The sequence below is a fragment of the Janthinobacterium lyxosi genome (genome assembly GCF_051380665.1).
In the GTDB taxonomy this organism is placed as follows: Bacteria; Pseudomonadota; Gammaproteobacteria; order Burkholderiales; family Burkholderiaceae_D; genus Janthinobacterium.
In genome coordinates this window covers 1-57,042 of sequence record NZ_JBNYXM010000024.1, presented here as the reverse complement: position 1 = coordinate 57,042, position 57,042 = coordinate 1, and the positions used below count along the sequence as shown (strand labels likewise).

Sequence of the window (57,042 nt, the reverse complement as noted above, 5' to 3'; positions counted from 1 at the left end):
CCACGCAGGGCCGTGGCCTGATGCCGGACGCCACCAGCCGCTTTTCCCTGAATGGCCAGCCCTTGTTCCACTACATGGGTACCTCGACCTTTTCCAACTATATCGTGGTGCCGGAAATCGCTCTCGCCAAGATCCGCGAAGATGCGCCGTTCGACAAGGTTTGCTACATCGGCTGCGGCGTGACGACGGGCGTGGGTGCCGTGCTGTTCTCTGCCAAGGTGGAAGCGGGCGCGAATGTAGCCGTATTTGGCCTGGGCGGCATCGGCCTGAACGTGATCCAGGCGGCGAAAATGGTCGGCGCCGATAAAATCATCGGAGTGGACATCAACCCGGCGCGCCAGGCCATCGCGCGCAAGTTCGGCATGACGCATTTTATCAACCCGAACGAGGTGGAAAACGTCGTCGACGCCATCGTGCAACTGACCGATGGCGGCGCCGACTATAGTTTTGAATGCGTCGGCAACACCACCCTGATGCGCCAGGCGCTCGAGTGCACGCACAAGGGCTGGGGCAAATCGTTCATCATCGGCGTGGCGGCAGCGGGCCAGGAAATTTCCACGCGCCCGTTCCGGCTGGTGACGGGGCGCGAATGGCGCGGTTCGGCCTTCGGCGGCGCGCGCGGGCGCACGGACGTGCCGAAGATCGTCGACTGGTATATGGAAGGCAAGCTCAACATTGACGACCTGATCACGCACAGGCTGAAGCTGGAAGACATCAATCAAGGTTTTGAGTTGATGAAGAGCGGCGAGTCGATTCGTTCCGTCGTCCTGTACTAATATCGGCTTGTCATCTTGATGTGCTGGAAAAGCGTTCGCGGTAATCGCGCGGCGTGATGGCGAGTTTCTTTTGAAACAGGCGGCGCAGCCTTTCCTCGCTGTGCAAGCCCGCTTGCACGGCCACCTGTTTTAAGGAGGACACATTGTCTTCCAGCAAGCGGCGCGCCACTTCAAAGCGGGCCGTGTCGATGAATTCCGTGGGGCTGCTGCCCGTTTCGCGCTGGAACACGCGCGTAAAATTGCGTTCGCTCATGGCCAGCCTGGCCGCCAGCAGCGGCACCGTGAGCTCTTCGGCAAGATGCTCCATGATCCAGCCCTGCAACTGGCGGATGGTCGGATGTGTCGTCATCTGGCTCGACAGGTGCACGGAAAACTGCGACTGGCCGCCGGGCCGCTTCAGGTACACCACCAGATCGCGCGCCACTTCCAGCGCGATATCGCGGCTGAAATCGTCTTCCACCAGGGCCAGCGCCAAATCGATGCCGGCCGTCACGCCGGCCGACGTCCAGAATTTCCCTTCCCGCACGAAAATCGCATCGGCATTCACCTGTATCAATGGATAGCGCTGGCGCAGGCTCTCCACGGCGCTCCAGTGCGTGGCGGCACTCTTGCCGTCGAGCACCCCGGCCTCGGCCAGGAAGAAGCAGCCCGTGCACAGCGCCGCCAGGGTAGCGATGCGCGGCGCCGCTTCGGCCACCCAGGCGGCCAGGGCGGGGATGTCCTGCAGCACCTGCTCGACATGGTGACAGCCGACGATGACGGCCAGGTCGGGCAGGCGATTGGCATCGAGCGCCTTGTTCGCGTGCAGCGACATCAGGGTGTCCGACTCGACGGGGCCGATGGCCGTCGACACGATGCGCACGTCGTAGCCGCCAGGCAAATTGCGCAGGCGCAAATGGGTGTTGGCGTAATCAAACACTTTCATGGCGCCGATGGCTTCCAGCGCCTTGAAGCCGGGATAGACGATGATGTCGACGGTGCGCAGGGGGAATTCTTTGGGGCTTTGCTTGATCATGCGAAGTACGTGTGGGTGGAAAACACTGCCATAATGCAACACCTGCGATGGTGCAGCTTAGCATGAAATAATCAATTTGCCGCCTGTCACCTCCCATTTATCCGAGTTCCGAACATCGTGCGCATATACATTTTTCTTGTCGGTTTGTTCCTATTGTTATCGACCGACATGGCCCAGGCGGCCACCTTCAATTTCAACGGCGGCGACGTCAGTAATTGCACCCGGTCTGGCGCGCAATATACCTGCGACAACTTGTCCATGGCCGATACCGACGTCATCGTCATTGCCAGCGGCTATGGCGTGACGGTAAATAGTTCGCTGAAGCTCACGTATAACCAGGGCTTGACCATGAGCGGCAACGCCGCGCTGACGGTCATGGGCAATTTCGATATCACCGGCCTCAATGCCTCCAGGCTGCGGGTCACCGGCGGTAGCCTGACGGCAAAGGGCGGTACCTTCAGCATGGGGGCGCTGACGCAGACGATCAGCGCGAATATTTCCGCCACCACCGTCAAAATGGGAACGGCCCACGTCATAGTGACAGGCAGCATCACCGCCAAGGGACTGGTGGAGATTGCATCGGGATCGACCATCAAGGGGCCGATTAGCGGTGATATCGTCAATATCTTGCCCGCCAACAGCGTGGTGGAGGGCGATATCACCGCCAAGACTACGCTGACCATCGGTTCCGGCAATGGCATCAAGGGCAATGTCGAGGGCGGCAACGTCACCCTGAATGCGGCGAATGGGTATATCACGGGCAATGCCAAGGTCGATCACATCACCCTGGGCTCGCGCGGCCGGGTGCATCAGACGATCACCTGCAAGGCCTATACCCCGGCCAACCCCTGCAGCTGCGTGACGAATAACAGCGGCTATGCCTTCAACGAGCCGCTGGGTCCGAAGTGCGTCCCCGGCACCCCGACCGGACCCCACCATTTCCAGATCGACCATCCAGGCACTGCCCTGGCGTGCGCGCCGCAAACGGTGACGGTGACGGCTTGCGCGGATGCCGCCTGTGGCAGCACGTACGCGGGTGGCGCCACTGTCACGTTGAGTCCGGGGGGCGAAGCGACGCAGATAAGCAGCAGTGGCATTGGCACGGCCGCCGTGCGCCAGTACGCCGTCGGCAGTGCCACGCTGAGCCTGACGAGTGTGCCCGGCGCTACGGACGCGCTGGTGTGCAAACGCAGCTCGGACAAGAGCGCCAGTTGCGTTATGAATTTCGCGGAAACAGGCTTGATTGTCACTCCCGTCAACCATGTCTCGGCCACGCAGGCGTCGTTTGGCATCAGCGCGGTGCAGGCCAGCCCCAATCAGCAAGCTTGCGTGCCCCTGTTTGCCAACAAGAGCAAGGACTTGACGCTCGCTTGCAGCTACAGCAATCCCGCCAGCGGCACTTTGCCCGTCTTCATCAAAGGCACGGGCGCCTTCATCGCCTTGGCCCCGGATAACAGCAGTGCTTGCAGTATCTTGGGGAGGACTGTCAACCTGGCGTTCGATAACAAGGGCGTCGCCAGGGCCACCATGTCCTACGCGGATGTGGGGAAGATGAATTTGAAGGCCACTTATACGGGGTCGGCCACTTCCGGCGACGCCGGCTTGAGCATGACGGGCAACGGCGATGTCATTGTCGTGCCGGCCGCGTTCAGCGTCCCTATCATTGCCAGCCCTCAGCGCGCGGGTGCGCCAGTGACGTTCAGCATGAGCTCGCTCAATAACGCGGGTGCCGCGACGCCGAACTTTGGCAATGAAAAATTGCCAGAGACGGCGCTGCCTACGCTGGCCAGCCTGGTCAGGCCGACAACGGACGAGATTGCCGAGCCAAACAAGCCCGCTCTGCAGGGTGGCGTGGTCTTCAAGAATGGCAGCGTTGCCAGCAGCGACATGACCTGGCCGGAAGTGGGAACAATTACCATCGCCTTCAATCTGGCCGATACCAACGGCTACCTGGATGCCAATATTACGGTGCTGGACTTGCCCAAGGCCTCGAGCGTGAGCAAGGAAGTGCAGTTCATCCCGCACCACTTCATCACGGAGCTGATCAAGGACAAGGAAGCTGACCAGCCCAAGGCTACCAACGGCATCGCCGTGCCGTGCGCGCCGCCTCTCACCTGCGCCAACGATGGGGCGACAGGCCGCTACGCCTACTCGGGGCAGGCCATAGGCGTGCGCGTGACGGCGCGGGCCCTGGGGGAGACGACGACCCAAAATTATGACGACCGCGTCCCGAGCGTACTGGCGCCCGTGCTGCTCGAAGGCCTGGATGCGGCCACGGGCACGATTTCCTTTCCGCCGAACACTTCCGATGGCCGCAGCCGGCTCACCGATGGCAGCAAGGCGCAAACCACTGTCACCGGCGTGGCGCCCGTGAAATTCACCCTGGGCGTTGCCTCGCCCATGGTCGCCTACCGTTTTCCGGGCAAGGCGGGCGTGCCGGTAAAGGTGGCGCCCACCGACGTGCGGCTGCGCGCCAGCAGCACGTATCCCGGCGGCGCCGTCGTCAGTTCAACTTCCGCATTGATACAGAACGAAGCAAGGCTGACCGTGCTGTCGGGGCAATGGCAAGTAGCCCACGGCTATGGCTCCGAGTTGCTGCCCGTCCGGCTGGCCGTGCAAGTGCAATACTGGAATGGGACGAAATGGACGACGAATTTTCTTGACAGCATCAGTGCATTCAACAAGTCGGAAGTGGTGCTGGCCAATTGCAAGAAAACGCTAGACTGCAGCAAGCTGGCAGCTGATGACCGGACCTATACCGTCGTGCAAGGCGCACTACCGCAGGCCAATCGCCTGACCTTGCTGGCGCCCGGCGCCGGCAAGGCCGGCAGCGTGGACGTCTCCGTGGGCAGCCATCGCTACCTGGCCAGCAGCGTGGGCGTCGTCGTGTTTGGCATCCTCAAGTCCGGCCCCGTGATTTACCTGCGCGAGCTGTATTGAGCCTGGGCAAAGGGGGGGGCGGACGCAGGCAGGGCGAAAAACCAGTAACATGCCTGGCTGTGGCATTCCCCCCAACCTCAGACTGGAGTTTCTATGAGCACAACTTCGCAGTGGATCGATATCGCCGGCCCGGACGGCACCTTCCAGGCTTACCTGGCCGTGCCGCACGTGGGCAAGGGCCCCGCCATCATCCTGTTGCAGGAAATTTTCGGCGTCAACGAGCACATCCGCGCCGTGGCCGACCAGTACGCGGCCGATGGCTATGTGGTGCTGGTGCCTGACCTGTTCTGGCGCGCGGGCCCGCACATCGAGCTGGGCTATGACGAAGCAGGCTGGAAGCGCGCCGTGGAACTGATGCAAGCGACCGACAATGCCCACGCCGACAGCGATATCGCCGCCACCGTCGCCGCCTTGCGCGCGCGCCCGGAGGTGACGGGCAAGCTGGCCTCGGTCGGCTACTGCTTCGGTGGCCGGCTGTCGTTTCAGACGGCTGCGGCCGGCCTGGTCGACGCCGCCATCGCCTACTACGGCGGCGGCATCCAGAACAAGCTGGACCTGGCCGAGCAGATCACGGTGCCGCTGCTCATGCATTTCGGCGGCCAGGACAGCCACATTCCGCCGGAAGCCGTGCAAAAGATCGCCGAGCGTTTTGAAGACCGGCAAGACGTGGAAATCCACATCTACCCGGGCGCCGAACATGGCTTCAATTGCACCCACCGCGACAGCTACCAGCAGCGCGCTGCCGCCCACGCGCACGGCAATTCCTTGATTTTCCTGGCGGAAAATCTGTAAAACCTCTTCGCCAGGCTGGCCAGCTGCTATTTTCCGCTCAGCAGCAAAGCCGCATGGGCGCTAAAATAGCGGCTGTGCCGGGCAACTCCGGCCGGCCGGGCGCAGCGCCCGGCAAACCTGGATGAGGAACCGAATTAAAGATGGCCCAAGTAATTGTTTCTGTAACATTGGCGGCAAGCGCCGAACGCGTGTGGGATTTTATCGGCGGCTTCCAGTCGCTGGCTGAATGGTCGAGCTCCATCAAGACCAGCCTGTCCGAACACGGCGGCCGCGTGCGCCGCCTGAAAACCACGGACGGCGCCATCATCGCCGAACGCCTGCAAAGCTACAGCGAAGCGGACAAGAGCTACAGCTACACCATCGTCTCGGGCCCGATCCCCGTCAAGAACTACCGCTCTACCCTGCGCGTCACGGGCGAACCGGGAGGCGCTTCCTGCGTGGCGGAATGGTCGAGCGAGTTCGACGCGGCCGAAGGCGTGGAAGAGGTCATGGTGGGCGCGTTTCAACATCTGTATGAGACAGCATTCGTCGACCTGAAACGCATCATGGCAATTTGAATTACTGCGGGTCAGACCCGTTGGGGAATGCGCCCAATGGGGGCATTCCGGTCACGCAGTGACTGACCTCAGGTGATCAAGTAAAAACACCGGCCTCGGCCGGTGTTTTTCATGGCGCTTAGCGTTTTACCTTGCCAAACGCCTCGCCCTTGTTCCAAGTAGGCAAGTTCTTGTCGTTTGCCACTGCATAGCCGAGGTTCAGGGTGAACTGCGCCTGCTGCACCATGCCGGACAAGTCCCACGATGGCTTGTACTCGTCGGTGACTTGATGGTAATCCTTCTTGAAGGCCACCAGGCGCTCGCCGGAGGCTTTGGGTTCCTTGACGAAATCGAAGGAGCCGTCGCCAGAGAATACTGCCGAACCCACGTTGAAGGCGGGCACGCCGGCCTTGGCGAAGGCAAAATGGTCGGCCCGGTAAAAGGCGCCGGACAGGTCGGGAATGGTGGGCGCCAGGCGCAGGCCCATGCGCCTGGCCACCTTGGCGGCGCTCGCGTACAGGCTGCTGCGCTCGGCGCCGGCCACGCCGATGTCGTGCGTCTTGCCGACGAAGTTCATGCTGTCGAGATTCAGGTCGGCGGCCGTTTTCGCCAGCGGCCATAAGGGCTTGCGCGTGTAGGCGGTGCTGCCCAGCATGCCCGTTTCTTCGCCGGCCGGCCACAGGAAAATCTGCGTGCGGCGCGCCGGTTGTTTCACGGCAACCTGCGCCATGGCCAGCAGGGCTGCCGCGCCCGAGGCGTTGTCGATGGCGCCGTTGTAGATATGGTCGCTCTGGCCCTGTTTGACACCTTGGGCGCTGCCTTCGTCATCCTTGCCCAGGTGGTCCCAGTGGGCCGAGTAAATGACGGCTTCGTCTTTCAGTTTCGGGTCCGTGCCCGGCACGATGCCGGCCACGTTGAATTGCTCGATGCTGCGGACCTGGCTATCCAGTGCCACCTTGACCGTGGCGTTCAAGGGCACGGGGCGGAACTCGCGCGTTTCGGCCTGTGCGCGCAAGGCGTCCAGGTCCTGTCCGCCCGCCTGGAACAGGGCGCGCGCCGTGTCCTCCTGCAGCCAGCCTTCCATGGCGTTGCCCGCGCCAGCCAGGCTGAAGCGCTCGTGGCCGAAGCCGTTGGCCGGCACCGACCACGGATACGAAGCGGATGCTGTCGTGTGGATCAGCAAGACCCCGGCGGCGCCCTGGCGCAGCGCTTCCTCGTATTTGTAGACCCAGCGGCCGTAATACGTGAGGGACTTGCCGGCAAAGCGCTGCGGCTCGGCAGCGGTCGGCCGCGGATCGTTGACCATCATGATGAGCAATTTCCCTTTCAAATCTACACCCTTGAAATCGTCCCAGTGCTCCTCTGGCGCGCGGATGCCGTAGCCGGCAAACACGACGGGCGCGTCGAACGCCACTGTCTGCTGGCCGTTGGAGGCGCCGAAGACGATGTCCTTGCCGAAGGCGGGAGCGAGCGTCTTGCCGCCCGCGCTGAAGGTCACCTTGCTCGATGACAAGGCCTTGCTGCCGACGATGGTCAGCGCCTGGCGGTACGTGCCATCCTTCAGTGGCTGCAGGCCGGCCACGGCCGCCTGCGTTTCCAGGTAGCGCACGGCCAGGTCGCCGCCGCGCTGGCCCGTGCCGCGTCCTTCCAGTAAATCGTCGGCCAGGAACGACAGATGGGCGCGCAGCGGCGCTTCGGCAACGAGCGGTTGGGCGAGGGCGGCCGTGCTGAACAGGCTGGCGGCGAGGACGATGGGAAAACGCATGACAACTCCAAAAGTGAATACGGGAAAGCAAAGCAGCGGCAATCTTACTCTACCGCAATGCTCCAGCGTAGCGCGCGGCGTGTACGCGCCATTGCGGCCACAATGGCCGCTGGCCCACCGACAAGGAGCGTTCCATGACTGCCACCGACTTACAATCGAGCAACACCCTGCGTACCGCCGACGGCACCCTGATCTACTACAAGGACTGGGGCAGCGGCGCGCCCGTCGTCTTCAGCCATGGCTGGCCGCTGTCGTCCGACGCCTGGGAAGACCAGATGTTTTATCTGGCCTCGCACGGCTACCGCGTCATCGCGCACGACCGGCGCGGCCATGGCCGCTCCAGCCAGCCTTTCGATGGCAACGACATGGATACCTATGCCGATGACCTGGCCGCCCTGATCGAGGCGCTGGACTTGACGGGCGCCACCCTGGTGGGCCATTCGACGGGCGGCGGCGAGGTGGCGCGCTACATCGGCCGCCATGGCACGCAGCGCCTGGCGGGCGCCGTGCTGGTGGGTGCCGTGCCGCCGCTGATGCTGCAAACCACTGAAAATCCGCTGGGCTTGCCGCTGTCGGCCTTTGACGCCATCCGCGCGGGCGTGCAGGCCGACCGCAGTCAATTCTTCCGCGACTTGAGCGAGCCCTTCTATGGCTACAACCGGCCCGGCGCCAAACCGTCGCAGGGCGTGCGCGACAGCTTCTGGCGGCAGGGCATGCAGGCGGGCATGCCGGCCGCCTATTTGTGCATCAAGCAATTTTCAGAGACGGACTTCACCAGCGACCTGGCCAAATTCGACGTGCCGACCCTGGTGATCCATGGCGACGATGACCAGATCGTGCCGATCGCCGCCTCGGCGCGGCGCACGGCTGAGCTCATCATCGGCAGCAAATTGCTCGTGTATGCAGGCGCGCCGCACGGCTTGGCGACGACGCACAAGGACCGCCTGAACGAGGACTTGCTGGAGTTCTTGCGCACCTGACATGGGGCGGGCGCCGCAGTGCTTCCGCGCCCGCCGTTGCCGTTGCCGTGCAGAACAGGCGCAGGCGGCACATTGTTGTGTATCGTTTAATGTTGGCAAAATCACGCGCCAATTGCGTGCGGATCACCGATTTTTCTGCCTTTTTTCGGTAGATATGGCGCAAAAAACGGCGTTCTGCGGCATGCAGCCACCCGGTAAGGTCCAGTAAAGAGTAAACTAGCAGATACACTCTTTCGCATTGGGCGATTCGAGCGAACTTGTGAGTGATTTCATGTCTGATACACCAATTTCCTTATTTTCCGACCTTAACCTGAGCGAGCCGCTGATTCGCGCGCTCAAGGATGTCGGTTACGAAACACCGTCGCCTATCCAGGCGGCCACGATTCCATTATTGCTCGCTAACCGCGACGTGCTGGGCCAGGCGCAAACAGGCACGGGTAAGACCGCCGCCTTCGCCTTGCCGATCCTGTCGCGCATTGATCTGAAACAAAGCTCACCCCAAGCCCTGGTCCTGGCACCGACACGCGAACTGGCCATCCAGGTCGCCGAAGCGTTCCAGGTGTACGCTGCTCACATCCCCGGCTTCCACGTGTTGCCGATCTACGGCGGCCAAAGCTATGGCCCGCAACTGTCGGCCCTGCGCCGCGGCGTGCATGTCATCGTTGGCACCCCTGGCCGCGTCATCGATCACCTGGACAAGGGTTCGCTCGACCTGTCCAAGCTGAAAACGCTGGTGCTGGACGAAGCCGATGAAATGCTGCGCATGGGCTTTATCGACGATGTCGAACGCATTTTGAAAGAAACGCCGGAAGGCCATCAAACGGCCCTGTTCTCGGCCACCATGCCTTCCGTCATCAAGCGTATCGCCACCACCTACCTGATGAACCCGGCCGAAGTGACGGTCGCCGCCAAGACGGGCACGGCCGACAACATTCGCCAGCGCTACTGGCTGGTGTCGGGCATGCACAAGCTGGACGCTTTGACCCGCATCCTGGAAGCGGAAGTGTTTGACGGCATGATCATCTTTGCCCGCACCAAGCTGGGCACGGAAGAGCTGGCCGGCAAGCTGCAGGCACGCGGCTTCTCCGCTGCCGCCATCAATGGCGATATCCAGCAAGCACAGCGCGAGCGCACGATCCAGCAGTTGAAAGACGGCAAGATCGACATCCTCGTGGCAACCGACGTGGCCGCCCGCGGCCTGGATGTCGAGCGCATCAGCCACGTCGTCAACTACGACGTGCCGCACGATCCGGAAAGCTATACCCACCGTATCGGCCGCACGGGCCGCGCCGGCCGCAGCGGCGAAGCGATTCTGTTCATCACCCCGCGCGAAAAGAACTTGCTCAAAGCCATCGAACGCTCGACCCGCCAGCCGATCGGCATGCTGGAACTGCCGACGATCCAGGCCGTCAACGACGTGCGCATCGCCAAGTTCAAGGAACAGATCAGCGAAACCCTGGCCCTGGGCGAACTGGAGCAGTTCCAGTCGCTGATCGAAGATTTCGAACGCGAGAAAAACATTCCCGCCATCGAAATCGCCGCCGCCCTGGCGAAGATGGCGCGTGGCAATGTACCTCTGTTGCTGGACAAGAACAAGGCGCGCGAGCAAGCCACGTGGCAAGACGACCGCCCTGTGCGCCAAGACCGCTTCGAACGCAACGACCGTCCGGAACGGGGCGACCGCTTCGAGCGCAGCGAACGTGGCGAACGTCCTGCCTTCCCGAAAAAGGAACGCATCTCCCGTCCAGCCGACGCCGGCATGCAAACCTTCCGCATTGAGGTAGGTCATCAGCATGGCGTGAAACCGGGCAATATCGTGGGCGCCATCGCCAACGAAGCGGGCATCGATTCGAAAAACATCGGCCGCATCGAAATCTATGACGACTACAGCGTCCTGGACTTGCCGGACAGCATGCCGAAAGAATTGCTGGACCAGTTGAAAACCGTGTGGGTCGCGGGCCAGCAGCTGCGCATCAGCCGTGACGGCGACGCACCGGACCTGGCGCCGCCAGCCGCGCCACGCAAGCCGTTTGCCGCCAAGTCCGCGCCAGCGTTCAAGGATGCGCCGGCCGACGCGGGCGACGCAGCACTTGCACCAGCGCCGCGCGCGCCGAAGAAGGAACGTCCACGCCCAGGCGTGACGGCCTATCGCATCGAAGTGGGCCGCGAGCACGCTGTGACGCCAAGCAACATCGTCGGCGCCATCGCCAACGAAGCGAACCTGGAAGCCAAGCATATTGGCCGCATCGATATCTTTGACAACTACAGCGTGCTGGACCTGCCGGAAGGCATGCCGCCGGAAATCCTCGACCACCTGAAATCGGTCGTGGTCTCGGGCCAGAAACTGCGCATCAGCCTGGATGACGGCACCACGGAGCGCAAGCCTGCGGCACCGCGTCCGAAGTCGCCGCCGCGTAAGTCATTTAAGTAAGCCATCCCCACAGGCGCCCCGGCGCCTGTGTCGCGGATTGGAGACATATCCCCCACTGGCGCGTTCGCGCCAGTTTTTATTCCCCCCCCAAAGAAATGAACCTTATTGCTGCGTTACTAACGCAGATGGCTGCGCCATGTATTTTTCCTATTGGACTGGCGTTGCCATCTTTTAATCGGCGTAGGCGGCTTGTTTATCGAGCCGGATAACAATAAATAATATTTAATTAATTATCCATGCTGCATGCTATTGAAATTTTGAATTTCAATAAAATCAATCAAGTTAATTTAAAGTAAATTCTAAAGCATAAAGAAATTGACTTTTATTAAATTGTTTGACTTGCGTCACTGTCGTCGTGGCGATATCTCGCTGGTGCTTGATGTGGTATATTGTTTTTATGCTTTTGTTATGCTAGTTGAAAAAATAGAGGAGAGACGATGCGGGTCAATACACCTATCACGCAAAATGAATACGTATTAAATGAAGGCATGACGATTGTTTCCACCACGGATTTACAGGGAAACATCAATTACGCCAATCAGTATTTCATTGAAGTCAGCGGTTTTTCAGAAATGGAACTGCTGGGTGCGCCACAAAATATTCTGCGTCATCCCGATATGCCGGCCGAAGCGTTTGCCGACCTGTGGGATACCATCAAGACGGGCATGCCATGGACTGGCATGGTCAAGAACCGCTGCAAGAATGGCGATTTTTATTGGGTCTTTGCCAATATCACGCCCGTCATCGAAAATGGCCGCCCGATCGGCTACATGTCCGTGCGTACCAAGCCCACGCGCGAGCAGATCAACGAAGCGGCAGCCCTGTATAAAAGTTTCAAGGACGGCAATAGTGCCCGCCTGGCGATCCGCAATGGCCGCGTCGTGCGCCAGGGCTGGGCCGCCAAGCTGGCCGAGTGGCGCAAGCTGAGCCTGTCGCAAGACCTGGCCCTGCATTGCATCGTCTTTGGCGTGGTGCTGGCCATCCTCGGCTGCGCCGTGTGGAATATCGATGGCGATACGAGCACGGCCACGCGCAGCTGGCTTAGCGGCGTTGCCGCCGCAGCCGTCGCACTGATGCTGTATTTCTGGGCCCATCTGCACAATTCGCTGGCCGCGCCCCTGAGCGACGCCATCACGGTGGCGCGCAAGATGGCCGGTGGCGACTTGACGGGTGTCATCGACAAGGTGCGTGATGATGATATGGGTCAATTGATGGCGGCCTTGCGCCAGACCAACATCAACCTGCACAGCATCATCGGCGACGTGCGCGCCAACTTCGAGGAAATCCGCGTCACTACGGCGGAAATTGCCACGGGCAATATGGACTTGTCCAGCCGCACCGAATCGCAGGCTTCCAGCCTGGAGCAGACGGCGGCCAGCATGGAAGAACTGACGTCCACGGTGCAAAACAGCGCCGACCACGTGGCCACGGCCAACGACCTGGCGGCGCAGGCATCCACCGTCGCCGCCAAGGGCGGTACCATCGTCAGCGAAGTGGTCACCACGATGAATGAAATCAGCACGTCGTCGCGCAAGATTCTCGACATCATCGGCCTGATCGACGGCATCGCCTTCCAGACGAATATCCTCGCCTTGAACGCGGCCGTGGAAGCGGCGCGTGCGGGCGAGCATGGCCGCGGCTTCGCCGTCGTGGCCGGTGAAGTGCGCAGCCTGGCGCAGCGCTCGGCGACGGCGGCCAAGGAAGTCAAGAATTTGATCGACCATTCGATCGCCACCGTGAATGCGGGCAGCGTGCTGACCAGCAATGCGGGCGTCACCATGACGGAAGTGATCGCCTCGGTGGCCCGCGTGACGGCAGTGATGGACGAGATTTCCTCCACTACGCGCGAGCAGAACCAGGGCATCGGGCAAGTCAACCAGGCCGTCATCCACATGGATGGCATCACGCAGCAGAATGCGGCGCTGGTGGAGCAGGCTGCTGCGGCTGCCACCAGCCTGGCGCAGCGCACCGACAGCGTAGCCCAGTCGATCGGCATTTTCAAACTGAAGGCGTCGCCCAAGCGCAATGCTGGCGGTGTGGGCCGCAGCGTGGGCGCGGGCATGGCTACACGGGCCTTGCTGAAGGCAAGATAAGCATGCCACCCCTGCCAGCGCAACGCTGGCGGGGGTCACTTGCGTACCTGGTATACCTGGCCGCTGCGTACCTTCTTCACCACCCCATCTCCGCCAAACAAAATGACATATTCGCCCTGCGCGCCTGCAGCGGCCGGGTAGCTGTACATCCACACTTCATTGCCGCTGTCGAAACGGATGGACGTGCTGTCTCCCAGCGCCGCGCGCACCTGCTCGCGCGTGCTGCTGCCCGGCTGCACCGTCTGTTCCAGGATAGCGTAAGGCACTGTCTTGCTTGCCTGCAAGGCGCGCGTGCCGGAGCAGGCGGCGAGCAGCACCAGAGCGAAAACGCCAAGCCATTTCATGGCACCACCTCGTCCATATAAGTAAATTCCAGCAGGGTGTCGTCGGGCCAGCTGCTATCCCACAAGGGCGCGTAATACGTGCGGTCAAGCAAGACCTGGCAATCGCAATAGGCCAGCGAGGCGGGGGTTTGCTCGCCGCCCGCGTACAGCATCTTGAATGGTAGCGTGACCCTGCGTTCGCCATGCGCGAGGGTCACGCCGAACAGGGGACGCTCCGTGAAGAACAAATAATTGCCGTCAGGCTCGGAACACACCTTGTCGGTGCTGTAGAGCATGCTGGACAGCCAGGCGATGATTTGCGGGTCATTTGAAATCAGGCCGGAATCCATGCCGGCGCGGCATTCCAGGCGCAAGTCGCCCAGGCGCCGCGTGCCGGGCGGCAAGCCGGGCGTGATGACCTGCGCGCGCCAGCTCATGCTGGACGCCTTGCGGTTGGCGATCAGGACGGCATCCTCGCGCGCGGCTTGCGCATGGCGCACGGGGGCAAAGCTGTTGTCCTCGGTCAATGGTAACGCGATGCTGACGGTGTCGCCGGCGATGCGCAGCTGCACGCCCGTCATGTCCACGCCGGGCTGGCGCGGCAGCAAGCGAAAGCGCAACACCGCCTGCGGCGCCAGCGCACGGTCGCGCTCGAAGCGGTCCACGCCCTGCAGCATCTTGCGGTAGGATTTATCCACGGGGTCGCGCGTGGCATCCACTGTCACTTGCGGCACGGGCGCGGTTTGCGCCAGCGCAACAGCGCTGTACAGTGGGCCCGCGAGCAAGCCAGCGAGCAGCAGGGATAGAGGAATACGCATGCCTGGATGCTACGCCTTTTTAGACAGCAGCCACGCACGGATGGGGGTATCAGTACTCGCTATACTTGCGCGCGTCGCCGCGCACCTGCTGCGCCGGGTATTTCTGCGCGTTGAGCACCATCTTTTCCAGTACGGCTGCGTGCAGGTCGACTCCGCTCTTGTCGGCCAGGCGCACCAGATACATCAGCACGTCGGCCAGTTCGTGGCGGATGCCCGTGCGCTTCGCCTCGTCCAGCTCGGCATCCGCGCCCGTGGGCAGCCACTGGTAGTGTTCGGCCAGTTCCGCCACTTCCACGGACAGGGCCATGGCCAGGTTTTTCGGCGTGTGGAACTGGTCCCAGTCGCGTTCCCCGGCAAAGGCGCGCAGGCGCGCGCGGATGTCGAGCAAGCTGTCGGCGGGCGTGCTCATGCCGCCACCTGCAGCGGTTTTTCCATGAAGACACTGAACGGATCGTCGCGATAGTCGCCGTAGGGTCCGCGCTGTTGATAGCCGTGGCGCGCGTACAGGGCGATGGCTGCGGGCTGGTGGATGCCCGTTTCCAGGGTCAGCAAGCGGCAGCCGCGCGCCAGCGCCTGCTCTTCCAGCAGGGCCAGCAGGCGCCTGGCCAGGCCCAGGCCACGGCTGTCCGGGTGCACGTACATGCGCTTGACCTCGCCAAAGGCGGGCGTGACGACGATGGCGCCGCAGGCGCGCGCCGTGCCCGCCGCATCGCGGGCGACGGCAAACAGCAGGCTGTCCGGCGGCACGGACGCCAGGTCCAGCGAATACACGCATTCGGCCGGATACAGGGTCTGTTGATAGGCATCAAGCTCGGCGATGAGGGTTTGCACGTCGGCTTGCTGCGGCGATTCCAGGCGGATTGTCATGGAGAAATTCAAGTGTATGAGGTGTTCCCCATGGTATCACTGCGGCGGCGCCAGGCGCATCGTCAGGCCGATGGGCGACATCACAAAACCCATCAGTTCCTGCGCCTCGCCACCATCTGGCGTGTCGACGCCGGCGATGTCGAAGCTGCCCAGCAGCATGGCCATGGCGATCTTGATTTCCAGCAAGGCCAGATAGCGTCCGGGGCACGTGCGCAAGCCGGCGCCGAAGGGCATGGCGGCGCGCTTGTTGTTGGCCTCGCTGCTTTCCTCCAGCCAGCGCTCGGGCTTGAAGGCCTGCGCATCGGGAAAGTGCGCATCGGAGACGCTGTCATGGCGCATCACGCACCACAGCATGCTGCCGGCGGGGACGGCCACGTCGCCCACCACCGTGTCGCGCAGCGCTTCGAGCGGGATGTAGGGCGCCACCGGTTTCAAGCGCATGGCTTCGCTGGCGCAGGCGCCAAGGTAGTCGAGGCTGTCCATTTGCGCCAGGGTGAAGTGCGCCACGTCGGGCGCCAGGCGCCGCACTTCCTCGCGCGCCTTCTCCAGGGTGTGTGGATGGCGTTGCAGCAGGTAAATCATCCAGGACAGCGTGTTGGCCGTCGTGTCTTCGCCGGCCAGCAGCATGTTCAGTACATTGCCGGCCACGGCGCGGTCATCCACGCCGCTGTCGGCTTCGTCGGCGGCGGTGATCATGGCTTCGAGCAGGTTGGGCGGGCGCACGCGCCGCGCGGGATCGAGCTCCAGGCGGGCACGCGCTTGCCGCACCAGGTCGGCCACGGCCACGTCCAGCGCGGCCACGTCGCGGTCCAGGCGCCGGTCGACGGGCAGTTTGAAGTAGCGCCAGTACGGCAGCATCGACAGGCTGCGCCGCGCCACGGCGGGCAGGATCGCGTCCAGGTGGCGCTGGATCACGTCCTCGCCCGATTCGAGCGTATTGACTTCCGTGCCGAAGGCCAGGCCGGCGATGATGTCGACCGTGTAGCGTTTCAGGTCGCCATCGAGGCCGATCGCTCGGCCTTGCGTGGCGGCAAGATGCCAGCGCCGCTGCAGGCGCTGCGCCACCGTCAGCAGTGCGGGGAAATACGCCTTGATGGCGCCCGGCGCCATGCCGGCCATGACCATGCGGCGCTGGTTGCGCCACTCCGTGCCCTCGGCCAGGAACAGGCCGGGGTTGCCGCCCATTTCCTCGGACACGATATAGCTCGACAGCGGACGCCGGAAGCCGTCCGGGCGGTCGCGCAGTACGGCTGCCACGGCTTCGCTGTCGGCCACCACCAGCACCAGGGTGCGGCCGAACCAGGCGCGCACGTAGGGGCCATAGTGCCGCACCCAGCCTTACACGTCGCGGTGGATACGCGGCAGTTTCACTTGCAGCACGTTGCCGATGATGGGCAGGGCGAAAGGCCCCGGCAACTGGCGGATCTGGCGCAGTGCCGTGGCGGCGGCGGGCGCGATGGCGTGGTCGAGTGGGGGCATGGCGTACTCCTGGTGGATGGCGACAATGGCATCACTGTAGCGCGCTTGCGCGCCCGCGTCTTGAACGAATACGACATCGCGCGCAGCCGGAAATTGCCGGTACAATCGTCGCCATGCCTGCCGCCCCTACGCCCCTGACCCGCCTGATCGCGCCGCGCACCGCGCTCGCTTCCTGCGTGCGCGCCTTCCTCGTGCGCGACACCACGCGCTGCGCGCCGTTGCCGCCGGCGCAGCGCCTGAACCGTTTTCCCGCCACGCCCATGTGCTGCCTGCTGTGGACCATCGCGGGCGAGGTCGAGGCAGCGGCGCCCGGCCCCGACCTGCTGCATGTGCGCATGCCGCCCGCCCTGTTCAGCGGCCCGCGCGGCTATCCGCTGGTCAGCTACAACCCCGGCCCCGTGCACTCGTTCATGGTGATGCTGTATCCGGCCGCCCTGCATGCGCTGACGGGCATCGACATGGCCGTCCTGTTCGACCAGGTGCGCCCGCTCGAACCGCTGTTCGACGCCGACTGGCTGGCGCTGTCCGATGCCGTGCTGGCCGCATCCGACGACGCGGCGCGCATCGCGCTGGTGGAAGCGTTCCTGGCGCCGCGCTGGGCGGTGGCGCGCAAAAGCGGCGACCATCCGGCCGGCGCCATACAGGACTGGGTGCGCCGCCTGGGCGTGCAGGCGGCATCGACGGGCCTGGCCAGCGGCGTGCGTAATATCGAGCGCCGCATCAAGGCCTGGGCCGGCCAGCCCATGCGCACCCTGCGCCGCATGCGCCGCGCGGAACAGTCGTTTCTCGACGCGCGCGAGGCCATGCTACAAGGCAATGCTTCATGGAGCGATATCGCCGCAGAGGGCGGTTACGCCGACCAGGCCCACCTGTGCCGCGAGGTGCGCGCCATCACGGGCTTGAGCCCCACCGAACTGGCGCGTGCCAGCCGCGATGATGAAAGTTACTGGGTTTACCGAATATGGGCTTGACGCTGCGGGGTTACCGGTTTTATGCACCGGGTTCCTGAAATACCACGCCTTTCGCCAACGTGACTTCATGATGCCCCGCGCCGGGGGCCATCATGGGGAAGCAGTTTTCCTCGCCATGCACGCGCACGTCGAGGAAGTAGGGGCCTTCGGATGCCAGGCAGGCTGCCAGCGCCGCATCGAGTTCCTCGCGCCGGCTTACCGTGTGCGCCTGCCAGCCAAACGCCCGCGCCAGGGCGACGAAATCGGGCAGCGCTTCCGTGTAGCTGTGGCTGTAGCGCCCGTCGTGTATCAGCTCCTGCCACTGGCGCACCATGCCCATGTAGCCATTGTTCGACAACACCACTTTGACGGGCAGACGGTGCTGCGTGGCGGTCGCCAATTCCTGGATATTCATCAAAATCGAAGCATCGCCGCTGACGCACACCACGCACTTGCCAGGATGGGCGATTTGCGCGCCGATGGCGGCCGGCAAGCCATAGCCCATGGTGCCGGCGCCGCCCGAGGTCAGCCAGCGGCGCGGCTGCTCGAAGCGCAAGTGCTGCGCCGCCCACATCTGGTGCTGGCCCACGTCGGTGGACACGATGGCGTCCTGTCCCTCCAGCGCCGCCTGCAGCCGGCGCATCAGCGCCTGTGGCGCGATGACGTCGGGCGTGTCGACAAACGCCAGCGAGTCCTGTGCGCGCCAGCCATCGATGCGCCGCCACCACGGCTGGCGGTCCGCCAGCAATCGTCCGCGCAGCTGCGCCAGCAAGGTAGTTAGCAATGCGGCCAGCACGGGCGCGCAGTCGCCGCGCAGGGCCACGTCGGCGCGCACCACCTTGCCGATCGAGGCCGGGTCGATATCGATGTGGATGATTTTCGCGCCGGGGCAGAAAGCGTCCAGCCGCCCCGTCACCCGGTCGTCGAAGCGGGCGCCGACGCAGACGATCAGATCCGCGTGGTGCATGGCCAGGTTCGCTTCCAGGGTGCCGTGCATGCCGAGCATGCCGAGGAAGGCCGGGTGCGAGGCGGGAAAGGCGCCCAGGCCCAGCAGGGTCAAGGTGCAGGGCGCGGCCGCCAGCTTTACCAGTTGCAGGAAGGCGGCGCAGGCATCCAGGCCGGAATTGATGAGGCCTCCGCCGCCATAGAATACGGGCTGGCGCGCGGAGGCGATCAGGCTGGCGGCATGTTCGAGGTCGGCGCTGCCGGGCAGGGGGGCGCTGGCCGGCATACTGGGGGCAAGCGTCGCCGTTTCCTTGACCAGCGCCAGCTGCAAGTCTTTGGGGAAATCGACCAGCACGGGGCCGGGCCGGCCTTGCGTGGCCTGCGCGTACGCTGCCTGCACCACGGCCGCCGTTTCCTCTGCCGTGCGGATTTGCCGGTTCCACTTGGTGACGGGGCGCGAAATGCCCAGCGCGTCGCATTCCTGGAAGGCGTTCGTGCCGATACTGGTGGTGGCCACCTGGCCGCTGATGCAGATGAGGGGAATCGAATCGCATAGGGCGTCGAGCAAGCCCGTGGTGGTATTGCTCATGCCGGGGCCTGAGGTGACGAAGACCACGCCGGGCCGACCCGTGCTGCGCGCATACCCTTCGGCCGCGTGTACGGCTGCCTGTTCGTGGCGCACCAGCACGTGGCGCAATCGGGGCTGCGCGTGCAGCGCGTCGTACAGGGGCAGCACGGCGCCGCCCGGATAACCAAAGACGGTGTCGACGCCCAGCGCCAGCAGGGTGTCGATGAGGACGCTGGCGCCGTTGCGCGGCGCAAGATCGTGGGCGGGAGCGAGGAGGGGGGCGGGATCGGGTTTCATGGGTCTATTTTCTGCTTGCCCCGGCAGAAAAGGCTGCTGGTTTTCTCGTATAGAATACAATATTCAGAAAAATTTGCTGTGAAATAAGGATATGACAGAATGAAGCTGGATAAATTCGACCTCGCCATCCTGACGGCCCTGCAGCAGGATGCCCGCATCAGCCTGCACAAGCTGAGCGCCAAGGTAGGCCTGACCTCGTCGCCATGCTGGGCGCGCATCAAGCGCATGGAAGACGATGGCGTTATCGAGGGCTACACGGTGAACGTCAACGCGGCCAAGGTGGGGCTGGCCGACACCGTCATCGTGCAAGTGACGCTGGACGACCATTCCGACCAGGCCCTGTTCGAGTTCGGCCACGCGCTGGCCATGATTCCGGAAGTGCTGGAAGCGTTTCTCGTCTCGGGCGACTACGATTATTACCTGCGCATTGCGGTCAGCGACACGCGCGACTATGAACGCCTGCTGCGCGAGCGTTTATACAAAATTCCCGGTATCCGCCACAGCAAATCCAGTTTCGTGTTGCGCCAGCTGAAGCAGAGCTACTTGCCGCTGCAGCGCTGACTTTGTTACCGCTTCCCTGCACGGCGGGAATTTTTCCCTAGTTCATCCCTGGTGGCTGTCCGATACTGGACGCAATAAAAACCACTATAAAAACGGGGATACGCATGAAACTGACTTTATTCGCCGCCGCCGCCATGGCGCTGTGCCAGGCGCAGGCCGCCGACCTTGCCGGCGATGCCAGCCCGGCCACCAGCCTGGTCACCTCGGGCGACTTGCCCACCGTCATCATCACGGGCAGCATGCCGCTGCCCACCGTGGAGCAGCCGCGCGATGCGCTCGCCGCGCCCGTGCAGACGGCCAGCGCGCAGCAGATTGCCCGCAGCGGCGCGCTCGATATCTCGGCTTTTTTGCGCCGCAACCTGGGCAGCGTGGTTGTGAACGAAGTGCAGAACAATCCGTTCCAGCCCGACGTCAGCTACCGCGGCTATACGGCGTCGCCCTTGCTGGGCACGCCGCAGGGTCTGTCCGTCTACCTCGACGGCATGCGCTTGAACCAGCCGTTTGGCGACGTCGTCAGCTGGGACTTGATCCCGCGCATGGCGATAGCCTCGCTGACCCTGATGCCAGGCTCGAATCCGCTGTTCGGCTTGAACACCCTGGGTGGCGCGCTGGCCCTGCAAACGAAGGATGGCAGGAGCAGCCCCGGCACCGCCATCGAGGCGCGCCTGGGTTCGCACCAGCGACGCGCCGTCGAAGTCGAGCATGGCGGCAGCAATGCGCAAGGCTGGCACTGGTATGTGACGGGCAACCGTTTCAAGGAAGACGGCTGGCGCGACGATACACCGTCCGACGTGCGCCAGGTGTTTGGCAAGCTGGGCTGGAGCGATGCGCGCACCGACATTGCCGCCACCGTGGCCCACGCGGACAATGCGCTGACGGGCAACGGCTTGCAGGAGCAGCGCCTGCTGGCGCGCGATTACCGCAGCGTCTACACCAAGCCCGACTTGACGCAGAACAGGTCGACCCTGCTGAACCTGACGGGCAAGCACCAGGCCGGCGAGGCCTTGCTGTTGTCCGGCAATGTGTACTACCGCAAGATCGACACGCACACGTTTAACGGCGACCTGAACGACGAGTCGCTCGACCAGTCCGTCTACCAGCCCGGCGCGGCCGAGCGGGCGGCGCTGGCGGCGGCCGGCTACACGGGCTTTCCCGCCAGCGGGGCGAATGCAGGCAATACGCCGTTTCCGAAGTGGCGCTGCATCGCCAACGTGCTGTTGAACGATGAGCCGGCCGAAAAATGCAACGGCATGATCAACCGCAGCCATACGCAGCAGGAAAACTATGGGCTCTCCGGCCAGTTCACCGTGCTGGCCGATGTGGCGGGAGCGCGCCATGCCGTCACGGCCGGCACCGCCTATGACACGAGCCACGCCACCTTCCGCCAGACCAGCCAGTTCGGCTACCTGAATCCGGACCGCAGCATCACGCCCGTCGACTTTTTTGCCGACGGCACGGAAATCGACGACGATGGCACGCCAGTGGACAACCGGGTCGACTTGAGCGGACGCATGCGCACCTGGAGCGTGTATGCGAGCGACAGCATTGCGTTCAATCAAGATTTGACCTTGACTGTTTCCGGCCGCTACAACCGCAGCACGGTGCGCAACCGCGACGCCATCACGCCCGGCGGCGGCAGTGGCTCGTTGGACGGCGACCACCGTTTCAGCCGCTTCAATCCCGCCATCGGCCTGGCCTATGCGCCGGCCGCGGGCGTGAGCGCGTATCTCGGCTACAACGAAGGCAGCCGCACGCCGACGGCCATCGAACTCGGTTGCGCCGACCCGGAAAATCCTTGCCGCCTGCCCAACGCCATGGCGGGCGACCCGCCCTTGAAACAGGTGGTGACGAAGACGTGGGAAGCGGGCGTGCGCGGCAAGCTCGCCAATGTGGCCCGCTGGAGCGCGGGCGTGTTCCGCGCGGAAAACCACGACGATATCCTGTTCGTGGCCGACAATCAGGCCGGTTTTGGCTATTTCAAGAATTTCGGCAAGACGCGCCACCAGGGCGTGGAGCTGGCAGCGGATGGCAAGGCGGGCACGCTGGACTTCGGCGTCAACTACACGTGGCTGCAGGCAACGTATCAAAGCCGGGAAACCGTGAACGGCAGCGCCAACAGCAGCAGCGACGCGGACGCGCCCGGCCTGGAAGGCAATATCGTCATCACGCCGGGCAAGCGCATTCCCCTGACACCCAGCCACATTGTGAAAGCGCACGTGGATTATCAGGGCGGACGCGAGTGGACGGTGGGCCTGGCCTTGGCGGCCGTGTCGAGCGCCTATGCGCGCGGCAATGAAAACAAGCAGCACCAGGCGGGCGGGCCAGCGTACCTGGGTTCGGGCAAGAGCGGCGGTTATGCCGTGGTAGAACTGAATGGCAAATACCAGCTGACGCCACGTCTGAGCGTATTTGCCCAGGTGAACAACCTGTTCGACCGGAAATATGCGACGGCGGCCCAGCTGGGGGCCACGGGTTTCGATGCCAACGGTAATTTTAGTGCCCGGCCGCTGCCGGCCGTGAACGGTGAATATCCGATGGTCAATGCAACGTTTTATGCGGCCGGTGCGCCGCGCAGCGTGAATGTGGGCTTGCGCTACGCGTTTTAAGGCTGAATGTGTTCGATGACGCCATTGCGCAGCGCAAGATGGACCAAAGCGGCGGGGCCGGGCACGTCGAGCTTTTCCTTGATGCAGGTCTGGTGGTTGGCCACCGTCTTGCTGCTCACGTGCAGCAGGCGGGCGCAGTCGGCGGCGCTGTGGCCTTCGGCCAGCAGGCGGAAGATTTCGAATTCTCGCTGGCTCAGGCTGTTCAAACGGTCCGCTTCCATGCGGGCCGTGCCCTGCAGCACGCCGGGCGCGCTGTGCGGGTCCAGGTAGCGCCGGCCCGCGTGGGCGGCGCGCACGGCGTCGACCAGGTGTTCCGGGTCGGCTTGCTTGCTGACGAAGCCGCAGGCGCCGCCGTCGAGCGCGCGCGCGATCAGCTGTGGCGTGTCGTGCATGCTGAACACCAGCACGCGGGCGCTAGCGTCGCGGGCGAGCAACTTGCGCAGCAATTCCAGGCCGCCGATGCCGGGCATGGACAAATCCGTCACGCAGACGTCGGGCGCGTGCTCCAGGTACAAGCCATACGCCATTTCGCCATTGCCTGCCTCGGCCACGACGGCGATCTCGCCGCCCTGTTCCAGCAAGCGCCGGTAGCCTGTGCGCACCACCGGGTGGTCATCCACCAGCATCACGCGGATCGGGCGCATGTTCATGCGGCGCTGGCCGTCAATGGCATGGCCACTTCGATGCGCAAGCCGTTGCCCAGTGCGCTGATCCAGCGGATATGGCCGCGCAGACCGGCCACTCTTTCACGCATGCCCAGCATGCCGAAACCGGCATCCTGCTGCAGATCCTGGCGCAAACCCTGGCCATTGTCTTCGATGGCCAGGTGCAGCAAGCCGTGCGCATCGGCGCGCAATTCCACCGTGGCATGGTCGGCGCCGGCGTGGCGCGCCACATTCGTCAAACCTTCCTGCACCAGGCGGTAGATGGCCGTGGCGGTGCTGTCGTCGAGATCGGCGGGGATGGCCTGCGGGGCGAAACGGCAGGCGATGCCGTGCTGCTGCGCCCAACTGTCGCACAGCGCCTGCAGGGCCGCTTCCAGGCCCAGGCTGTCGAGCACGGGCGGGCGCAGCCGGCGCAGCATCGTGCGCACCATCGCATGCAGCGCTTCGGCAGAGCGGGCGATGCTGGCGGCGCACGCCTGCACATTCGCCGGGTCGCCGGCACTTGCGCGCAGGATATAGCTGGCGGCGGCGCGGATGGCCGTGCAGTCTTGTCCCACTTCATCGTGCAGCTCGCGCGCCAGCGCGCAGCGTTCCTCTTCCTGCGCGCGCAGCAGGCGCTGCGTGAGGGCGCGGTTCTGCGCCAGCAGCAGCGCCACCTGGCGTCCGCGCCGCACGGCAAAGCCGGCCAGTGCCAGCACCAGCAGCAGCAGGCTCAGGGCCAATTCATCGAGTTGCCAGTGTTCCTGGCGCCAGAGGGCATGCGTCAGCCGTTCGGCCAGGTCCAGCCTGGTGGCCAGCAGGAAAAAAGCCGGCGCCAGCGCCCAGCACACGATGCTGCGCCAGGCCGGTCGCGTGCCTGAGCGGCCGCTGCCGGCCAGTTGGTAGTGTTCCATGATGCTGCTCCCTGAGCACGGTCGATCCCCTTGTTGTGCAAGCTTCATGCCATCGGCGCAGGGCGCGTCATGCCGGGCGGTGAGGGGGGATAAGTGTTCCAGGATGGAACAGGTGTACCGCGATGTGACGGTACGAGCATGCGGTAATCGGAGGCGCGGTTTTCGAGCTTATCTGAAGTCGGGTCGGCACGCTGGCGCCCGCGCCAGCAGTGTGATGAATTGTTGTTCAAATGTAACGTTGAGATTCCTTAAACTTTCATAGATAAAACAAAACAAAGTTTCGCAAAGTTAGATAAAAAATAAATAAATGACATTAAAGATATGATATTTGTTTTATGTAATTTGCTATATTTATTGACACTTTTGTGAAAAAGCTGAAAGCGGGCGTCAGACCTGCCGACCTATCTATCCACAACAATCAAGGGAATAGAATGAATCGTTTATCACATGCGCGGGTATCGCCCGCCACCGTCAATCCGCCCGCTACCCGCGGTCGCTCCACCGTCTTTGCCGCATTCGCCACCGTGTCCGTGCTGGCCTCGGCGCCGGCCATGGCCGGTGTCCTGAGCTTCGATAACTTGCGCCCCGACGTGTATGCAAGCGGCCAGACGCTCAATACGTCGAGCTACAACCTGCTGTTCCTGGCCGACCCGACCACGGCGGCCGGCGGCGGCGTCAGCGGCGTGGGCGCGATCCTCGATGGCCGCGCGGGTTCGTCGTGCGATATCGCTGCCTGCCCGCAGGGCGCCACCGGCAACTACCTGGCCATCCTCAACGATGGCGGCGTGAATTTCGCGCGTGCCGACCACCAGGCATTCACCCTGGCCGGTTTCGACTATTCCTTCATCGCGCCCGTGTCGGGCTTGCCCAACATGAATTGGGGCCAGCTGCAGCTGAGCGGCACCCTCAGCAACGGCCAGGTGATCAGCACCTCGCTGGCGTTTCCCGGCCAGGGCAGCGATGGCAATTACCATTTCCAGAGCGCTTCCCTGCTGAGCGGCTTCAGCAACTACGCCTTCACGGGCCTGACCTTCAACGCCTGCATTTTCAATGACACTGGCGTGTGCAGCAATTCCCTCGATTTCCCCGCCTTTAACCAGGGCCAGTTTGCGCTCGACAATATCAATATCAGCGCCGTGCCGGAACCGTCCACCTACATGCTGATGCTGGCCGGCCTGGGCGCCATCGGCATGCTGTCGCGCCGCCGCACGGGCAAGTTCGCGATGTCCACCGTGCAAGGAGCGTGAGATGAAACTACGTCCCGTTTCGCTCGGTATCCTCCTGCTGGCCGCCAGCCTGGCGCAAGCGGCGCAGGCGCAGGAACGCCGTTCCTACATCGTGCAGCTGGTCGACAAGCCGGCCGCCACCTACACGGGCCAGGTCGACGGCCTGGCCGCCACCAAGCCGGCACCGGGGGGGCGCATCAATGTGGGCGCCGCCGATGTGCAGGCCTACCTGAGCTACCTTGGCACCAAACAGGCTGCCGTGGCCGGCACCGTCAGCGCGGCTGAAATCACGCACCAGTACAGCGTCGTCTTCAACGGCTTTTCCGCCTTGCTGACGGACGATGAAGTGCGGGCCCTGAAGAAGAACAGCGGCGTGGCCAGCATCAGCGCCGATTCCGTCCTGCAACTTGACACCAGCTACACGCCCAGCTTCCTGGGCCTGGACAAACCGGGCGGCATCTGGGAGCAGCTGGGCGGCAAGGCGCACGCGGGCGAAGACATCATCATCGGCATCGTCGACAGCGGCATCTGGCCGGAGAACACGGCCTTTGCCGACCGCCTCGACGAGAACGGCGTGCCCAGCCACAGCGGCAGCAACGTCGTGTACGGCGCGCCACCGGCCAGCTGGCAGGGCACGTGCCAGACAGGCGAAGGATTTTCCGCCGAGAATTGCAACAACAAGCTGATCGGCGCGCGCTACTACCGCGCCGCCACGTCGGCGCTGCACTGGACGGAATTCTTGTCGCCGCGCGATTCCGTCGCCGGCCTGACGGGGCACGGCGGCCATGGCACGCACACGGCGTCCACGGCCGGCGGCAACAATGGCGCCCTGGCCACCTCGAACGGCGTATCGCTGGGCAAGGCCTCGGGCATGGCGCCGCGCGCCCGCATCTCCGCCTATAAAGTCTGCTGGACGGCCGCTTCGACGGGCCGCAACGGCTGCGCCACGGCCGACAGCGTGGCCGCCATCGACCAGGCGGTCAAGGATGGCGTCAACGTCATCAACTTCTCCATCGGCCCGAACGCGGGCGGCGGCGCCTTCGACGAACCGACGGAAGTCGCCTTCCTCGGCGCGGCGGCAGCGGGCGTGTTTGTCGCCACGTCCGGCGGCAATTCCGGCCCGGCCACGCCCGCACCCGACGTGCCGGCGCCCGTGTCGCACATCAGCCCATGGCTGGCGACGGTGGCCAATTCCACCCACAACCGCCTGTACGCGGCCAATGTCACTCTCAGCAATGGCACGAAGCTGGAGGGCGCATCGAGCAATGCGAAAACGCCGGCGCTGCCGTTGATCCGGTCCCGTGATGCGGGCCTGGCCGGCGTGTTGCCGACGGACGTCAACCTGCTGCGCTGCTTCGGCGTGGCCGATGCCACTTCGGCGTATCTGGACCCGGCGAAAGTGGCGGGCAAGATACTCGTGTGCGACCGTGGCGGCAATGTGCTGGTCAACAAGAGCGCGAATGCCAGGACGGCGGGCGCGGCGGGCGTGATCATCGCCAACGTGGCCGGCGGCGCCAACACCATCATCAACCAGGCGCACGCGCTGTCGACCGTGCACCTGGCGCAGGTGCAGGGCGACGCGCTGAAGGCCTTCATGGCGGCGACGCCCGATGGCACGGCGGCGCTCGGCGAAGTGCATACGATCGCCGACACCACGGTGAAGGCGCCGATTGTCAGCGACCGTTCCTCGCGCGGGCCGAACGTGGCCAATGCGAACATCCTCAAGCCCGACCTGTCGGCGCCCGGCACCAACGTGCTGGCCGGCGTGACGGCCGACCTGACGCAGGCGCAGCGCGATGCCGTGGCGGCCGGTGGCGTGGCGCCGTCGGCCGAATGGGATTTCTATTCCGGCACCTCGATGGCCAGCCCGCACGTGGCCGGCGTGGCGGCGCTGCTCAAGCAGCAGCATCCGGACTGGTCGCCTGCGGCCATCAAGTCGGCGCTGATGACGACGGCCTTCAGCACCTATTCGGATGGCTTGAACGGTTCCGTGTCGTGGGATGCCACGGCGAAGAACTCGGGCCAGCTGCCGTGGGGCCAGGGCGCCGGTCACATCGCGCCGAACAGCGCGGCCGATCCCGGCCTCGTGTACGACATGTCGGAAATCGACTATGCGCGCTTCCTGTGCGGCCTGAACCTGAAGGTCTACAACGCCGCCACCTGCCAGGCCATCGGCAGCATCGCCGCCTACAACCTGAATCTGGCGTCGCTGACGGCGGCCAACGTGCTGGGCACGCAAACCTTGACGCGCACGGTGACTAACGTGGGCGCCGGCAGCGCCGTCTACAACGTCTCGGCCAGCCTGCCCGGCTACACGGTGGCGGTGACGCCTACGAGCCTGAGCCTGGCGCCGGGCGCCAAGGGCCAGTACCAGGTCAAGCTGACGCGCACCACGGCGCCAGCCAATACCTGGACTTACGGCGCCCTGAGCTGGACGGATGGCACGCACACGGTGCGCAGCCCGCTGACGGCGCGCGGCACCTCACTGGCTGCCATTCCACTGGTCAGCAGCGAAGCGGCCACGGGCAGCAAGGTGCTGACCCTGGGCACGGGCTTCACGGGTGCGCTGGTGGGCGTCAAGTCGGGCCTGGTGGAAGCCGCGCGTGAAGCGCGCACGGTAGGCCAGGCCAACACCAGCACAGCTTCGGCCAGCTGCAAGGCCGGTGGCGCCACGGGTGTGAACGTGCACAACGTGGTGGTCCCTGCCGGCACCCTGGCGGCGCGTTTTGCCACCTACGACGCGGAAACGACGGGCGGCGCAAATACCGACATGGACATGGAGGTCTACAACGCCGCCAATGTGCTGGTCGGCAGCAGCGGCAATGAAAGTTCCAATGAACAAGTGGAACTGCGTCTGCCCGCCGCCGGCACGTACAAGGTGTGCGTGATCGGTTTCGCGCCGCAAAACGGCCAGGCCGACTACACGCTGTCGTCATGGGTGCTGGCACCGGGCTTGAACAATGGCAGCTTCAAGGCGCTGATGCCGGGCACGGCCTACACGGGCGGCACCGCATCTGTCTCGCTGAGCTGGTCCAACCTGGCCGAAGGCAAGCGCCACCTGGGCGCCGTCGGCTACCAGGTGGCTGGCGTGTTGCAGGGCGTCACGGTGGTCGAGGTCAATACCAATGACCCCGTGCCGCTGTTGCAGAACGCGCGCGGCGCCAGGCCGGTGCTGGCTGAATAAACCGTTCCCTGTGTGAACGCAAGGCGTGCCTCCGGGCACGCCTTTTTTTCGTTCACCCCCGTTCGGGAGGAATAGCACTTGCATGGCGGTAGCGCCCCCGGTATCTTGTCGGATAGCCATGGCTTTGTGCCCTGGCATTCTTGGGGAGTCGCGCGTGACCAGTTTCCGCACCAATACCGACCGCCTGCTGGAAGTGCGCCTGCAGGATGAAAAAGTGCTGGCGATTGCCGGTGCCATGGTCGCCTATACGGGCAGCATCAAATTTGAAAAATCCTTGCTCGGTGGCGAGGGCATCTTCGGCGCGCTCAAGCGCAAGGTGACGAACGAAGGCATGCAGGTGATGCAGGCCGCCGGCACGGGCACCGTGTTTTTTGCGCAGAATGCGGCCGAGATCACCGTCATGGCGCTGGCCGGCGAAAAGCTGACCATCGAAAGCAGCAGCCTGCTGGCCTACGACACCAGCCTGAAGACGGGCACCAGCTTTGCCGGCTTGCGCGGCGCCAGCTCGGGCCAGGGCCTGTTTTCCACCACCGTCGAAGGCCACGGCAACCTGGCCGTCATTTCGCGCGGCAACCTGATCATGCTGGAAGTGACGCCGGCGCACCCGTTGCGCGTGGACCCGGACGCCTTCGTCGGCTTCAAGGGAGATATCCGCCAGGAATTCGTCTTTGACGTCAACTGGCGCACCATGATCGGCCAGAGCTCGGGCGAATCGTACCAGCACAAATTCACAGGCCAGGGCGTGGTGTTCATCCAGCCCGCCGAACGTTAAGTTAGCGAGGACCCGCGATGCCTGTCTATCAGCAGATCAATGAAAAGATGCTTGAGGTTAAACTCGGCAATGAAGAAGTGTTCGCGCGCAAGGGCGCCATGGTGTCGTACCAGGGCGACGTGGCGTTCAGCCGCTCCTTCCTGGCGGGCCAGGGCGTGCAAAGCCTGGCCATGCGCGCCGTCACGAGCGAAGGCTACGCCATGATGTCGGCGCGTGGCACGGGCAGCGTGTTTTACGCGCAGGGTGGCCTGTTCGTCACCATCGTCCCCGTGCGCGGTGAAACATTCTATGTGGAAAGCGATTCCCTGCTGGCCTTCGATGCGCGCCTGACGGCCGGCACCATGTTCCTGGGCAACCAGGGTGGCGTGCAGGGCGTGGTGCGCGGCATGGCCTCGGGCCAAGGCTTGTTTACCACCACCTTGCAAGGCACGGGCGACGTGGCGATTTTGTCGGATGGCAATGCCATCGGCTTGCCCGTCACGCCGGACGTGCCCGTGTTTGTCGACCCGCAAGCGTATATCGGCCACACGGGGCAGCTGAGCTCGACCATCGTCACGGACTTGAACTGGAAAACCTTTGTCGGCCAGGCCTCGGGCGAGTCCTACCAGGTGAAGTTTACGGGCCAGGGCACGGTCTACATCCAAGCGAGCGAAAGGTAAGCCATGACGATTTACAACCCCGATACCTTGCCGAAGAACGATAACCTGAACCGTTTTTCGTATGTCATCGACGTCAAGGAACAGATCTTCATTCGCAAGGGCAAGATGATCGCCTTCTATGGCGAACTGCGCTTCGAATCCATGGGCAGCAGCGTGCTCGATTTGATCGTGCGCAATGCCTTCAATGCACCGAAATACATCCACCACTTTGTCGTGGCGCAAGGCCAGGGGCAATTGATTTTGGGCGATAACGGCAACGACCTGGCGTGCTACGACCTGGACAATGCCAACATGACCATCCGCGCGAAAAACCTGCTGGGGTTTACCAAGGATGTGATTTGCCAGGAATCGACCTTGCCCGGCTATCTGACCATGATAGGCACCGGTAAAGTCATCGCCTCGTCGAACGGCCCCGTGCACTTCCTGGAATTGCCGTGCCGCGTCGACGAACAGGCCGTGCTGGGCTGGGCCGATTGCCCCAGCCCTTCCTACCACTACGATTATGCCCACGTGCAGGGCTGGGCCTCGGCCGCCGGCGCGCTCACCGGTTTCAGTTTATCGGGCGAGGAAAAGCAGATCGATTTCACGGGCGCCGGCACGGTGCTGGTGCAATCGTCCGAGCTGGACGTGACGGGCAGTTCCGCCCTGATGCAGCTGCTGGCGCAATTGCCACTGCTGGGCAAGGAAGACCTGGGTACCTTGAGTCTTTCCGTGCAGCAGCAGATGAAGCAAGAGCGTTAAGTTACGTTAAATTAAGTTACGGCCGCGCCCAGCTGGGCGGCCGTTTCTCTAAAAAGGCGCTCACGCCTTCATCCGCATCCTCTTCCATCATGTTGCGCGCCATCACGTCGCCCGCATACGCATACGCGTCGTCCAGCGGCAGCTGGCGCTGCCGGTAGAACATGGCCTTGCCGTAGCGGATGGCTGTCGGGCTTTTCGCCATGATCTGTTGCGCCAGGCGCGCCACGGCCTCGTCGAGCGCCGTGTCGGCCACCGTTTCGTTGATCAAGCCCCAGTCGGCGGCCGTGTCGGCGTCGATGAAGCGGCCCGTCACCAGCATGTCGAAGGCCCGCTTGGGCGAGACGTTGCGCGACAGGGCCACCGATGGCGTGGCGCAGAACAGGCCCACGTTGATGCCGGACACGGCAAAGCGCGCGGAGGCGCCCGCCACGGCCAGGTCGCAGCTGGCCACCAGCTGGCAGCCGGCCGCCGTGGCGATGCCATGCACGCGGGCAATCACGGGCACGGGCAAGGCCTGGATGGCTTGCATCACGCGCGAGCATTGCGCGAACAGGGTTTGATAATAATCAAGCTGGCGCGTGGCTTGCATCTGGCGCAAATCGTGGCCCGCGCAAAAGGCCTTGCCTTCGGCGGCCAGCACCACGCAGCGCACGTGCGGCTGCTGCGCGATGACATCGAACGCTTCCTGCAGCGCCGCCAGCATGGCTACCGACAGGGCATTGAATTGCAGCGGGCGGTTCAGGCGCAGGGTAACGAGGCCAGCCTCATTCTCGCGCAGCACCAGCGGTGCGTGGGTATCTTGGGTATCGGGTGTTGCGGTCATGCGGTCTCCAGTGGCCTGATGGCCTTGTTGTTTTAGGAAATCTTATTTGGCGGCATTCACGCTGCCGATGCCGGCGACCGACTTGTGCACGATCTTCGGCTTGCCGTAATAGGTCAGTTCGCCCATGCCGCGCACCACGGCGTTCAGTTCGCCCGAGGAATACACCTTGACGTAACCGATGCCTTCGAAATTGACGTCGACGTTTTTCGCCAGCAAGGCTTTCGTATCGACTTCACCCACGCCTTGCGCCTTCAGGCGCAGCCAGTCGACTTGGCCATCGGCGGCCAGGCGGCCCGCGCCCTTGTAGCTGATGTCGACTCGTGGACCATTGAGCTTGGTCAAGATCTTCTCGCCCGCGCCTTCAGCGATCAGCTTGCGCAAGGTGGGCATGGTGATGATGACCCGCGGGTCGCCCTCCGTTTTCTTGATATCTTTATCCTTCATGGAAATTTTCAGCTCGCCATCGACCACTTCCGTGATCACGCCGCTGAGGAATTTCTGGTCGCCGCGCAGCAGCAGGCTTTGCTCCTTGCCCGATTCGACTTCGATGCTGATGGGGCCGCGGATGTCGATGGCGTTGAAGGCGCCGACCGTGCGGGTTTGCTCGTCGGCATGCGCGAGGGTAGCGAGGCAAGCCAGGGACAGGGCGGACAACAGGAACAGAGGGCGCATGGCGGTTTCCTTGAGTAGTTGATCAGTGTATTCTATTGTGCAACATCTCCATTGGGGAGAAATTTGCGACGAACTGCACAAATCGCGGCGCAGATGATGACCGCCAGCGGCCAGCCGCGCGCCCGGCAAGGCGCCGTTGGTCTATGCTATGGCGTACCGCGTCCAGGAGACCAGATGAAAAATTACCACAAAGAAGATTATCCCGTCGCCGACATCCGCCGTTTCCTCGAACCGGGGCCGGTGGTGCTGGTCAGTTCAACCTGGCAGGGAGAAAGCGACGTCATGACCATGGCCTGGCACATGTTGATGGAATTTACGCCATCCTTGCTGGGTTGCTTCATTTCCGACGCGAACCACAGCTATGAAATGATCAAGCGCAGCATGGAGTGCGTGATCAACCTGCCCACGGCCGACATGGTCGACCAGGTGGTCGCCATCGGCAATTGCAGCGGCGAAGACACGGACAAGTTCACGGCTTTTGGTCTGACGGCGCAGCCGGCCGAACAGGTGGGCGCGCCCCTGATCGCCGAGTGCTACGCCAACTTCGAATGCAAGCTGGCCCAGGTGGCGGGCAATCCGAAGGGCGGCTTCTTCATTTTCGAATGCGTGAAGGCCCATGTGGCCACCTCGCCCAAGCTGCCCGAAACCTTGCACTACCGCGGCAACGGCGAATTCATGGTGTCGGGCCGCACCATCAGCCGCAAGAGCCTGATGAAGCCTCAAATGCTTTAAATGACGCCCTGTGCCAGCATGGCATCGGCCACTTTCACGAAACCGGCGATATTCGCGCCATCCACATAGCTGACGGTGCCATCGACGCGCGTGCCGTATTGCTTGCATGCGGCGTGGATGCCTTGCATGATCTGCAGCAAACGCGTATCGACTTCTTCGCGCGGCCAGGCCATGCGGGCCGCGTTCTGGCTCATTTCCAGGCCTGACGTGGCCACGCCGCCTGCATTGCTGGCCTTGCCCGGCGCGTACAGCACGCCGGCCGCCTCGAACGCTTTGGCCGCCTCGATGGTGGTGGGCATGTTGGCGCCTTCGGCCACGCACTGCACGCCATTGGCGATCAAGGTACGCGCGTCGTCGATGTTCAATTCATTTTGCGTGGCGCAAGGCAGGGCGATGTCGACCGGCACATGCCATGGCGACACGCCCGCCTCGAAGCGCACGCCCGTGCGTTCTGCATAGTCGCTGACGCGGCCATACAGATGGTTCTTGATCTCCATCAGGATGGCCAGTTTTTCCGGCGTGAAACCGTCTTCATCGATGATGGTGCCGCTCGAATCCGAAACGGTGATGACTTTCGCGCCCATGGCCATGGCTTTTTCCACCGCGTACTGCGCCACGTTGCCCGAACCGGAAACGGACACGCGCATGCCTTCGAACGAGCGGCCCCGCGTTTTCAGCATTTCCTCGGCAAAATACACGGTGCCGTAGCCCGTCGCTTCCGGACGCATCAGCGAGCCGCCAAAGCTGGCGCCCTTGCCTGTGAACACGCAGTCGGCACGGTTGCTGAGTTTTTTCATCATGCCGGCCATGTAGCCCACTTCACGCCCGCCCACGCCGATGTCGCCGGCCGGCACGTCCGTGTCCGAGCCCACATGACGGAACAGTTCGCTGACGAAGGCCTGGCAGAAGCGCATCACTTCGCCCGGGCTCTTGCCCTTCGGATCGAAATCGGCGCCGCCCTTGCCGCCACCCATCGGCAAGGTCGTCAGGGCATTCTTGAAGGTTTGCTCAAAGGCGAGGAATTTCAGCACGGACAGCGTGACGGACGGGTGGAAGCGGATGCCGCCCTTGTATGGCCCGATGGCCATGCTGTGCTGGATGCGGTAGCCGCGATTGACTTGTACTTGCCCATGGTCATCGACCCACGACACGCGGAACATCACCACGCGCTCCGGCTCGATCAAGCGTTCCAGCAAGCCTTGTTCCGCGTATTTCGGGTGCTGTTCCAGGAACGGCCACAAGCTCTCCATGACTTCGGTGACGGCTTGCAGAAACTCGGGTTGACCTGGATTGCGTGCGGCGACATGCTGGACATACTCGTGAGCAGATGCGTATTTCATCAGAATTCCATGGGGGTAATCGGTTATTTGGGCAACTATCATCGCAGATTTCGCACAAAAATGGTGCGGAAATTTTGTTTTGAGGGGTTTCTGCTACATTGTGGGGATTTTTTTGAGGACTCTGTGGTCGATGCGAGGGGAACTGGCCTGGCCGGAAAAACAGGCCGGTGACAAGCCTACAAACGACAACGCCAGCCCGCAGGCTGGCGTCGTTGTCATTGCCGGGTGAATCACCCCGCCATGCTGCGCAAGATCAATCCCGTGATGTAGGCGCCATAGGTGCCCAGCGCATAGCCGAGCACGGCCAGCAGCACACCTACGGGCGCCAGGGCCGGGTGGAAGGCGCTGGCGATGACGGGGGCCGAGGCGGCGCCGCCGATGTTGGCTTGCGATCCCACGGCCATGAAGAACAGAGGTGCGCGGATCAGCTTGGCGACGAGCAGCATCAGGCCGCCATGCACGGCGATCCAGATCAGGCCTAGCAGGAACAGGAAAGGCTTGTCGAACAGGGCTTTCAAGTCCATGTGCATGCCGATGGTGGCCACCAGTACGTACAGCATGGCTGAACCGATGGTCGAAGCGCCCGCGCCTTCCAGGCTGCGCGCGCGGGTAAAGCTCAGTAGCAAGCCGAAGGTGGTGGCGAGGACGACGATCCAGAAGAAGTTCGATGTCAGGCTGTAATCCTGCAGGCGCCACTCGGCCGGCAGGGTGTTGATCCAGCTGATGATGGGGCCGGCCAGGAAGTGCGACAGGCCCGTCACGCCCAGGCCCACGCCGAGGATGATCATGATGTCGGTCAGGGTGGCGATGCGCGCGTGCTGGGCACGGTAGCTTTCGATGCTGTCCTTGAGCGCATTGATGGCAGATAAATCCGCACCGGTCCAGCGGTCGAAGGCGCCCGCGCGGCCGGCCAGGAACAGCAGCACGGCCGTCCAGACGTTGGCCACCAGCACGTCGACGGCGACGAATTGGCCGAACAGCGTGGCGTCCACTTCAAACACTTCTTTCATGGCCGCCTGGTTGGCGCCGCCGCCTATCCACGAGCCGGCCACGGTAGTCATGCCGCGCCAGGTGTCGCCCGCCACTGTTTCCGGGTGGATCAGACGCAAGGCTTCGAACGAGACGAGGGCGCCCAGCATCACGCCCAGAGTGCCGGTGAGAAACATGATGATGGCCTTGGGGCCCAGGCGGATGATGCCGCCGAAATCGATGGCCACGCACAGCAGGACCAGCGCGCTGGGCAGCAGATAGTCGCGTGCCACGGCATACAGGCCGGAGGTGTTGCCGTCGATGATGCCGAAGGTGTTGAGCAGCGCCGGGATCAGGTAGCACATCAGCAGCGAAGGGATATAGCTATAAAACTTTTTCCAGAAGCCGTCCGGGCGGGAGGCGGTCCAGAAGACGGCCCCCAGGGTCATGGCGAGCAGGCCGAGGACGACGGCGTCATTGGTGATCAGGGCAGGTGGCATCGGGGATTCCGGTGAACGTGTCAGGAACGCCCGGAATGCCGATAAGGCCCCCGGGCGCAGGGTGGCCGTATCGTATAGCAATGTTGAGGCTTAAACAAATTGTTTAAGCGATGCCTTGCGGATTTTTACTTGTCAAATCAAACACTTAGAAACTGCTCGCCACCCCGCTTACCAGACTGGCGGTTACAAATAGCGCGCCAGCAAGGCCTTGTCGAGGGCTCCGTCGAGTTCGATGCGCACGAAGTGGCCGCTGCCGGGCGCGACCTGGATCTCCTTGCCGTCATCGCTGAGCATGCGTGCTATGGTGAAATCGCGGTTGCCGCCCGGATGCAGGGCCTCGATGCGGTCGCCCACGGCGAAGCGGTTTTTCACTTCGACCCTGGCCCAGCCGTCTGTCACGCCCAGCACGTCGCCCACGTACTGGCTGCGGTCCGCCTCGGACGCGCCGCGCATGTAGTTCTGGTGTGTTTGCGTGTGGTGGCGCTGGTAAAAGCCGTCCGTGTAGCCACGGTTGGCCAGGCCTTGCAGCTGGCCCAGCAGGCCGATATCGAAAGGACGGCCCGCCACGGCGTCGTCGATGGCCTGGCGGTAGACCTGCGCCGTGCGCGCCGCGTAGTACAGCGACTTGGTGCGGCCTTCGACCTTCAGCGAATCGACGCCGATCTTCACCAGGCGCTCGATATGCTCGACGGCGCGCAAGTCCTTCGAGTTCATGATGTAGGTGCCGTGCTCGTCTTCGAGTATCGGCATCAGTTGGCCCGGGCGCTGCGCTTCTTCAATGAAATAGGGCTGGTCGGCCAGCGGGTGGCGCGGTTGCTGGTGCAGGGCGGAAAACGCGTTATTGTCAGCCTCGGCCAGCGCCTGGTGGAATTCCAGCGGCACCACCTGCATGCCGCCCAGGTCGCCGCTGGCGTCTTCGGTGGCATTTTTCACCTTGTAATCCCAGCGGCAGGAATTCGTGCAGGTGCCCTGGTTCGGGTCGCGATGGTTGAAATAGCCGGACAGCAGGCAGCGGCCCGAATAGGCGATGCACAGGGCGCCGTGGACGAACACTTCCAGTTCCATCTCCGGGCAGCGCTGGCGGATTTCCTCGATTTCGTCGAGCGACAGTTCGCGCGACAAAATCACGCGCGTCAAACCCATGCGGTGCCAGAACTTCACGTCGGCCCAGTTGACGGCATTCGCCTGCACCGACAGGTGCACGGGGATGTCGGGCCACTTGTCGCGCACCATCATGATCAGGCCCGGGTCGGCCATGATCAGGGCATCGGGACGCATGGCGATCACCGGTTCCATGTCGCGCACGTACGTCTTCAGCTTGGCGTTATGGGCGAAGATATTGCTGGCGACAAAGAATTGCTTGCCGCGCGCATGCGCGCCATCGATTCCTTCCTGCAAGGCTTGCAAGGTCGAAAAATCGTTATTGCGCACGCGCAAGCTGTAACGTGGCTGGCCCGCGTAGACGGCGTCGGCGCCATAGTCGAAGGCGGCATGCATCTTGGCCAGCGAGCCGGCAGGCAGGAGTAATTCGGGAGCGTGGCGCATGGGGGAGGGGCAAAGCCGGCGATCTTATGCTGGTTGGCACCGTATTGCATTGCCTTGGGTCAAGGAAACCCTGATTCCGGGTCGCTGCCAGGCAACGTCACGCGTAAGGCGTACCCGCCATGGCGGCGTTCAAGCCTGCGTGACCCTGGTCCACCAGGGCGAGAAAGCCGGCCTTGGCCTGCCGCGCGTCGCCATGCCGCGCGAAGGCGCGATGCGCTTCGATGAGGGCGGTGCTCCAGGTGGCCAACAGCAGGCTGGCCGCCAGTTGGGCCAGGGGATCGTGCGTGTCGCGCCCGGTGCACTCGGTCAGCGCTTGCGCCACCACATGCGCCAGTTCGTCGCGGATCGCCCGCGCCCGCGCTTTCAAGGTGTCGCTGGCCTCGATGGTGGCAATGAAACCCTGGCCGGCGGCGGAAAACGTGATGTAGGGACTGTCCTCGGCCACCAGGCGGTGCGCCAGCAGGCGCAGGGTTTCGATGGGGGGCACCATGGGATCGCGCCGGCGCAGCGCTTCGCGCAGCAACTCGCGTCCCTCTTCCTCGCGGTCGAAGAACATGTCTTCCTTGCGCGGGAAGTGGTTGAACACCGTCATGCGTCCCACGCTGGCGGCCGCGGCGATCTCGTCCACCGTTACCTGCTCGAAGCCACGCACAAAGAACAGGCGCGTGGCGGCATTCGAGATGGCTTGTCGGGTGGCAAGGCGTTTGCGGGAGCGTAGGTCGGAAGGAATCGTCATGTTGCCACGATCATACACCAGGTGTACTGAGTACAGATAACGCTTGATGGCGCAGCAAGGCGTGGCGTATTATTTGTGTACTGAGTACATATTTGGATTGAGTATATGAAAGTATCCGTTCCGGCGACAGCGCTGCCTGTCATCTTCGCCACTGTCGTCCTCGATGCCATCGGCATCGGCCTGATTTTCCCCATCCTGCCGGCGCTGCTGCAAGATGTCACGCATGCGGCGAACGTGGCGTCGTATATCGGCATCATGACGGCCCTGTATGCGCTGATGCAATTCATCTTTGCGCCGGTGTTGGGAGCGCTGAGCGACCGTCTGGGCCGGCGTCCCGTGCTGCTGCTGTCGCTGGCGGGCGCCGCCGTCAATTACCTGTTCCTGGCCTTTGCGCCCAGCTTGTGGATGCTGCTGTTGGGGCGTGCCATCGCGGGCTTGACGAGTGCCAACGTCTCCGTGGCCACTGCTTACATCACCGACATTTCTCCCGAGGCGACGCGGGCGCGCCGTTTCGGCTTGCTCAACGCCATGTTCGGCGCAGGCTTCATCATCGGCCCCGTGCTGGGCGGCGCGCTGGGCGATTACGGCCTGCGCCTGCCGTTCATGGCGGCCGCCGTATTAAATACTGGCAACCTGCTGCTGGCGTTGTTCACGCTGCCCGAATCTCGCCCACCCATGCGCCCGCCCACGCGCGTGAAAATCGACCTGGCGGCATTGAATCCCCTGCGCTCGTTGCGCTGGGTCTGGTCGGAAAAGCGCTTGCTGCCGATCACCGTCATTTTCTTTACCTTCAGCGCCGCCGGTGAAGTGTATGGCGTGTGCTGGGCGCTGTGGGGCCACGATGCGTTCGAATGGAACGGCTTGTGGATCGGTCTGTCGCTGGGCGCCTTTGGCGTGTGCCAGGCGTTGGCCCAGGCCTTTTTGCCCGGGCCGGCCGTAAAACTGCTGGGCGAACGCGCCGCCATCCTGGCGGGCGTCGCCTGCGCCTGCCTGGCGCTGCTCGTCATGGCCTTCGCCACACGCAGCTGGATGATCTTCGCCATCATGCCCGTGTTTGCTTTGGGCGGCATCGGCGCGCCGGCCCTGCAGTCGTTGGCCACGCGGCAAGTTTCCGACGACCGGCAAGGCCAGTTCCAGGGCGTGCTGGCCTCGTCCGTGAGCCTGGCATCCGTGTTGTGCCCGCTGGTGTTTTCCAGCATTTATTTTGGCGTCAGGGCGCACTGGCCCGGCGCCATCTGGCTCTCCGCCATCGTCGTGTACGTGGCCTTGGTACCCCTCGTGCTGGGCTTGCCACTCGCATCAAACACGCCTGCGTCATCGCGTGGATAGGCAAGCTTGGCTTGTAGTGTGGCCGGGGAAAAATCGTCGACCTGTATCAAGCCGTCGACCAGGCGCGCATATTCCAGCAAGGTATTGTGCTCCTGGCAGCTGACGGTGCCTGCCGCCTTGGCTGCTGCCAGCCACTGCTGCATGGCGGACAGGCTTTGCGGCAGATGCCGGAGGGCCGCCCCTGCGGGCGTGTCTTTCAGACGTTTTTCGATCTGCAGGACCTCGGGCAGCAGGGTCAGCGCCCGCTCGGCGCAGGCCACGGGATCGCCACTGTCGCTGGCGACATGGCCGTCGGCCAGCAGGCGTTCGCGGTCGGCGCCCGGCGTTTGCAGGGCCAGCGCCACCGCGCTGCCCAGTTCGTCGGACGGTGGGCGATGAGGCAGGCCAAAGGGGAACAGCAAGGTGCGCAGCAGCACCGCCAGCGTGCGCGCGGGGAAGTTGTCGAGTACGCCCGTCAAGCCTTGCTGCGCCTTGAGCAGCGCATCTTGCAGCGACCAGTGCACATAAGGCTGGTCGGCCTCGGGCCGGCCATCGTCTTCGTAGCGCTTCAGCACCGACGAAGCCAGGTACAGCTGCGCCAGCACGTCGCCCAGCCGGGCGGACAGCCGTTCGCGGCGCTTGAGCTCGCCACCGAGCACGAACATCGACATATCGGTCATGACGGCAAAGGCCGTCGACAGCCGCGTCAGGGCGCGGTAATAGGGCGCCAGTGCGGGCGCGCTGGCGTCGGGTACGGCCGCCAGGCGCGCGCCGCCCAGTCCGTACCATAATCCCCTGGCCAGGTTGCCCAGCACAAAGCCCACGTGGCCAAAGAAGGCCGCATCGAAATCGCGCACGGCTTTGCGGCCGTCGCTTTCGCTGACGGCAGCCATTTCCCTGAGTACATACGGGTGCGCGCGGATGGCGCCCTGGCCGAAGATGATCAGGCTGCGCGTGAGGATGTTGGCCCCTTCGACCGTGATGGCGATGGGGATTTGCTGGTAGGCGCTGGCGAGGAAATTGTTGGGGCCGATGCAGATGCCCTTGCCGCCCAAAATATCCATGCCATCATTGACGAGCGCGCGTCCCCGCTCCGTGACGTGGTATTTGACGATGGCGGAAATGACGGCCGGCTTCTCGCCCAGGTCGACGGCGTGCGCGGCCAGGGTGCGGGCCGCGTCCATCAGGTACAGGTTGGCGCCCATGCGGGCCAGCGCTTCCTGCACGCCTTCGAACTTGCCAATAGGCATGTTGAACTGGCGCCGTACGGCTGCATACGCGCCGGTGCCGCGCACGGCCATCTTGCCCATGCCCACGCTGGACGAGGGCAGCGAAATGGCACGCCCGGCCGCCAGGCATTCCATCAGCATGCGCCAGCCTTTGCCCACTTGCGCCTGGCCGCCGATGACCCAGTCGATGGGGATGAACACATCATTGCCTGACGTCGGGCCATTCTGGAATGCGGCGTTCAAAGGGTGATGGCGGCGGCCGATCACCACGCCGTCGTGGCTGGCGGGGATCAGGGCGCAGGTGATGCCGGGCGCATCGTTGTCGGACAGCAAGTGTTCGGGATCGCTGGTCTGGAATGCCAGCCCCAGCAAGGTCGCCACGGGCGCCAGGGTGATGTAGCGCTTGTTCCAGGTGAGGCGGAAACCCAGCGAGGCGCGCCCCTCATGCTTGCCCATGCATACGACGCCAAGGTCGGGAATGGCAGCCGCGTCGGAACCCGCATACGGGCTGGTCAGCGCAAAGCAGGGAATTTCGGTGCCGGCGGCCAATCGCGGCAGGTAATAATCTTTTTGTTCTTCGGTGCCGTAGTGCAGCAGCAATTCGGCCGGCCCCAGCGAATTGGGCACCATCACGGTCACCGCCAGCGCCGAGCAGCGGCTCGACAATTTCATGACCACTTGCGAATGCATGTAGGCGGAGAACTGCTTGCCGCCGTATTGTTTCGGGATGATCATGCCGAGGAAACCTTGCGCCTTCATGTAGTCCCAGGCCTGGCGCGGCAAATCCTGCGCCTGCTGCGTTTCCCAGTCGTTGACCAGTTCGCACAGCCGCTCGACGTCGTGTTCAAGAAAATGGCGCTCTTCGGCAGTGAGCGAGGCTCGGCCATAAGCAAGCAACCTGGACCAGTCGGGCCGGCCGGAAAACAGCTCGGCATCCCACCAGGTGGTGCCCGCCTCAAGAGCGTCGCGTTCCGTCCCGGACATGGTTGGCAAGATGCGCTTGAACAGGGCCAGCAGGCGGGGAGCGAGCAGGGCACGGCGCAGGGGGCCGGGCGCGAACAGTGCAAGCAGGCCCAGCAGGGCCACCATCAGTATGATCGTCAGCATGCGATATCTCCCTGTGTAATAAGTACAGGGTAGGCCGATATGGCAGATGTTACTGTGCGGTACAGCGCATACGCACAACGCCAACCGGATGGGTTGGCGTTGTGGTGTGTGGCGTATTAGCGTTGTGGAACGACAATCACCGTGTCGCCGGTCTTGCCCTTGTCACCGTCCGCACCCTTGGCGCCATCGTTGCCTTGTGCACCAGTGGCGCCCTTGGCACCGTCATATCCGGCGGCACCGCTGTCGCCGGTCTGGCCCATGGCGCCAGTCGCACCGGTCGCGCCGGCAGGGGCTTCGGCGCCCGTGGCACCCGTAGCGCCGGCAGGCCCAGGCGCGCCGACTGGGCCAGGGACGACTTGCACGACTGGGGGGGCTTCGCGCTGGCAAGCGGTCAAGGCGAGGGTAGAGGCGAGCGCGAGCAATATCAGGGTAGTTTTCATGATGCATCCTTTGGCGGTGTGCCGTTATGTACGGAACGGCTCGACGGTGTCGGGCGCGAGTTTCGCATGGCGGTGTGGTGGGGAGAGCTAGCCAGGTGGCCGTTCCGCCGTGTCGCCCAGGGCGCTGGCGGCGGGATGGGTATATGGTCTGCCTGCAGCATGCGCTCTTGGACAGCCGCAGTCCGTACGTTTGCCCACACAGTGCGGCGGCGGAGGGGAGGTTTTGTACAAAGACAAACAAAAAAGCCAACCCGAAGGTTGGCTTTTTGATATTTTCTGCTGAATTCTTGGTGGCCCGGGGCGGAATCGAACCACCGACACAAGGATTTTCAATCCTCTGCTCTACCGACTGAGCTACCAGGCCAAGGCGGCGAATTATAGCAGAAAGACTTTCCACCTGACCAGAGCTAGCTGTGTTCAAATGCAACAGATGGCTAAAACATGGTGTTTTGGCATCCTTGTATGAACCGAAGGGATGTGGCGATGCAACGACGTTGTGGAGTGCAAGGCTTGGCGGTGGTGGGCTTGTTCAGTTTGTTTTGCGGTACGGCAAGGGCCGACGGGCTGGCCGATCTGAATGCAGCGCTGGCGCGCTTGCAGGGGCAGATGCCCATCAAGGCGCAGGTCGAATCGAAAACCTGGCGCCGCGAGGGTGAGGGCAAGGCGGCGGAAGAGGATAGCGGCCAAGCCACGGTGGTTGTCGAAGGCGGGCCGGCGGGCTTGCAAGTGCTCTACGGTAAGGACTTGCTGGCGAAAGTGGAAGCCGAGCAGCGTGCCAGGGTGAAAGATCCGAAGCTCAAGACGCCGATCGGCTTTGCGCTGGGGGAAATGAAGGCGACGGAGCTGCGCTCCATGGTGTCGGCGGCGGACGCCCTGTCGCGCGAAATCGAGGAAGCCGTGTTCAGCGGCGAAAAGGCCGATAGCTACAAGGGCAAGCCGGCGCGCCTGCTCAGCTTTACCTTGTCGCTCGACAAGGTGCCTGAGAAGGACCGCAAGTATGTGAAGAAGTTCGAAGGCGGCATCGAGGTATGGATCGCCGCGGACGGCACGCCGCTGGCCAGCCATTTCCACTTTGACGTGAGCGGGCGCGCCTTCGTCGTCGTCAGCTTTACGCAAAAGACGGACGAGACACGTCAGTATGGTGTCAGCGCTGACCATTTATTGTTATTGCGCAAGGAGAGCAGGAATACCACCTCGGGCGCGGGCGAGAAAGTGGACAGCAAGATCGTCAAGACCTTGCAGTTGCAGTCCTGACGCGTTGCAGAACCCCCAAAGCCGCTGAGCCAGCGGCGTGGTTATCCCTGCCTACATGGCCGAGCTGCCGCCCAGGCCGCTCTTTTGCAGTACGCAGCGCCCCGCCTCGCAGATGGCGCCCGGGTCCGTGACGATGGAGCAGGTCGACATCATGCCGTCCGCCTGCTGCTGTTTGCGGCTCGCCTCGGCTTGCGCCTGGGCCAGTGCCTTGAGTTTCTTGCCGTCATGCTCCTTGCTGGACCAGGCCAGGTAGCGCTCGGGGCCGCCGCAGGCCTTGGCGCCGATGGCGATGGTTTGACATTGCTGGGTGGAATCGCAGGCGGCGGCGCCTACTTCCGCCTGGATTTGCGCCAGCAAGCCAGCATTGCCGGGGGCGGGCGGCGCATCATTGTGTGTGGGGGCGCTGCCGCAGGCGCTGGCGGCCAGCAGCAGGAAGCTGGCGCACGCGGCGCGCAGCAGTGGCAACAGGGTGGGGTAGGTTGGCGTTTGCATGTCCTCATCATGTGCCACGCTTGCCCAAATGGCAAGCTCGATTCGCGCGCTGAACAATCCTTGATCCCCGTCATTTTCATTGTCAAGCAGCCAAAGTTAATATAAATCAACATCCAATCAGCGATGTACGGGTGGCAACCGGGCCGGCGTGCTGCATTCCCGCGCCGGCGCGTGCCGCCGATTTGGGAATGTTTCCAGGAGTTACACTATGCGTCGCACCCTATCCCCCTTTGTCTTCATCGCCAGCCTGGCTTTCGGCGGTGCTCTTCATGCCGCCGAGAAAGAGCCGATCCAGCCGATCACTGCCGCCAAGGTCGCCAATCCGGCGATGGTCGAACTGGGTAAAAAGCTGTTTTTCGACCCGCGCCTGTCGCGTTCGGGCTTCATTTCCTGCAATAGCTGCCATAACCTGAGCATGGGCGGCACGGATAATATCAAGACCTCGATTGGCCACAACTGGCAGCGGGGGCCCATCAATTCACCTACGGTGCTCAATTCCAGCATGAACGTGGCGCAATTCTGGGACGGCCGCGCCAAGGACTTGCAGGAGCAGGCGGGCGGTCCCATCGCCAATCCCGGCGAGATGGCTTTTACGCACGAACTGGCCATCGACGTGCTGGCCTCGATTCCCGCCTACCGCGCGCAATTCAGGCAAGTGTTTGGCCAGGATAAGCTGACCATCGAGCAAGTCACGCGCGCCATCGCCGCTTTCGAGGAAGTGCTGGTGACCCCCGGTGCGCGCTTTGACCAATGGCTGGTCGGCAAGAAAAGCGCGCTGACGAAAGACGAGCTGGCCGGCTATCAGCTGTTCAAGTCGAGCGGCTGTATCGCCTGTCATAACGGTCCCGCCGTGGGCGGCAACACCTTCCAGAAGATGGGCGTGGTGGAACCGTATAAAACGGCGATGACGGCGCAAGGACGTTCGGCCGTGACGGGCAAGGATGCCGACCGCTTCAATTTCAAGGTGCCCACCCTGCGCAACGTGGAACTGACCTATCCCTACTTCCACGATGGCGAAGCGGCGACCTTGACGCAAGCCGTCGACGTGATGGGCCGTTTGCAACTGGGCCGCACGTTTACGCCCGACGAAAATGCCAAGCTGGTGGCCTTCCTGAAGACCTTGACAGGCAAGCAACCGCACATCGTGCTGCCGATCCTGCCGCCATCGTCCGACGCGACGCCGCGGCCGGTGCCGTTTGACTGAGTGAGCTGCATATAAAAAATGCCCGCGTGAAAGCGGGCAGGGAGGTTTACTTCAGCGTGCGCTGGAACAACTGATAGATACGGCGGTACTCGTCATACCACGCTTCCGGCTGCACGAAGCCGTGGCGCTCCATCGGGTAGCTGGCCATTTCCCAGTTATCCTTTTTGAGCTCGATCAAGCGCTGCGACAGGCGCACGGAATCCTGGTAAAACACGTTATCGTCGATCATGCCGTGGGCAATCAAGAGGTTGCCCGTCAGTTTGTCGGCGTACTCGATCGGCGACGAGATTTTGTACGCTTGCGGATCGATGTCCGGCGTGTTCAGGATATTCGCCGTGTACTCGTGGTTGTAGGTGGTCCAGTCCGTCACGGGGCGCAGGGCGGCGCCGGACTTGAAGACGTCCGGCGCGCGCATCAGGGCCATCAGGCTCATGAAGCCGCCATAGCTGCCGCCATAAATGCCTACATTCTTGATGTCGCCCTGGTGCTGCTGTGCCAGCCAATTGGCGCCGTCGATGAAATCTTCCAGTTCCGGGTGGCCCATCTGGCGGTAGATGGCCGTGCGCCAGGCGCTGCCGTAGCCGAGCGAGGCGCGGTAGTCGACGTCGAGCACGATATAACCTTGCTCTACCAGCAGGTTGTGGAACATCTGTTCGCGGAAGTACACGGGGTAGCGCTGTGTCACGTTCTGCAGGTAGCCGGCGCCGTGCGCGAACATGACGACAGGATACTGTTTGCCCGCTTCCAGCTGCGCCGGGCGATACAGCTTGGCCCAGATGGGCGCCGCGCCATGCGTGGACGGCACTTGCACCAACTGCGGCATGACCCAGCTGCGCGCCTTGAAGGCGTCGCTGCGCGTGTCCGTCAGGACATTCGCCTTGCCGCCGGAGACAGAAATGGTCGCCAACTGGGCCGGCATATAGCTGGTGGAATAGCGCAGCAGCAGCTTGCCGTTATCCGGCGACAGGCCGAAGTTTTCCACGCCTTTCAATTGCGTCACTTCGCGCGCGCCGCCCTCCCTGGCCGTGCTGGCGCACACTTCATACGTGCCCGGCGCCTGCCGGTTGCATAGAAAATAGGCGTGCTTGCCGTCGCGGCTCCACTCGACGGCGCTCACTTCCCACTTGCCTTGCGTCAATGTGCGTGCCGGAGCCGCGCCCGTCTTCGCGTACAGGTGGGCGTAGCCGCTTTCCTCGGACAAATACCACAAGGTGGCGTTGTCGGGCAGCCAGCCGAATTCGTCGGCGCGGCGGTTGACCCAGGCCGTGTCGCTGATGCGGTGCACGGGCACGAGGGCCGCGTTGGCCAGGTCGACGTTGGCGATCCAGCGGTCCTTGTTGTCGATGGCGCGCACGCGCACGGCCACATTGGAACCGTCATCGGTCCAGGTGATGCCGTCGCGCTGGGCATCGACGCGCACGGCACGGTTGCCCTTCAATGGCGGCAGCTTCTGCTCGGCGCGCAGACTGGCCAGCGGGTCGGTGGCGATGCCGGGCAAGCTGTCGAAACCGATCTCGCGCACCTGGCCCGTGCGCAGGTCGGCCAGTTTCAGGCTTTGCGCGATAGGCATGTTGCGGCCCACGCGCGTGCGTTCGTCGTCCGCTTCCGGGTAGCCCGTTTCCGTGACGTAGCGGGCCAGTTTGCCCAGCTTGCCCTTTTCGGCGGCCTTGTCTTGCGTGACGAACAGCAGCCAGCGGCCGTCCGGCGACAGGGCGCTGCCGGAAATGGTGACCTTATCGCCCAGGTAGATCGGTTCCGGCGCGCGCGTGCTGTCCTGGCGGCGCTCTTCGTGGCGTCGCTCGCGGCTGGCATCGCGGTCTTCCTTCTGGCGCGCCAGGTTGAGGATCAGGCGCAGTTGCAGGTCGCGCAGGGCGTCCGCTTCCGGCTTGGCGTCCGGATCCTTGGCCGCGCGCAGCAGGGCGACGGGGGCGCTCAGGCGGTCAACCCGGTTCCAGCTGAACCAGTCGGCGCCGCTGCGGTACTGTACCGCGCTGCCGTCGGCGGAATATTGCGGGTCGCTGATGGCCGGGACGCCGCGCGTGATCTGGATCAAGGCGCCGTTTTTCAGGTCGCGTTCGAACAAATCCCCGTTGCGCAGCAGGATGGCGCGCGTGCCGGCCCGGTTGACCACCATCTGCTGGCCATCGAGATTCGCCAGTTGCGCATCGTCGACCTTCTTGCCGCTATTGAGCTTGGCGTTCGCGCCTGGCAATTGATAGGTGTCGCGCAGGGGCGAGCCGAGGCGCTTTTGCTTGTAATACAGCTGGCCATTCCAGCCCCACCACGCCGCTTCGACGGGCGTGCCGATCCAGTCGGGATCGGCCATGGCCTGATCCAGGGTAATCGACGTGGGCGCGCTGGTGGATGGGGCCGCATGCGCGGCGGGCAGGGCGGCGGCCAGCAGAGACAGCAGCAGAGGCGTCAGCAGAGGCGGCAGCAGGGAAGGGGCCAACAGGGGAAGAACCAGACGCATCGGGGATCGCTTTATTTGACAAGATTATAAAAGGGGATGGTGAAGGTACAGGCTATGCGGCCGGTATTCTAGCGGAGGAGTTTCGTGGGGGAAATGCCGTAAACCTAACGCCGTTCGGCCAGCCAGGTCATGAAGTCGGGCAAGGACATGGGCCGCGCATACAAATAGCCCTGCAAGCCGTCGCAATCGTGGGCGATCAGGAAGTCGGCCTGCTCCTGCGTTTCCACGCCTTCGGCCACCACGCGCAAGCCCAGGTGGCGCGCCATGGCCAGTATCGCTTGCACGATGGCCGTGTCGCGCGCATCGCGCGGCGTGTCGTCGATAAAGCGCTTGTCGATTTTGAGTTCGTACAGCGGCATTGAGGTCAGGTAGGCGAGGCTGGAATACCCGGTGCCGAAATCGTCGATGGAAAAGCGGATGCCGAGCTCGGCCAGTTCGCGCATGCGCGCCAGCGAGGCGTCGCGCTGGTCGATCAGCAAGCCTTCCGTCAATTTCAGGATCAGGGCGGTCGCCGGCGTGCCGTGTTCGGCCAGCGCCGCCTGCACGCGGGAGGCGAAATCGGGCTGGCGGAACTGGGCCGGGCTGACGTTCACCGACAGGGCGATGGGCGATCCGGCCTGCGCCAGCAACGTAGCGGCGCGGCACGCTTCGCGCAGGGCCCAGTGGCCCAGCCTGACGATCAGACCCGATTCTTCGGCGATGGGGATGAAGACGCCCGGCGCGATGTGCGTGCCGTCCGCCTGCGGCCAGCGCATCAGCATTTCGGCTCCCGTCACCCGTCCATCGCTGTCGACCTGCGGCTGTACGTGCATGCATAATTCATGGTCATCGAGGGCGCGCGCCAGCGCCCGTTCCAGGGTCAGGCGCCGCTCCACGCCCGCCTGCATGGCCGCTTCAAAGAAGGCGACGCCGTTGCGCCCTTCGGCCTTGGCGCGGTACATGGCGATATCGGCTTCGCGCAGCAGGTCGTGCGCCTGCTGGCCCGCTTTCGGCAGCAGGGTCACGCCAATGCTGGCGCTACAATGGTAGGACTGCCCGCCGATATCGAAGTCGCGTGCGATGGCGGCGCGGATTTTCTCGGCCACATGGGCCGCCGCGCGGGCGGCGCTGTCCAGGTCCTCGGCCAGGTGCGCCAGCAGCACGACGAATTCGTCGCCGCCCAGTCGTGCCACCGTGTCGGCCTTGCGCATCAGTTGCGCCAGCCGTTCGCCCGCCAGGCGCAGCAGCGCGTCGCCGGTGGCATGGCCGCGCGTATCGTTGATGTGCTTGAAGTGGTCGAGGTCGATGAACATCAGCGCACTGATTGTATGGTCGCGCGGCGCGGCGGCCAGCAAATGGGCGATGCGGTCCATCAGCAGGCGCCGGTTGGGCAAGCCAGTCAGCACGTCGTAGAAGGCCAGGCGGTGGATGTCCGCTTCCGATTTCTTGCGCTCGTCGATTTCGCGCTCGACGGCCACCCAGTGCGTCTGCTTGCCGTCCGCATCCGTGAACGGCACCAGTTCCGCTTCGACCCAGTACGCCTTGCCGCTCTTGTTGTAGTTCAGTAATTCCGCGCGTGCCGGTTGGGCGCGAGCCATGGCGGCGGCGATGCGCGCCAGTTCGTCTGCATCGGTGGCGGGGCCGTGCTGGAACAGCAGGCTGCGGCCCAGCACCTCGGCGCGCGCATAGCCGCTGCTGCGCTCGAAGGCGTCGTTGACGAAGATGATGTGCGTGGCCGGCACCGCGCCGGGGCCGGGTGGTGCATCAGCCACTTCAGCCACGTCAGCCACTTCGGCCACTTCGGCGATCATCACCATATCGTTCAGGCGGGCCAGCGCCGTGGCGGTCAAGCGCAGCTCGGCGTTGCGTTGCGACAGGGCCTGGCTGCTGTCTTCCAGGTGGCGCAGCAGGAAAGCGCAGGACAGGGTCAGCACGGCGGCGATAAACAGGAAGTTCAGGGCCACGATCAGCGCGCGCAGCACGGGAGAATCGGGCGTGCCCGGCAGTTGCAGGGCGACGTCGGGATGCAGGCCGAGAAAAAAGAGCGTCAGCGAAGTCAGGAGCAGCGTCGACAGGGCTGGCCGCATTCCAAGCAGCAAGGCCGCCAGTACGGGCATGAGCATCATGTAGATCTGGCTGACGGGGCCGATTTTCAGCAACAGACCCACGCCCACCAGGTAGGCGACGATGAGGAATTGCCACACGCGCCAGCGATAGGGCATGGCGCGCAGATGCCAGATGACGCCGATCCAGCCGATGGCCAGCAAGTCGAGGGCGACAATCGACCAGATAGCTTCGCTCGCGGCCAGCAGCGCGCTGGGAATGGCCGTCACGAAGCCAAGCAGCAGCACCACCTGCAGCAGGCGGTTAAAGACCTGGCCGCGCCAGTGCGCGAGATCGTTCGACGCCGCCACGCTGCCGTCCTTTCTCCAGAATGTCGTGTAACCGTACTGAGCAGTAGGTTGATTAAATACTACGCGCTATCTTTCTCCATGTCATCTTGATCATTCATCATGATTGCCGGCGTTCAGCGTTAAGCCTTGTCGCGTGGCCGTGTGACAGCCTGCCAAGAGGGGGGGGGGCGAGGCAGGCGGTGGCCAGCAGGCTGCTGGCAGAGGAAGGGGACTGGCGATAGGGCAAGAGGGGGCTCCATATCGGGAACAAAAAAAAGCCAGCCTTCCGGCTGGCGCTGTGGAGTGAAGCGCCCACCGGCGCTTCGAACCGGCGCTTATTTCTTGGGCGCGCTCAGGCATTCTTTCATGAACGCCTTGCGCGTGTCGCCCTTCATGTCCTTGGCGTCGGCATTGCACGCCTTCATCTTGTTTTGCTGCGTCATGGCCGGTGCCGGCTTGGCGCTCAGGCATTCCTTCATGAAGGTTTTGCGCTCATCGCCTTTCTTGCCGGCAGCATCGGCATTGCAAGTGGTCATTTTTGACTGTTGCGCCGTCTTGGCGACGGGAGCCGCTTCCGGTGCGGCGGCAAAGGCGGTGCTGGCAAATGCGGCGGCGATGCAAAGGGCGATTAATTGTTTCATGGCAAATCCTTGTAGACGCAGTCAGTGGAAGGGGGCATGCAACCGGCGGCGAAGCCGATATGCAGAACGTAACTAACTATATGACATTTATCAACAAAATTTCCACTCGTGTGTGTCTTTTTGTTACTGGAGCGTCATTGCTTGCCGCTACGTCGCCGACGGTCGGCCCGGGCAGCCATGTTACGGCAGTGGGCGCGCCGTTTTTTGCTATGCTAGCGTCTTTCCACCGGCCGATGCCGCTGTCTTGGCCGGCGCACCCTCAATACGGAGTAGTTATGGTCTCGTTGCAAGAGCAGTTTTTAAAGGCCGGCCTGGTCGACAAGAAGAAGGTCAAACTGGCCAACCAGGACAAGAGCAAGCAAAAAAAGGACGAGCGCAAGAGCGGCACGCAAAGTGTCGACGAAGTGCGTCTGGCCGCGCTCGAGACGCAGCGCAAGAACGCGGAACGTGCGCGCGAACTGAACGCCCAGCGCGACGCGGCCGCCAACCAGAAAGCCATCGTGGCGCAGATCGCGCAAATGGTGCAAAAGAACCGCCAGAGCAAGGGCAACAACGGCGACGTGCCGTATAACTTCACGTTCAACAACAAGATCGAGCGCATCTATGTGACGGCGGCCGTGCAGGCGCACTTGGTGGCGGGCCGCCTGGTGATCGTTTGCCTGGGCGGCGCCGTGGAACTGGTGCCGCGCATCATCGCCGACAAGATCGCCGAACGCGACCCTGCCATCGTCGTACGTGTAAAACAGGCCAGCACCGAAGTGGACGAGGACGATCCGTATGCAGCGTTCCAGATTCCGGATGATTTGATGTGGTAAACGGCAAGGCTACAAGCGCTTGTCATTGCGAGGCGGGTGGGTCAAACCGGACCCATTCGACCGGGTCGGCGTCGCGTGTAGGCTGCTTTGCCCGCAGGGCGTTGAGTTCTTGCGAACTCATCCATTGCTCACGTCGAGGAATGTCGTCCAAAGTCTGGTGGGCAGCCCATGTGGGGTATTGCGCACGTAGCGATTCAATGTAAGTTTCCCGATCGGTCCTTTTGTACTGTCCCTTGGCGATTTTGGTTCTGCTGCATTCAGGCTGCCCGTCAATGATGTCAGGATGTGTGGCATATGGAGTCCCAGGTAGTGACGGGCGGCGAACCGCCAGTGCAGGTATGGACGATGGGCGCAGTATGCGGCCCATGCAAGCTGCGCGCGATGTTGGCTTGCGTGACTGCAATATACCAAAGGAATTACTACCCGGAACGGCTGTCTTGGCAGCGTTTGAGCGTGCTCATAGTCTGCTTGCTGGGAGGCGGGGGCTGGATTCCGCCAGTGGCGGGATATGCGAGCATTTCTGATTGTGCAAACAAAAACGCCACCCGAAGGTGGCGTTTTTGAACGTGAAACGAATTCTTGGTGGCCCGGGGCGGAATCGAACCACCGACACAAGGATTTTCAATCCTCTGCTCTACCGACTGAGCTACCAGGCCAAGGTGGAGAATTATAGCAGACCAAAACGGGAATGCAAGAGCCGGCTGCGACTTTTCCTTGATTTTCTGGATGCATCTGCCTTTTTAGGTAGGGATGTAACCGTCTAGCCATGGAGGGGAGCGCTGCAGGCGAAGGTTCTTGCTCGCATAGTGCTATTGCCTGATAATTAATTCCTTATCAAATCAGTCAACCCGCATCACGATGTAAGCACCGGCGCCAGACGGTTTTTTTATGGTGCGCAGGGGTTGGCTTCAAGGGCGTAACAGGGAAACCGGGATGGCGATGCAATGGATGGCGGTAGAAAGTGGGCACGCGCGGCGCGCGTTGGCGGGCTTGCTGGGGGGGGCTGATGGTGCTGGTTTGCGCCGCAGCGCCGGCACAGGCGGGCGATGGGAATATCGTATCGCTGGCGCGCTTGTGGAGCGCGGCCCGCGCCACGCATCCCGCGCTGGCCGACGACCGCGTCGACTGGGACCGCGCGCTGGTGGCGGCCTTGCCCCAACTGCGGGACGAATACGATGAACCCAGTTTGCGGCTTGCCATCGCGACCCTGATGGCGCCGCTGCGCGATGAGGCCTTGCGCATCGGGGCAGAGGCGCCGGCGTACGTGCGCTGGCCGGCCGATGGCGTTGTGCTGGAATGGCTACCTGGCGACACGGCGCTGCTGCACCTGCATCCGGGCATGCGGGCTGACAGCCGGCCGCTGCTGCTGCCGGCCGGGGCCAGGCAAGTCATACTTGATTTGCGTCCGCTCAGGGAGTTTGCCCGCGCGCCGTCGTCAGCCATGCTGCATGCCGTGCTGGCGCAGTTGATCGCCGAACCCTTGCTGCTGCCGGCCGAGCGCTATCGCTTTTCCACCGGCCCGCGCCCGAATAATCCCGGGCGCTGGGAAGGCATGACGGCCGGTTTCATGCAACTGGAGGCACAACGGCTGCAGCCGGCGCCCGGGGCGCGGGCGCTGCCGATGGTCTTCATCGTCAATGACACGCAGATGGTGCCGCATGCCGTGCTGGCGCTGCAGCGCACTGGTCGCGCGCGCATCGTGGCCGAGGAGGGCGCCTGGCGCAGCCGCGCCGGCCCCGTGCAAACGTTGTCGATAGGCGATGGCTTGCGCGTGCAATTCGCGTCCGGCCAGCTGGCCTGGCCGGACGGCAGCGCCACCGTGCTGGCTGCCGACCGCACTTTGCGCATGGATCGCGCCACCGGGCCGGCCAGCACGCCCGTCAAGGCGGCGCTGGCGCTGCTGGCGCAGCCATCGACGCCGCTGATATCGCCGCCGGCATCCGCTCCGCTGTATCCGGTGCGGCACGACGACGAACCTTATCGAGACATGCGCTTGCCCGAGCGCGAGTGGCGCATGCTGGCTGCCATCAAGCTGTGGGCCACGCTGGACAATTATTTTCCGGCCAAGCGCCTGATGAGCAGCTCCTGGGATGACGCCTTGCAGCGCTGCCTGTACAAGATGGCCCATGTGCAGGATGCGCGCGAGTATGGCGTGATCCTGCAGGAGATGGCGAGCAGTCTGGATGACAGCCATGTTGGCGTGGGCAGCCGGGCGCTGGGCGGGAATAGCCGCACGCACGGCATCGGCGTGGTGCTGGCCGCCATCGATGAGGGCATCTTTGTGGCCAACGTGACGGACCCCGCCTTGCTGCGTTCGGGCCTGCTGAAGGTGGGCGACGATATCGTGCAAATCGATGGCGAGTACGTAGGCGCGCGCCTGGCGCGGTTGCGCGCCGCGACTGCCGCCTCGAACGAAGCGGGACGCTGGCGCAAGGCCATGGCCGAGATGCTGACTTTTTTGCCCGGGGCCGGCGTAACCTTGCAGGTCGACGGCAGCGATGGCAAGCGGCGCGAGGTGGTGTTGCAGCCGACGCCGCTGGACGATGCGCTGGCGCCGCGCCACGCGCGCCCGATGATCGCCATGTTCGACATGATAAAAGGCAGCCGCGCCCTGATACTCGATATGCGCGGCTATCCGCATGGCACGGGCCGCGCCATCGCGGCGCGCCTCAATGTCAATGACGCCAGCGTCTTCGCCATGCACTACCAGCAACTGGTGACGGCTCATGAGACCAGCTACGGCGTGCAACTGGCGTATCCCGACTTCCTGTACCCAACTCTGGCGCCCCTGTACCGGGGCCAGGTCGTCATGCTGATCAACGAACACACGCAAAGCCAGGCCGAGCATCTGGCGCTGGCGGTCGAGGCGGCCACGCCCGTCACCTTCATCGGCACGCCCAGCGCGGGCGCGGATGGTGAGTTGCGTGAGGTGGTGCTTCCTGGAAAAGTCCATGTTTGGTACTCGGGGGCGGAAGTGCGCCATGCCGACGGGCGCCAGTTGCAAAGAGTGGGCGTGCAGCCCGATATCACTGTCGCGCCCAGCGTGGCCGGCTTGCGCGCGGGGCGCGATGAAGTGCTGGAGCGAGCGCAGGCATTTCTGCGCCAGGATCAAGAATAGTTCAAATCTTTGCTTTTCCCCGTTTTCGCTAGCAGGCGCGCATGTTGAAACGGGGACGGCAAACGCTATAATGGCCGCATGAACAGTCCCACTCCCCCTACCATGCGGCGCTTCATGCACAGCCACAGCGACGTTTGCATCGTCGGCAATGGCGCCATCGCGAAAACCACGGCGCTGGCGTTTGCCCAGGCAGGACAAAGCGTCACCCTGTTATCCCCGGTGAGCCCACCCGCATCCACATCCACTTCGGCCGTCAAGCCGGTCGAGCCGAGCTGGGATGTGCGCGTGTATGCGCTCAATCACACGGCGCACCAGCTGCTGTCGTCGCTGAAGGTATGGGGCGCGCTGCAGGCCGACAGGGTGGCGCCCGTCGACGCCATGCTGGTCAACGGCGACGGCGCGCAGGCGGGCGGACTCGGTTTCGACGCCTACGGCGCCCATGTGGGCACCCTGGCGTGGATCGTCGAAGACCGCAACCTGGGCCAGGCGCTGGATGCGGCCCTGAAATTCGCACCGAACGTCAACGTGCTGCAGGGCCGCGCCAGCCGCCTGGAATGGACGAATGACTCGGCCATCGTCCACCTCGATGGCGGCGACACCATCACCTGCGCGCTGGTGGTGGGCGCAGACGGCGCCCAATCGTGGGTGCGCGGCCAGTGCGACATCGGCCTCGATTACCGCTCGTATGGCCAGCGCGGTGTGGTCAGCAACTTCGTTTGCGAAAAGCCGCACCATGGCGCGGCCCACCAATGGTTTACGGGCAGCGAAGGCATCGTCGCGCTGCTGCCGCTGCCGGGCGAGCGCGTTTCGCTGGTCTGGTCGGCGCCCGATGCGCTGGCCGACACCTTGATGTCCGAATCGGCGGATGCCCTGGCTGCGCGCCTGGCCGCATATTGCCACGACAAACTGGGCAAGCTCACGCCGCTGCAGCCGGAGCTGGTGCGCGCATTTCCGCTGACCCTGATGCGACCGCACGCCATGGTAGCGCCGCGCGTGGCCCTGGTGGGCGACGCCGCCCACGTGGTGCACCCGATGGCCGGCCACGGCATGAACCTGGGTTTTGCCGACGTGGCGCAGCTGGTCAAGACGATTACCGAGCGCGAGGCGCACCGCGGCATCGGCGACGAGCGCGTGCTGGCCCGCTATGCGCGCGCGCGCAAGGAAGACGTGCTGCTGATGCAACTGGCCACCGATGGCCTGGCGCGATTATTTGGCGCCGATCTGGAACCGCTGCGCGTGGTTCGCAATTTGGGATTAAACTTGCTGGATAAATTACCGGCCCTGAAGCGAAAAATGATTTCACACGCATTGGGACATCAGTAAGTCTTAAGCGTTGGGATATCAGCGAATCTTAAGATATCGCTGGATAATGGCAGTAGTGAAATTCAAGGTCGCCGCAGCTGGTCTGCGGCGATCGTTTTGTTAAAAATATAATGTCGCCGGGCCAGATGCCGGTTCCGCCAGGCGTTTCAAGTGGAGAAGTGATAGTGATAAAAATGAGCAGAATCGCATTGGTGCTGGCCTCGGGCCTGATGATGTCGTGCGCTGGCGCGGAAACGCCGACGGAAGCGAGCATCAAAAAGCTGATCGAACCGCGCCTGGGCGAAGGCGCCAAGGTCGACTCGGTCAAGGAAACCCCGTATGGCGGCCTGTACGAAGTGCGCACGGGTGGCGATATCCTGTACACCGACAAAGCCGCGCAATACCTGTTCGTCGGCCACGTCTTCGACGCCAAGACGTCGCAAGACCTGACCAAGGTGCGCCTGGACGAAGTCAATCGCATCAAGTTCTCCGACCTGCCGCTCGATTCGGCCATGAAAACCGTCAAGGGCAATGGCAAGCGCGTGATCGCCGTGTTCGAAGATCCGAACTGCGGTTATTGCAAGCGCTTCCGCCAGAACGCGCTGAAGGAGATCGATAACGTCACTGTCTACACCTTCATGTACAACATCCTGTCGCCCGATTCCATCGTCAAGTCGCGCAATGTCTGGTGCGCACCGGACCGCAACAAGGCCTGGGATGACTGGATGTTGAATGGCAAGGCACCGGCCACGGTGGCGGCCACTTGCGCCAACCCGCATGAAAAAATCCTGGCCCTGGGCCAGCAGTTGCGTGTTTCGGGCACGCCGGCCATCTTCTTTGCCGACGGCAGCCGCATTCCGGGCGCAGTCGATGCGAAAACGCTGGAACAGAAATTCTCGACCCTTAAGTAATCCGGGCTGTCGCCAGGAAGGCTGGACGGCGCGCCCTCGCAAGGCGCGCTTTTTTTTTTGGGTGCGCCAGGCATGGCGCGACGCGCGGGAGCGCGGCTCGACTGACTGTGGTGGTTAGTTGAGTGACTTGGAGGTGAAAGTCCTCTGCACACCGGGCAAGGGGAAGTGCTAGCTGAA

At 63.4% G+C, this 57,042-nt stretch carries 45 protein-coding genes, 2 tRNA genes and 1 pseudogene (1 of these 48 only partly in view); 23 read left to right on the top strand and 25 right to left on the bottom strand.

Annotation, left to right across the window (positions count from 1 at the left end; translation table 11 throughout):
- Positions 1 to 776, top strand: partial view of an S-(hydroxymethyl)glutathione dehydrogenase/class III alcohol dehydrogenase gene (locus ACQ4WP_RS21905; RefSeq protein ID WP_436524345.1) — the 3' portion only. It extends 331 nt beyond the left edge of the window; the window shows 776 of its 1,107 coding nt (coding positions 332-1,107); its start codon lies beyond the left edge, outside the window; the stop codon is at positions 774 to 776.
- Positions 777 to 786: 10 nt separating this feature from the next.
- On the opposite strand, the gene ACQ4WP_RS21900 is transcribed toward ACQ4WP_RS21905, so the two are convergent.
- Positions 787 to 1,791 carry a GlxA family transcriptional regulator gene (locus tag ACQ4WP_RS21900; protein ID WP_436524343.1) on the bottom strand — a complete coding sequence of 335 codons (1,005 nt, stop codon included), beginning with the start codon at positions 1,789 to 1,791 and terminating at the stop codon, positions 787 to 789.
- Positions 1,792 to 1,944: 153 nt separating this feature from the next.
- Between ACQ4WP_RS21900 and ACQ4WP_RS21895 the strand changes: the two genes are divergently transcribed.
- The 3 genes from ACQ4WP_RS21895 to ACQ4WP_RS21885 all read left to right on the top strand — a co-directional run bounded on the left by ACQ4WP_RS21895 (position 1,945) and on the right by ACQ4WP_RS21885 (position 6,080).
- Positions 1,945 to 4,731: a DUF6701 domain-containing protein gene (locus ACQ4WP_RS21895; RefSeq protein WP_436524341.1), complete on the top strand. Its 2,787-nt coding sequence runs from the start codon at positions 1,945 to 1,947 to the stop codon at positions 4,729 to 4,731.
- Positions 4,732 to 4,824: 93 nt separating this feature from the next.
- Positions 4,825 to 5,523 carry a dienelactone hydrolase family protein gene (locus tag ACQ4WP_RS21890; protein WP_436524339.1) on the top strand — a complete coding sequence of 233 codons (699 nt, stop codon included), beginning with the start codon at positions 4,825 to 4,827 and terminating at the stop codon, positions 5,521 to 5,523.
- A 140-nt stretch (positions 5,524 to 5,663) separates the two neighbouring features.
- Positions 5,664 to 6,080, top strand: a complete 417-nt coding sequence (locus ACQ4WP_RS21885) for an SRPBCC family protein (protein WP_326458387.1) — start codon at positions 5,664 to 5,666, stop codon at positions 6,078 to 6,080.
- 118 nt (positions 6,081 to 6,198) lie between these two features.
- Here ACQ4WP_RS21885 and ACQ4WP_RS21880 read toward each other — a convergent pair whose 3' ends face one another.
- Positions 6,199 to 7,824 (bottom strand): M28 family peptidase, encoded by a 1,626-nt coding sequence (locus tag ACQ4WP_RS21880; protein ID WP_436524337.1) that lies wholly within the window; start codon positions 7,822 to 7,824, stop codon positions 6,199 to 6,201.
- Between the two features lie 134 nt (positions 7,825 to 7,958).
- On the opposite strand from ACQ4WP_RS21880, the gene ACQ4WP_RS21875 reads away from it, so the two are divergent.
- The 3 genes from ACQ4WP_RS21875 (at position 7,959) to ACQ4WP_RS21865 (ending at position 13,328) form a co-directional block, all read left to right on the top strand.
- Entirely contained in the window at positions 7,959 to 8,804 is an 846-nt protein-coding gene (locus ACQ4WP_RS21875; RefSeq protein WP_436524335.1) for an alpha/beta fold hydrolase, read from the top strand.
- Between the two features lie 271 nt (positions 8,805 to 9,075).
- Positions 9,076 to 11,235 carry a DEAD/DEAH box helicase gene (locus ACQ4WP_RS21870; protein WP_436524333.1) on the top strand — a complete coding sequence of 720 codons (2,160 nt, stop codon included), beginning with the start codon at positions 9,076 to 9,078 and terminating at the stop codon, positions 11,233 to 11,235.
- A gap of 437 nt (positions 11,236 to 11,672) precedes the next feature.
- Positions 11,673 to 13,328, top strand: coding sequence for a methyl-accepting chemotaxis protein (locus ACQ4WP_RS21865; protein WP_436524331.1), 1,656 nt, complete (start codon positions 11,673 to 11,675; stop codon positions 13,326 to 13,328).
- Between the two features lie 35 nt (positions 13,329 to 13,363).
- On the opposite strand, the gene bamE is transcribed toward ACQ4WP_RS21865, so the two are convergent.
- Genes bamE through ACQ4WP_RS21835 form a run of 6 tightly spaced genes read right to left on the bottom strand, consistent with a single transcriptional unit; the run spans position 13,364 to position 16,815 of the window.
- Positions 13,364 to 13,672: an outer membrane protein assembly factor BamE domain-containing protein gene (bamE, locus tag ACQ4WP_RS21860; protein WP_436524329.1), complete on the bottom strand. Its 309-nt coding sequence runs from the start codon at positions 13,670 to 13,672 to the stop codon at positions 13,364 to 13,366.
- Positions 13,669 to 14,469 carry a hypothetical protein gene (locus ACQ4WP_RS21855; RefSeq protein WP_436524327.1) on the bottom strand — a complete coding sequence of 267 codons (801 nt, stop codon included), beginning with the start codon at positions 14,467 to 14,469 and terminating at the stop codon, positions 13,669 to 13,671. Before ACQ4WP_RS21855 ends, bamE begins: the two co-directional genes overlap by 4 nt.
- A 49-nt stretch (positions 14,470 to 14,518) precedes the next feature.
- Positions 14,519 to 14,878 (bottom strand): nucleotide pyrophosphohydrolase, encoded by a 360-nt coding sequence (locus tag ACQ4WP_RS21850; RefSeq protein WP_436524325.1) that lies wholly within the window; start codon positions 14,876 to 14,878, stop codon positions 14,519 to 14,521.
- Positions 14,875 to 15,336, bottom strand: a complete 462-nt coding sequence (locus ACQ4WP_RS21845) for a GNAT family N-acetyltransferase (RefSeq protein WP_436524323.1) — start codon at positions 15,334 to 15,336, stop codon at positions 14,875 to 14,877. The genes ACQ4WP_RS21850 and ACQ4WP_RS21845 overlap by 4 nt, the downstream gene beginning before the upstream one ends.
- Before the next feature lie 36 nt (positions 15,337 to 15,372).
- A complete protein-coding gene (locus ACQ4WP_RS21840; protein WP_436524321.1) occupies positions 15,373 to 16,647 on the bottom strand; it encodes a cytochrome P450 in 1,275 nt (424 codons plus the stop codon).
- A 27-nt stretch (positions 16,648 to 16,674) separates the two neighbouring features.
- Positions 16,675 to 16,815, bottom strand: a complete 141-nt coding sequence (locus ACQ4WP_RS21835) for a hypothetical protein (protein WP_436524319.1) — start codon at positions 16,813 to 16,815, stop codon at positions 16,675 to 16,677.
- Positions 16,816 to 16,928: 113 nt separating this feature from the next.
- Here ACQ4WP_RS21835 and ACQ4WP_RS21830 point away from each other — a divergent pair, with 113 nt between their 5' ends.
- Positions 16,929 to 17,786, top strand: a complete 858-nt coding sequence (locus ACQ4WP_RS21830; RefSeq protein WP_436524317.1) for a helix-turn-helix domain-containing protein — start codon at positions 16,929 to 16,931, stop codon at positions 17,784 to 17,786.
- 19 nt (positions 17,787 to 17,805) lie between these two features.
- Here the strand turns inward: ACQ4WP_RS21830 and ilvB are convergent, their stop codons facing one another.
- A complete protein-coding gene (gene ilvB / locus ACQ4WP_RS21825) occupies positions 17,806 to 19,575 on the bottom strand; it encodes a biosynthetic-type acetolactate synthase large subunit (protein WP_436524315.1) in 1,770 nt (589 codons plus the stop codon).
- Between the two features lie 99 nt (positions 19,576 to 19,674).
- Here ilvB and ACQ4WP_RS21820 point away from each other — a divergent pair, with 99 nt between their 5' ends.
- The gene (locus tag ACQ4WP_RS21820) at positions 19,675 to 20,136 is read left to right on the top strand and encodes an Lrp/AsnC family transcriptional regulator (protein WP_436524313.1); all 462 of its coding nucleotides are present in this window, start codon (positions 19,675 to 19,677) and stop codon (positions 20,134 to 20,136) included.
- A gap of 104 nt (positions 20,137 to 20,240) precedes the next feature.
- Complete coding sequence (locus tag ACQ4WP_RS21815; protein WP_436524311.1) at positions 20,241 to 22,742, top strand: TonB-dependent receptor; 2,502 nt, start codon at positions 20,241 to 20,243, stop codon at positions 22,740 to 22,742.
- On the opposite strand, the gene ACQ4WP_RS21810 is transcribed toward ACQ4WP_RS21815, so the two are convergent.
- Positions 22,739 to 23,392 carry a response regulator transcription factor gene (locus ACQ4WP_RS21810; protein WP_436524309.1) on the bottom strand — a complete coding sequence of 218 codons (654 nt, stop codon included), beginning with the start codon at positions 23,390 to 23,392 and terminating at the stop codon, positions 22,739 to 22,741. The genes ACQ4WP_RS21815 and ACQ4WP_RS21810 overlap by 4 nt on opposite strands.
- Positions 23,389 to 24,300, bottom strand: a complete 912-nt coding sequence (locus tag ACQ4WP_RS21805; RefSeq protein ID WP_436524307.1) for a histidine kinase — start codon at positions 24,298 to 24,300, stop codon at positions 23,389 to 23,391. Before ACQ4WP_RS21805 ends, ACQ4WP_RS21810 begins: the two co-directional genes overlap by 4 nt.
- Before the next feature lie 431 nt (positions 24,301 to 24,731).
- Between ACQ4WP_RS21805 and ACQ4WP_RS21800 the strand changes: the two genes are divergently transcribed.
- From ACQ4WP_RS21800 to ACQ4WP_RS21780, 5 genes are all read left to right on the top strand, one after another.
- The gene (locus tag ACQ4WP_RS21800; protein ID WP_436524305.1) at positions 24,732 to 25,547 is read left to right on the top strand and encodes an NF038120 family PEP-CTERM protein; all 816 of its coding nucleotides are present in this window, start codon (positions 24,732 to 24,734) and stop codon (positions 25,545 to 25,547) included.
- A 1-nt stretch (position 25,548) separates the two neighbouring features.
- Positions 25,549 to 28,710: a S8 family serine peptidase gene (locus ACQ4WP_RS21795; RefSeq protein WP_436524303.1), complete on the top strand. Its 3,162-nt coding sequence runs from the start codon at positions 25,549 to 25,551 to the stop codon at positions 28,708 to 28,710.
- Between the two features lie 118 nt (positions 28,711 to 28,828).
- Positions 28,829 to 29,482: an AIM24 family protein gene (locus tag ACQ4WP_RS21790; RefSeq protein ID WP_101483725.1), complete on the top strand. Its 654-nt coding sequence runs from the start codon at positions 28,829 to 28,831 to the stop codon at positions 29,480 to 29,482.
- Positions 29,483 to 29,499: 17 nt separating this feature from the next.
- Positions 29,500 to 30,141 (top strand): AIM24 family protein, encoded by a 642-nt coding sequence (locus ACQ4WP_RS21785; RefSeq protein WP_436524300.1) that lies wholly within the window; start codon positions 29,500 to 29,502, stop codon positions 30,139 to 30,141.
- Positions 30,142 to 30,144: 3 nt separating this feature from the next.
- Positions 30,145 to 30,882, top strand: coding sequence for an AIM24 family protein (locus ACQ4WP_RS21780; RefSeq protein ID WP_436524298.1), 738 nt, complete (start codon positions 30,145 to 30,147; stop codon positions 30,880 to 30,882).
- A 16-nt stretch (positions 30,883 to 30,898) separates the two neighbouring features.
- Here ACQ4WP_RS21780 and ACQ4WP_RS21775 read toward each other — a convergent pair whose 3' ends face one another.
- Both ACQ4WP_RS21775 and ACQ4WP_RS21770 read right to left on the bottom strand, forming a co-directional pair.
- Positions 30,899 to 31,705: an enoyl-CoA hydratase gene (locus tag ACQ4WP_RS21775; protein WP_436524296.1), complete on the bottom strand. Its 807-nt coding sequence runs from the start codon at positions 31,703 to 31,705 to the stop codon at positions 30,899 to 30,901.
- Positions 31,706 to 31,747: 42 nt separating this feature from the next.
- Positions 31,748 to 32,377, bottom strand: coding sequence for a GIN domain-containing protein (locus ACQ4WP_RS21770; protein ID WP_436524294.1), 630 nt, complete (start codon positions 32,375 to 32,377; stop codon positions 31,748 to 31,750).
- Positions 32,378 to 32,551: 174 nt separating this feature from the next.
- On the opposite strand from ACQ4WP_RS21770, the gene ACQ4WP_RS21765 reads away from it, so the two are divergent.
- The gene (locus ACQ4WP_RS21765; RefSeq protein ID WP_436524292.1) at positions 32,552 to 33,109 is read left to right on the top strand and encodes a flavin reductase family protein; all 558 of its coding nucleotides are present in this window, start codon (positions 32,552 to 32,554) and stop codon (positions 33,107 to 33,109) included.
- Here ACQ4WP_RS21765 and gdhA read toward each other — a convergent pair.
- The 4 genes from gdhA to ACQ4WP_RS21745 form a co-directional block, all read right to left on the bottom strand.
- Positions 33,106 to 34,449, bottom strand: coding sequence for an NADP-specific glutamate dehydrogenase (gdhA, locus tag ACQ4WP_RS21760; protein ID WP_436524290.1), 1,344 nt, complete (start codon positions 34,447 to 34,449; stop codon positions 33,106 to 33,108). The genes ACQ4WP_RS21765 and gdhA overlap by 4 nt on opposite strands.
- 230 nt (positions 34,450 to 34,679) lie before the next feature.
- On the bottom strand, positions 34,680 to 35,918 hold the full coding sequence (locus ACQ4WP_RS21755; protein WP_436524288.1) for a DUF819 family protein: 1,239 nt from the start codon (positions 35,916 to 35,918) through the stop codon (positions 34,680 to 34,682).
- Positions 35,919 to 36,101: 183 nt separating this feature from the next.
- Positions 36,102 to 37,463, bottom strand: a complete 1,362-nt coding sequence (gene trhP, locus ACQ4WP_RS21750; protein ID WP_436524286.1) for a prephenate-dependent tRNA uridine(34) hydroxylase TrhP — start codon at positions 37,461 to 37,463, stop codon at positions 36,102 to 36,104.
- 97 nt (positions 37,464 to 37,560) lie between these two features.
- Entirely contained in the window at positions 37,561 to 38,199 is a 639-nt protein-coding gene (locus ACQ4WP_RS21745; RefSeq protein WP_436524284.1) for a TetR/AcrR family transcriptional regulator, read from the bottom strand.
- A 105-nt stretch (positions 38,200 to 38,304) separates the two neighbouring features.
- Here ACQ4WP_RS21745 and ACQ4WP_RS21740 point away from each other — a divergent pair, with 105 nt between their 5' ends.
- Entirely contained in the window at positions 38,305 to 39,528 is a 1,224-nt protein-coding gene (locus ACQ4WP_RS21740) for a TCR/Tet family MFS transporter (protein WP_436524282.1), read from the top strand.
- Here ACQ4WP_RS21740 and ACQ4WP_RS21735 read toward each other — a convergent pair.
- From ACQ4WP_RS21735 to ACQ4WP_RS21725, 3 genes and pseudogenes are all read right to left on the bottom strand, one after another.
- Positions 39,492 to 41,843 (bottom strand): annotated as a pseudogene (locus tag ACQ4WP_RS21735) (acyl-CoA dehydrogenase); the annotation flags it as partial. The gene ACQ4WP_RS21740 and the pseudogene ACQ4WP_RS21735 overlap by 37 nt on opposite strands.
- 116 nt (positions 41,844 to 41,959) lie before the next feature.
- Positions 41,960 to 42,283 (bottom strand): collagen-like triple helix repeat-containing protein, encoded by a 324-nt coding sequence (locus ACQ4WP_RS21730; protein WP_436524280.1) that lies wholly within the window; start codon positions 42,281 to 42,283, stop codon positions 41,960 to 41,962.
- A 288-nt stretch (positions 42,284 to 42,571) separates the two neighbouring features.
- Positions 42,572 to 42,647: transfer RNA gene (locus ACQ4WP_RS21725), tRNA-Phe, on the bottom strand.
- Positions 42,648 to 42,766: 119 nt separating this feature from the next.
- Here ACQ4WP_RS21725 and ACQ4WP_RS21720 point away from each other — a divergent pair.
- Complete coding sequence (locus ACQ4WP_RS21720) at positions 42,767 to 43,537, top strand: hypothetical protein (protein WP_436524278.1); 771 nt, start codon at positions 42,767 to 42,769, stop codon at positions 43,535 to 43,537.
- A 51-nt stretch (positions 43,538 to 43,588) separates the two neighbouring features.
- Here ACQ4WP_RS21720 and ACQ4WP_RS21715 read toward each other — a convergent pair whose 3' ends face one another.
- Positions 43,589 to 44,029, bottom strand: coding sequence for a hypothetical protein (locus ACQ4WP_RS21715; protein WP_436524276.1), 441 nt, complete (start codon positions 44,027 to 44,029; stop codon positions 43,589 to 43,591).
- A 208-nt stretch (positions 44,030 to 44,237) separates the two neighbouring features.
- Here ACQ4WP_RS21715 and ACQ4WP_RS21710 point away from each other — a divergent pair, with 208 nt between their 5' ends.
- Positions 44,238 to 45,233 (top strand): cytochrome-c peroxidase, encoded by a 996-nt coding sequence (locus tag ACQ4WP_RS21710; protein ID WP_436524274.1) that lies wholly within the window; start codon positions 44,238 to 44,240, stop codon positions 45,231 to 45,233.
- A gap of 46 nt (positions 45,234 to 45,279) precedes the next feature.
- On the opposite strand, the gene ACQ4WP_RS21705 is transcribed toward ACQ4WP_RS21710, so the two are convergent.
- From ACQ4WP_RS21705 to ACQ4WP_RS21695, 3 genes are all read right to left on the bottom strand, one after another.
- Positions 45,280 to 47,706, bottom strand: coding sequence for a S9 family peptidase (locus tag ACQ4WP_RS21705; RefSeq protein ID WP_436524272.1), 2,427 nt, complete (start codon positions 47,704 to 47,706; stop codon positions 45,280 to 45,282).
- A 104-nt stretch (positions 47,707 to 47,810) separates the two neighbouring features.
- Complete coding sequence (locus ACQ4WP_RS21700) at positions 47,811 to 50,099, bottom strand: putative bifunctional diguanylate cyclase/phosphodiesterase (protein WP_436524270.1); 2,289 nt, start codon at positions 50,097 to 50,099, stop codon at positions 47,811 to 47,813.
- Positions 50,100 to 50,413: 314 nt separating this feature from the next.
- Positions 50,414 to 50,719, bottom strand: a complete 306-nt coding sequence (locus tag ACQ4WP_RS21695; RefSeq protein WP_426073178.1) for a PsiF family protein — start codon at positions 50,717 to 50,719, stop codon at positions 50,414 to 50,416.
- Positions 50,720 to 50,994: 275 nt separating this feature from the next.
- Here ACQ4WP_RS21695 and ACQ4WP_RS21690 point away from each other — a divergent pair, with 275 nt between their 5' ends.
- Positions 50,995 to 51,534 (top strand): DUF2058 domain-containing protein, encoded by a 540-nt coding sequence (locus ACQ4WP_RS21690; protein ID WP_034753528.1) that lies wholly within the window; start codon positions 50,995 to 50,997, stop codon positions 51,532 to 51,534.
- Between the two features lie 580 nt (positions 51,535 to 52,114).
- Here the strand turns inward: ACQ4WP_RS21690 and ACQ4WP_RS21685 are convergent.
- Positions 52,115 to 52,190: transfer RNA gene (locus tag ACQ4WP_RS21685), tRNA-Phe, on the bottom strand.
- Positions 52,191 to 52,540: 350 nt separating this feature from the next.
- Between ACQ4WP_RS21685 and ACQ4WP_RS21680 the strand changes: the two genes are divergently transcribed.
- The 3 genes from ACQ4WP_RS21680 (at position 52,541) to ACQ4WP_RS21670 (ending at position 56,865) form a co-directional block, all read left to right on the top strand.
- Complete coding sequence (locus tag ACQ4WP_RS21680) at positions 52,541 to 54,652, top strand: S41 family peptidase (protein WP_436524267.1); 2,112 nt, start codon at positions 52,541 to 52,543, stop codon at positions 54,650 to 54,652.
- Positions 54,653 to 54,730: 78 nt separating this feature from the next.
- A complete protein-coding gene (locus tag ACQ4WP_RS21675) occupies positions 54,731 to 55,975 on the top strand; it encodes an FAD-dependent monooxygenase (RefSeq protein WP_436524265.1) in 1,245 nt (414 codons plus the stop codon).
- A gap of 173 nt (positions 55,976 to 56,148) precedes the next feature.
- On the top strand, positions 56,149 to 56,865 hold the full coding sequence (locus ACQ4WP_RS21670; protein WP_436524263.1) for a DsbC family protein: 717 nt from the start codon (positions 56,149 to 56,151) through the stop codon (positions 56,863 to 56,865).
- Positions 56,866 to 57,042: the final 177 nt, after the last annotated feature.

Bases quoted from the DNA above. Each gene is read 5' to 3' on its own strand.
- ACQ4WP_RS21870 (WP_436524333.1), top strand. From the start codon at position 9,076: ATGTCTGATACACCAATTTCCTTATTTTCCGACCTTAACCTGAGCGAG.
- ACQ4WP_RS21720 (WP_436524278.1), top strand. From the start codon at position 42,767: ATGCAACGACGTTGTGGAGTGCAAGGCTTGGCGGTGGTGGGCTTGTTC.
- ACQ4WP_RS21770 (WP_436524294.1), bottom strand. From the start codon at position 32,377: ATGCGCCCTCTGTTCCTGTTGTCCGCCCTGTCCCTGGCTTGCCTCGCT.
- ACQ4WP_RS21845 (WP_436524323.1), bottom strand. From the start codon at position 15,336: ATGACAATCCGCCTGGAATCGCCGCAGCAAGCCGACGTGCAAACCCTC.
- ACQ4WP_RS21710 (WP_436524274.1), top strand. From the start codon at position 44,238: ATGCGTCGCACCCTATCCCCCTTTGTCTTCATCGCCAGCCTGGCTTTC.
- ACQ4WP_RS21865 (WP_436524331.1), top strand. From the start codon at position 11,673: ATGCGGGTCAATACACCTATCACGCAAAATGAATACGTATTAAATGAA.
- ACQ4WP_RS21675 (WP_436524265.1), top strand. From the start codon at position 54,731: ATGAACAGTCCCACTCCCCCTACCATGCGGCGCTTCATGCACAGCCAC.
- ACQ4WP_RS21780 (WP_436524298.1), top strand. From the start codon at position 30,145: ATGACGATTTACAACCCCGATACCTTGCCGAAGAACGATAACCTGAAC.
- ACQ4WP_RS21755 (WP_436524288.1), bottom strand. From the start codon at position 35,918: ATGCCACCTGCCCTGATCACCAATGACGCCGTCGTCCTCGGCCTGCTC.
- ACQ4WP_RS21795 (WP_436524303.1), top strand. From the start codon at position 25,549: ATGAAACTACGTCCCGTTTCGCTCGGTATCCTCCTGCTGGCCGCCAGC.
- ACQ4WP_RS21705 (WP_436524272.1), bottom strand. From the start codon at position 47,706: ATGCGTCTGGTTCTTCCCCTGTTGGCCCCTTCCCTGCTGCCGCCTCTG.
- trhP (WP_436524286.1), bottom strand. From the start codon at position 37,463: ATGCGCCACGCTCCCGAATTACTCCTGCCTGCCGGCTCGCTGGCCAAG.
- ACQ4WP_RS21670 (WP_436524263.1), top strand. From the start codon at position 56,149: ATGAGCAGAATCGCATTGGTGCTGGCCTCGGGCCTGATGATGTCGTGC.
- ACQ4WP_RS21680 (WP_436524267.1), top strand. From the start codon at position 52,541: ATGGTGCTGGTTTGCGCCGCAGCGCCGGCACAGGCGGGCGATGGGAAT.
- ACQ4WP_RS21730 (WP_436524280.1), bottom strand. From the start codon at position 42,283: ATGAAAACTACCCTGATATTGCTCGCGCTCGCCTCTACCCTCGCCTTG.
- ACQ4WP_RS21885 (WP_326458387.1), top strand. From the start codon at position 5,664: ATGGCCCAAGTAATTGTTTCTGTAACATTGGCGGCAAGCGCCGAACGC.
- ACQ4WP_RS21785 (WP_436524300.1), top strand. From the start codon at position 29,500: ATGCCTGTCTATCAGCAGATCAATGAAAAGATGCTTGAGGTTAAACTC.
- gdhA (WP_436524290.1), bottom strand. From the start codon at position 34,449: ATGAAATACGCATCTGCTCACGAGTATGTCCAGCATGTCGCCGCACGC.
- bamE (WP_436524329.1), bottom strand. From the start codon at position 13,672: ATGAAATGGCTTGGCGTTTTCGCTCTGGTGCTGCTCGCCGCCTGCTCC.
- ACQ4WP_RS21855 (WP_436524327.1), bottom strand. From the start codon at position 14,469: ATGCGTATTCCTCTATCCCTGCTGCTCGCTGGCTTGCTCGCGGGCCCA.
- ACQ4WP_RS21805 (WP_436524307.1), bottom strand. From the start codon at position 24,300: ATGGAACACTACCAACTGGCCGGCAGCGGCCGCTCAGGCACGCGACCG.
- ACQ4WP_RS21830 (WP_436524317.1), top strand. From the start codon at position 16,929: ATGCCTGCCGCCCCTACGCCCCTGACCCGCCTGATCGCGCCGCGCACC.
- ACQ4WP_RS21790 (WP_101483725.1), top strand. From the start codon at position 28,829: ATGGCTTTGTGCCCTGGCATTCTTGGGGAGTCGCGCGTGACCAGTTTC.
- ACQ4WP_RS21745 (WP_436524284.1), bottom strand. From the start codon at position 38,199: ATGACGATTCCTTCCGACCTACGCTCCCGCAAACGCCTTGCCACCCGA.
- ACQ4WP_RS21740 (WP_436524282.1), top strand. From the start codon at position 38,305: ATGAAAGTATCCGTTCCGGCGACAGCGCTGCCTGTCATCTTCGCCACT.
- ACQ4WP_RS21820 (WP_436524313.1), top strand. From the start codon at position 19,675: ATGAAGCTGGATAAATTCGACCTCGCCATCCTGACGGCCCTGCAGCAG.
- ACQ4WP_RS21775 (WP_436524296.1), bottom strand. From the start codon at position 31,705: ATGACCGCAACACCCGATACCCAAGATACCCACGCACCGCTGGTGCTG.
- ACQ4WP_RS21900 (WP_436524343.1), bottom strand. From the start codon at position 1,791: ATGATCAAGCAAAGCCCCAAAGAATTCCCCCTGCGCACCGTCGACATC.
- ACQ4WP_RS21890 (WP_436524339.1), top strand. From the start codon at position 4,825: ATGAGCACAACTTCGCAGTGGATCGATATCGCCGGCCCGGACGGCACC.
- ACQ4WP_RS21875 (WP_436524335.1), top strand. From the start codon at position 7,959: ATGACTGCCACCGACTTACAATCGAGCAACACCCTGCGTACCGCCGAC.
- ACQ4WP_RS21835 (WP_436524319.1), bottom strand. From the start codon at position 16,815: ATGCCCCCACTCGACCACGCCATCGCGCCCGCCGCCGCCACGGCACTG.
- ACQ4WP_RS21810 (WP_436524309.1), bottom strand. From the start codon at position 23,392: ATGAACATGCGCCCGATCCGCGTGATGCTGGTGGATGACCACCCGGTG.
- ACQ4WP_RS21715 (WP_436524276.1), bottom strand. From the start codon at position 44,029: ATGCAAACGCCAACCTACCCCACCCTGTTGCCACTGCTGCGCGCCGCG.
- ACQ4WP_RS21695 (WP_426073178.1), bottom strand. From the start codon at position 50,719: ATGAAACAATTAATCGCCCTTTGCATCGCCGCCGCATTTGCCAGCACC.
- ACQ4WP_RS21690 (WP_034753528.1), top strand. From the start codon at position 50,995: ATGGTCTCGTTGCAAGAGCAGTTTTTAAAGGCCGGCCTGGTCGACAAG.
- ACQ4WP_RS21880 (WP_436524337.1), bottom strand. From the start codon at position 7,824: ATGCGTTTTCCCATCGTCCTCGCCGCCAGCCTGTTCAGCACGGCCGCC.
- ACQ4WP_RS21850 (WP_436524325.1), bottom strand. From the start codon at position 14,878: ATGAGCACGCCCGCCGACAGCTTGCTCGACATCCGCGCGCGCCTGCGC.
- ilvB (WP_436524315.1), bottom strand. From the start codon at position 19,575: ATGAAACCCGATCCCGCCCCCCTCCTCGCTCCCGCCCACGATCTTGCG.
- ACQ4WP_RS21815 (WP_436524311.1), top strand. From the start codon at position 20,241: ATGAAACTGACTTTATTCGCCGCCGCCGCCATGGCGCTGTGCCAGGCG.
- ACQ4WP_RS21765 (WP_436524292.1), top strand. From the start codon at position 32,552: ATGAAAAATTACCACAAAGAAGATTATCCCGTCGCCGACATCCGCCGT.
- ACQ4WP_RS21800 (WP_436524305.1), top strand. From the start codon at position 24,732: ATGAATCGTTTATCACATGCGCGGGTATCGCCCGCCACCGTCAATCCG.